Raw genomic sequence first — 57,671 nt, 5'->3', positions numbered from 1 at the left:
CAACCTGGGCGGCGGGCTGCTGACACCGATCTTCAACAACGGCCGCCTCGGCGCCGAACGCGACAAGACTATCGCCCGTCAGCAAGAACTGCTGGAAACCTATCGCGGCGCAATCATCAGCGCCTTCGCCGATGTGGAAAAAGCCCTGAATGCTATCGCCGGACTGGATCAGCAGCGGCAATGGCAAAGCGAAGAACTGCAACAAGCCCAACGCGCCTTCCAGATTGCCGAAAGCCGTTACCAGGCCGGCGCGGAAGACATGCTCAGCGTGCTGGACACCCAACGCACGCTGTATCAGGCCCAGGAACAGAGCGTCCAACTGCGGCTATCGCGGTTGCAGGCGAGCGTTGCGCTGTACAAGGCGTTGGGGGGTGGGTGGAGGATGTGAGGTGATCGGTTGCGGGAGCGAGCGGGCGGCGCTGAACCCGTAGGACCGGATTTATCCGGGAGGGCGGCGGCTCGGGCACCACATCAGCGGCGCCTGAACCCCCTTCGCGAACAAGTTCGCTCCCACAGATTTGGACCCGCAAGGGCGGCGTCTCACCAAAACCACCTCTTCACCGAAATATTCCGCGCATACCACGGCCGTCTTGGCACGCGGCGGAACAGGTTGGCGATTTTCTTTTCGTCGCCGAAGGTAATCTTCAGCGCCAGTTTCATGACTTCCGGGTCGCTCTCCATGGTCTTGCCGGGGTTGAGACCGGGCGCAGTGCTGCAACCATGGGTCAGCGGACCCAGCCACGGGTCGTCGATTTCCACCCAGCGACCCGGCGCGAACCAGTGCACGCCGTTGACCATCAAACGCTGAACTTGCCCCGGATGAAAGCGCTCATGGGCGCGAAACCAGTCTTCGATGCGATCATCGATCCAGCCATGAAAACCCCAGAACACCGGGTTCACATGGGACGAAAACGGGTCGCCCAAAAAGTCGTTTTGCGCCTCATACCAGCGCGGGGCGAAGTCGGCGGGATCGCGGGCCATGGGCACCGGCTGACCATTGGACGGATCGCGCGGCACCGATGCCCAACGCATGTGCAGCCAGTCGTGCAAACCCAGCTCCACCTCGGAACCGAACTGGCCGAGGGTCAGCGTCGACAGGTAACGCGGGTCGCGATAGCGAGATTCCCAGACTTCGAAATTGGTGTGGTAGGTCTCGGCGCTTTTCACGTCGCTGACCCACTGGCTGTACTCGTCATCGCCAGACGCGCGCCAGGTCGGCGGCAAGGCGCAGCCGTCGTGGTTATCAAAGTAACGGGCGAACCCCTGGCGATCGCGTTGCAATTGCGGCTGCGGCATGGGGAAGCGTTGCCACGACGGCAGCTCCTGCACCGCCCGCGCCGAATCCAGCATGTGCCGGTGCATGAAGAAAAAATCCACGCCCGAGCCGTTACGATCCTTGCGCGGCCCGCGTGCGTCACGCTCCTTTTCCCGAGGCCCCGGCTGCCAGCCGATCCCGCGCAGGGCGTCGCGCTTGCTCTCGGACAGCTTGTGCCATTTGTCCCGGGACGCGTGCCAGAGCTGGTGGAACAGGCGATGTTCCGGGCTGATCAGCATCGCGAGCAATGCCGGTTCAAGGCCGATGCGCTCGCGGGCTTCGGGGAACAACCGCTTGACTGCCACGAAGCGATTGTCCAGTTCGATCAGCGCAGGGTCGCGATCCAGCCGATAAATGCGCCCGCTGAGCGTCGCGCTGCCTGCGTTGCCAAACGCGGCCCAGACTTCATCGAGCACAGCCGTGAATTCGTAGGCAGGCGTTTCGTCCTGCGCATCCGCAGAGGTCAGGCGCCAAGTGAGCGTCGCGCCATTGGCCACGGCAAGATCACCGAGCAGGCTGTAACGCGGCGCACGGTCGCCACGCAGATTGGCGCCGGTATCCAGCAGACCACGAATGCCCCGGCCACGCGGGGCGATGTCGAGAAACATTTCCAGCCCTTCGCGGGGCAAGCCGTCCAGCCCGGCGTCGGCGCCTTCAAGACGAATATCCCAGACGCCCCGCAAGGTATCCGCCAATTGCCGGCCAGCAGCGTCCGCCACATCAAAGGATGCTTCGCCGGGAGTGATCGGTTCATCGGGGCCTTTCAACTCGCGATGCGCGTAATAGGCAGCCGGCACCACAGCACCGGTCAGTGCCAGGCCCGCCAGAAAGCCTCGTCGAGAAATCGTCATCGCCCTACCTGTATCAGCCCTGAAACGGGCGTTATCCAAGCTAGAACGTTGGATTGGCGGGGAAATTTAAGGTGAAGCAGAGTTCAACCCTTGGGAAATTCCATGTTTGGGGGAATCCGCCCCCACGGGTATTCCACCCGCCATGGCATCCCGCCTAAATTTCCCCGCCAACCACTCGTTCTTCCCAGATAGCAAAGCCTGCACTTCTACGGCTGATTCCCGGGATCGCAATGAACAGAAAAGCGTTATACATCGGCCTGCCCCTGGCGCTGGCCGTAACCATCGGTGCGGCCACGGTGGCTTGGGAACTCTGGTTCAGCGGCTATCCGAGTTACCCGCTCAAGGTCATGAAACAGGCCGAAGCGTTGCAGGAACGCATCGTCTCGTTCGACAGCCACATCACCCTGCCGTTGAGCTTCGGCACCGAAGGCAAGGAAGCGGACAAGGACGGCAACGGCCAGTTCGACCTGGTCAAGGCCGGGCGTGGACGCTTGTCCGCAGGGGCGCTGACCATCTTCGGCTGGCCGGAAATCTGGAACGGCGACAATGCCCCTCACCGCCCGACGCCAGGCTTCGTCGCAGAGGCGCGCAATCAACAGGAAATCCGTTACAAGGCGATTTCCGGCATGGCCCGGGACTTCCCCAATCAGGTCGGCATCGCCTACACCCCCGACGACATGCGGCGCCTGCAAGGCGAAGGCAAATTCGCGATTTTCATCAGCATGCTCAACGCCTATCCGTTGGGCAATGACCTGAACCTGCTGGATAAATGGACGGCGCGCGGCATGCGTATGTTCGGCTTCAGCTACATCGGCAACAACGACTGGGCCGATTCGTCACGCCCGCTGCCGTTCCTCAACGACACCGCCGACGCGTTCGACGGCTTGTCCGACATCGGCAAGCAGGCGGTGCAGCGCTTGAACGATCTGGGCGTGATCATCGACGTGTCGCACATGTCCGACCAAGCGTTGGTGCAGGTCAGCCAGCTGAGTCGCACGCCCATGGTCGCCTCGCACTCGGTGCCGCGCGCCATGGTGGATATCCCGCGCAATCTCAGCGACAAGGACATGCAACTGATCAAGAACAGCGGCGGCGTGGTGCAGATCGTCGGCTTCCCGGCGTACCTCAAACCGTTGAGCCAGGCCAGCCAGGACAAACTCAATGACCTGCGCGCCCGCTTCGATCTGCCGCCGCTGCCCAACCTGGCCATGGCGCTGATGCCCGGCGACCCGGTGATCGCCGCGTGGTCGGAACAAAAATTCGGCCAATACGCCAGCGGCCTGTACGCGATTCTGGATGACGAACCCAAAGCCAGCCTCAAGGACTTCGGCGACGCCATCGACTATACGGTGCGCAAGATCGGCATCGATCATGTGGGCATCGCTTCGGACTTCAACGAAGGCGGCGGGCTCAAGGGCTGGAAGGACGTCAGCGAGAGCCGCAACGTTACCGCCGAACTGCTGCAACGCGGCTATTCCGAAACCGATATCGCCAAGTTGTGGGGCGGCAATTTCATGCGCGTCTGGCAACAGGTACAAGACGCCGCAAAACCGCTTTGACACGCCTTTTTCCGACAATGAGACGGTGCCATGAATGTATTCGCGTCACGCAAGATGGCCACGCTGCTGGGTGCGGCTATGCTCGCGCTGCTGTTGCCAACCATGATTCAGGCTGCCACTCCCGAGGCTAAACCAGGCAGCTTATTCAGGGACTGCAAGGATTGCCCGGAACTGGTGGTGTTGCCTGCGGGCACGTTCAGCATGGGCTCGCCTGACGATGAAGTCGGCCGACAACCCGATGAAGGGCCGCAGCACGACGTAACTTTCAAGAAACCCTTCGCCATCAGCCGCTTCCAGGTCCTGAGCGGCGAGTGGAACGCCTACCTGCGCGACACCGGCTACACGATGCCGGACGGCGACAAACGCCCCGGCCGCGAATGCATCGCCGGCAAGCCGCGCTACACCATGACCAATCGCCACCCGGCGGTGTGCATGGACTACAAGGAAGCCACCGCCTACGTCGCCTGGCTGTCGAAAAAAACCGGCAAGGCTTACCGAATGGTCAGTGAATCCGTGCGCGAATACGCGGCGCGCGGCGGCACTTCCGGGCCGTTCCCGTTCCCGCTGGATGAAGGCAAGGAATACAGCATCGCCAAACACGCCAACACTTACGGCCCGGAAGACGGTTTCAGTTTTGCCGCACCAGCCGGCAGCTTCGCGCCCAATGCGTTTGGTATGTACGACATGCACGGCAACGTCTACGAGTGGGTCGCCGATTGCTACAACGACAGCTACAACGGCGCCCCCACCGACGGCAGCCCGTGGCTGACCGGCGACTGTACCTTGCAGGGCATTCGCGGCAATGACTGGACCGAAGCGCCAATCTTCTCCCGCTCCGGCAACCGCAATAACCTGCGCCCATACCTGCGCGGCGACTGGCTGGGGTTCAGGGTAGTAAGGGATTTGTGAGACGGGTGTCGGGGCTGTACCTGAGCCCCGTAGGACCGGCTTTAGCCGGGAGGGCGAGAGTTCTGACAACAGAGCTGCAGTGAATAAACTGGCCTCCTCCCGGCTAAAGCCGGTCCTATGTATGGACTCGCCCACACTTTCAACCTGCTTTTGAACACTGCTACCCGGTTGCATCTATGTATAAGGCCTGTTCGAGGAAGCGTTACGGCTTCTGGCCAACATTGGGTAAGCTCGCGGTATGCCGATTACGTTAAGGCCTCAAAGGGCCAGTAGGACCGTAGGCATCTATCCGCGACGGTCTGACCTGGGGTCAATGTTCTTCAGCAGCGGTTGAGGTGACTCAGCACCCCGGTGGCAGAACTCTGTTGATTAATGATTCATCGTCGCCTCCTGGCAACCTGCAGGCTGACGACGATAGGTCTGATTGTTTTGCAGCAGCACCCAGACGATGCGCAGGTTTCTATTGGCCAACCTTACGGCTGCTCCTTTTTGACCATGCTGACTTAGCCAGCGTCGTAGCCGGCGATCATCGGGATGCTCCGAATCAGGCTTCACCTGCCTTAACACGGCGTGCGCTCCTTGAATCGACAGGCTGCGAATATAGCCATCTCCGCGTCTGCAAATTCCTCCCAATCGGATTTTTTGCCCGCTGCTGTGCTGCTCGGGCACCGTGCCGAAGTAGGCAGCAAACATTCGGGCATTGGCGAAACGCTCAGGCTCAGTCTGTTTGGCCAGCAAGGCCGTGGCGATGATTGGGCCGATGCCGCGCACTGTCATCAGACGCTTTGCTGTCTCATCTTCGCGCGCTGCTGCTTCCAGACGGCCCGTCAGTACATCGATGCGCTCACCCAGATGGCTCCATTCGCCCAGCATTTCATCAATCAGCTCGCGCAACATATCCGGCAATGGCTGGATGGCATCTTCCAATATACGTGGGACATTTCGGCTGAGGGTCACCGCCCCTTGCGCCATGGCAATACCCTGTTCCAGCAACAGCCCGCGTATCTGATTACCCATTGCAGTGCGCCGCCTTACATACCCTTGTCGAGCACGATGCAGAGCCTGCATGGCCAGTTGTGCGGTGCTTTTGACTGGCACTGGCGCAATGTTTACATCTCGTCCTGAACGCAATATCGCCAGCACATCGTTGCGATCATTTTTGGCACCGCTACGATGTTTGGCGACATGTTGCGCCGGTAAAATTCGCGCCTGATTGCCTTGTGCTTGCAACAGCCGCGCCCAAGCCTGCGCGCCAGGGCCGGTCTCCATCAGCACCGTCACGCCTGCCGGCAGTTTTTGTAAAAAGGCCACAAAGGTTTCGCGTGACTTGATCCGCTCTTCGTAAATGACCTGACCAAGGGCATCTTCCCCGGCCACCTGGAACACATTCTTGGCAAGATCTACCGCCACTGTCGAACAAGCCGACACGTCGGCTGAAGACAAGGCGTTATTTTTGGTCGTATGCTTTTTCATGGACTCGCCCTCGCTGTCGTTGGCTTCTTAAGAATGCCACCGTGGCGCTACAGACGCCTCGGCTTGGGCGAGTCCATCCAATTACGAATGTGTGCGTGCCCGTGTCAGGCGCATTCCGAACACCCAATCAACCGCCCCCCGCTAAATCCCCCGCCTCATCACTCGTTCCTTTGCACTGACAACCCGTCATTGTCTCGACCGAGGTAGCCCATGTCCGCAGCACCGCGCAGCGCCCTACGTGAACTCTTGAGCCTGCTCAAGCCCTATCGGCCCATTGTCATCGCTTCTGTCCTGCTGGGCATCATCGGCGGGCTGAGCGTCACGGCGCTGCTGGCCACCGTCAATCAGGGGCTGCACAGCGACGGCGGCATGAGTCGCGGCGTCGTCATCGCGTTCGCCTGCCTGTGCCTGCTGGCGCTGCTGAGTACGATTGCGGCGGACATCGGCACCAATTACGTCGGCCAAAACATCATCGCCAAGTTGCGCAAGGATCTGGGCGCCAAGGTGCTTTCCGCGCCCATCGAACAGATCGAACGCTACCGCACGCACCGTTTGATCCCGGTTTTGACCCGCGACGTCGACACCATCAGCGACTTCGCTTTCGCCTTCGCGCCACTGGCGATTTCCATCACGGTCATCGTCGGTTGCCTGGGTTACCTGGCGGTGTTGTCCTGGCCGATTTTCCTCATCACTCTGCTCGCCATCGGCATCGGCTGCGCGGTGCAGTTCGTCGCCCAGTCGAAAGGCATCAAGGGTTTTTACGCCGCCCGTGAAGCCGAAGACAATCTGCAAAAGCACTATTCGGCGATTGCCGAAGGCGCCAAGGAACTGCGCATCCATCGCCCGCGTCGGCATGCCATGCTGACCAAGAACATTCAGGGCACCGCCGACCACATCTGCGACACCCATGTGCGCTCGATCAATATCTTCGTGATCGCCAAGAGTCTGGGCTCGATGCTGTTCTTCGTGGTCATCGGCCTGACGCTGACGCTGCAAAGCCTGTGGCCCAGCGCCGACCCGGCGGTAATGAGCGGTTTCGTGCTGGTCTTGCTGTACATGAAAGGCCCGCTGGAAACCCTGATCGGCAACCTGCCCATCGTCAGCCGCGCGCAAATCGCCTTCCGGCGCATCGCGGACCTGTCCGAGCGCTTCTCCTCGCCGGAACCGCACTTGCTGCTGCAAGCCGCCGACAAGCCCGCACCGAGCATGGATCATCTGGAACTGCGCGACGTGCAGTACGCGTTCCCGCCTGTGGAAGGCAGCGCGCCGTTCAAGCTGGGCCCGGTGAACCTCAGTATCGAACCAGGGGAAATCCTGTTTATCGTCGGCGAGAACGGCTGCGGCAAGACGACGTTGATCAAGCTGCTGCTGGGCCTGTACACGCCGCAACAGGGCGAAGTGCGCCTCAACGGCAACAAGGTCGACGCCGAAGGGCTGGATGACTATCGGCAGATGTTCACCACGGTCTTCGCCGATTACTACCTGTTCGACGATCTGGTGCAGAACGACAAGACCTTGCCCTGCGACGCTACGCGCTATCTGGAACGTCTGGAAATCGCCCACAAAGTCAGCGTTCGCGATGGCGCGTTTACCACCACCGATCTGTCCACCGGCCAGCGCAAGCGACTGGCGCTGATCAATGCCTGGCTGGATGAACGGCCGGTGCTGGTGTTCGATGAATGGGCGGCCGACCAGGACCCGACCTTCCGGCGGATTTTCTACACCGAACTGCTGCCGGACCTCAAGCGCCTGGGCAAGACGATCATCGTCATCTCCCACGACGACCGCTATTTCGATGTGGCGGATCAGCTGGTGCGGATGAGTGCCGGGCAGGTGGTGAGCGAGCGGGCGATGGCGTGAAATGAAATTAAACCTGTGGGAGCGAGCTTGCTCGCGAAGGGTTTCAAGTCGCAGAAGAGGCAGAGTCCGAACCGACGCCTTCCCGGATAAATCCGGTCCCACGGCGCTAAATCTGCCCCTCCCCCCTTCGTCTTCCTGACAAAGCCAATTCCTCTGCCGACGGCGACGAGAGCGATCATGAATCAATTCAATCAACAACCCGACGACGACCTGCTCGCCCTGCTCATGGCTGATGAGCAAGGCACTGAACACGGGATCAAGGCCTCGACTGCACAAGGCTCGATGCCGGTTTCGTTCGCCCAGCAGCGTTTGTGGTTGTTGCAGCAATTCGCCCCGGACAGCGCCGCCTACAACCTGCCTCGCGCCTTGTCGATCAAGGGTCAGCTGGATGGCGCGCTGTTGGAAAGCGCATTGCGCAAGGTGGTGGATCGCCACGACATCCTGCGCACCCGCTTCGAGGATATCGACGGCACGCCCCGGCAACTTGTTGATCACAACGCGCAGCTGAATCTGGCCCGAATCAACCTTGATGATCGCAACACACTTCCCGGCCATATTGCCGCTGAAGCCGCTCGGCCGTTCGATCTGGGCAGCGCGCCGCTGATCCGCGCCACGCTGCTCAAGCTCGACGAGCAGGAGCACGTGTTGCTGCTCACCTTGCATCACATCGTCTCCGATGCCTGGTCCAATCCGATTCTCATGCAGGACCTGGTCACGGCCTTTCAGCGCCTGAGCCTCGGCGATCCCAAGCCTCTCAAGCGCCCGGCGATTCAATACCTGGACTACGCGCGCTGGCAGCGCGAAGAATACGTGGGCACCGAGGCTCACGATCAGGCCGCCGAATACTGGCAGGGCTATCTGGGTGACGACTTGCCAACCCTGGCGTTGCCGACCGATTTCCCGGCCAGCGCCGTGCGCGACAACCGCCAGGGCAGCGTTGCGCTGACGCTGCCCGAAGCATTTTCCCGACAGCTGCACGGGTTCTGTCAGCAGCACACGGTGTCGCCTTTCGTCGTGCTGCTGGGCGCGTGGCAATTGCTGTTGAGCCGCTACAGCGGTCAGCGCGACTTCACCGTCGGCGTGCCCAACGCCACGCGCAATCAGAGTGCAACTCAGGAACTGGTGGGCTTTTTTGTCAGCAGCCAGATCTACCGTGCGCGCCTGAACCCGGATCAATCCGTCAGCGACTTCCTGCATGACCTGCGTCACGCTTCACGGGCTGCGCTGGAGCATGCCGATTACCCGATTGAATTGCTGCTGGATCGATTGAACCTGCAACGCAGCACCCAGGCCAATCCGCTGTTCCAGACCCTGCTCAACTGGCGCATTGCCGAGCCTGTCGAAACCACCCTGCAACTGGGCGAACTGCAATTGACCTCGCTGCCGGTCGCCTTGCCGCAAGCCAAGTTCGACCTGAGCATCGATATCGACTATTCGCGACAGAGCATTCGCGCCGAGCTGGAATACCGTGCCGAGTTGTTCCTGCCCGCAACCATCGAACGTCTCGGCCAACATTGGCAGAACCTGTTGCAGGCCATGCTTGATGCTCCAGAACAACGGATCGGCGAGCTGTCGATGCTCGGCGCAGCAGAACTTGAGACGCTCCAGGGCTGGAACGCAACGCAAACGGCTTATCCCCTCGAGCAACCGGTGCAGCGCCTGATCGAACAACACGCGCAGCAAACGCCGGACGCCACGGCGCTGGTGTTTGCCGAGCAATCCCTGAGCTATCTTCAGCTCAACCAGCAAGCCAACCAACTCGCGCACAAACTCATGGCGCTGGGCGTCGGCCCTGAAGTGTTGGTAGGCATCGCCGTCGGACGCAGCGTGGCCATGGTGATCGGCCTGCTGGGGATTCTCAAGGCGGGCGGCGCCTATGTGCCGCTGGACCCGGAATACCCCCGCGAGCGGCTGGCCTACATGATCGAAGACAGCGGCATCCAGTTGCTGCTGACGCAAAAAGAGCTGCTCAGCCAGCTGCCCACCGAGCCCAGGCTGAACATCCTCAGCCTCGACGAACTGGATCTTTCCGGCTTGCCGTCGAGCAATCCCGAGATCACAGTCGCCCCGGAAAACCTGGCTTACGTGATCTACACCTCAGGGTCCACCGGCAAACCCAAAGGCGCCGGCAACCGGCATTCGGCGCTGACCAATCGGCTGTGCTGGATGCAGCAGGCTTACGGGCTGGACAGCCGCGACACCGTGCTGCAAAAAACCCCGTTCAGTTTCGACGTCTCGGTCTGGGAGTTTTTCTGGCCGTTGATGACCGGTGCGCGCCTGGCCATGGCCGCGCCAGGGGATCATCGCGATCCGGCGAAACTGGTGGCGCTGATCGAACGCCATCAGGTCACCACCCTGCATTTCGTCCCCTCGATGCTGCAAGCCTTCCTGCTCGACGAAACCGTGCAGCGCTGCACTGGCTTGCAACGCATCGTTTGCAGCGGCGAAGCCCTGCCGGTGGACACTCAACAACAGGTGTTCGTTAAACTGCCCAACGCCAGCCTGTTCAATCTGTACGGCCCGACCGAAGCGGCCATCGACGTGACCCATTGGACCTGCCGCGAGGAACATCGCGACAGCGTGCCCATCGGCCAGCCTATCGCCAACCTGACCACGCACATCCTTGATGGGCAATTGCAGCCGGTGCCAGTCGGCGTGATCGGCGAGCTGTACCTGGGCGGTGCGGGCCTGGCCCGTGGTTACCATCAGCGTCCGGCGCTGACTGCCGAACGCTTCGTCACCAGCCCGTTTGGCGATGGCGAGCGTCTGTATCGCACCGGCGACCTGGCCTGTTATCGCGCCGACGGCGTCATCGACTATCGCGGCCGCATCGACCATCAAGTGAAGATTCGCGGCCTGCGCATCGAGCTGGGGGAAATCGAAACCCGCCTGCTGCAACTGCCGGACATTCGTGAAGCGGTGGTCCTCGCCGTCGACCAGCAACTGGTGGGTTACGTGGTGCCCGTGCAACCTGCCGAAACCGGTCGTCACAGCCGTTTGCAGGAGGCGATCAAGGCCCGGCTTGCCGAGCATTTGCCCGATTACATGGTGCCAGGCCAATGGGTGTTTCTCGCACAAATGCCCCTGAGCGCCAACGGCAAACTGGACCGCAAGGCCCTGCCTTCGCCCGATGCCGCACAACGGCAAACCACTTATGTTGCGCCGCGCACCGAGCTGCAACAGCGTCTGGTCGAGCTTTGGCAGGACGTGCTCAAGCGCGAAACCATCGGCATCAGCGATAACTTTTTCGACCTGGGCGGCGACTCGATCATCTCCATTCAACTGGTCAGCCGCGCGCGCCAGGCCGGTATCCAGTTCAGCCCCAAAGAACTGTTTCAGCATCAGACCATCGCTCACTTGGCCAACGTCGCGCGCATCGATGACGTCGGCCAGATGATCGAGCAAGGCCCGGCAACCGGCGCGGCACTGTTACTGCCGATTCAGCAGGCGTTCTTCGCCAGGAATCTGACCGAGCCGCAGCACTGGAATCAGTCGGTGCTGCTCAAGCCAAACGTCACCCTGGACGCTGACCGCCTTGAGCAGGCCTTGCGCGCGCTGCTCGCCCATCACGATGCGCTGCGCCTGACCTTCAGCCAGACGCCCCACGGCTGGACGTCCGCTTATCAATCCATGCAAGCCAGCCGCTTCGAGCTATGGCAGGCAAACATCAGCGATATTGCTGACCTTGCGCCGCTGGGCAACGACGCGCAACGCAGCCTGAATCTGCAAGACGGTCCCTTGCTGCGCGCGGTGCTGGTCAGCCTCGACGACGGCAGCCAACGCTTGCTGCTGGCGATCCATCACCTGGTGGTGGACGGCGTTTCCTGGCGGGTCTTGTTCGAGGATTTGCAGAGCAGCTATCGCCAGTTGCAGGCAGGCCAGCCAATTGCCCTGCCCGCCCGAACCAGCGCGTTTCAAGCCTGGGGCGAACACCTGCAAACCTATGCAACAGAAAGCGCAGCGCTGCAACAGCAACTGCCGTTCTGGCAGCGCCAACTGGCGGGCGCGTCCGATGAATTGCCCGGTGCCCGCCCCGCAGCCCGTCTGGATAATGCCCTGGCTGTTACCGTGCAAACCCGGCTGGATCAAACCCTCACCCGCCAGTTGTTGCAGCAGGCGCCAGCGGCGTATCGCACCCAGGTCAACGACCTGCTGCTGACCGCCCTGAGCCGCGTGATCAGCCGCTGGACCGGACGCGACAGCAGCGTCATTCAGCTGGAAGGCCACGGCCGCGAAGCGTTGTTCGACGATATCGACTTGAGCCGCAGCGTGGGTTGGTTCACCAGTCTGTACCCGGTGAAACTCTCGGCGGCGACAACTTTCGAGGACTCGATCAAGACCGTCAAAGAGCAACTGCGCGCCATCCCCGACAAAGGCATCGGTTTTGGCCTGCTGCGTTATCTGGGCGACGAGGCGACTCGCGCTCAGTTGGAGCGCGCGCCAACGCCGCGCATCACCTTCAATTACCTGGGCCAGTTCGACGGCAGTTTCGATAGCGCCGCCGACAGCCTGTTCAGCCCTTGTGACGAAAACGCTGGCGCCGAGCAAAGCCCGGACGAGCCGCTTGGCAACTGGCTGACCCTCAACGGCCGGGTCTACGCTGGCGAACTGAGCATGGGCTGGACCTTCAGCCGCGAGATGTTCGATGAAACGCTGATCCAGCGCCTGGCCGATGAGTACGCCCGGGAACTGGCCGAGCTGATCGAGCATTGCGCGCAACACAACGGCATCACGCCTTCAGACTTCCCGCTGGCGCAGATCAGTCAGCAACAGCTGAACGACTTGCCGATTGCCGCCGCAGACATCCAGGACATCTACCCGCTGGCGCCAATGCAGCAAGGCATGCTCTTCCATACTTTGCACGAGCAGGCGGCGGGCAATTACCTGAACCAGATGCGTCTGGACGTCAGCGGCCTGGACGCGGAATTATTCCGTCAGGCCTGGCAAGCGGTCATCGACCAGCACGACATCCTGCGCACTTCGTTCCTTTGGAGTGGTGAACTGGAGCAGCCGCTGCAAGTGGTTCGTTCGCAGTTGAACATGCCGTTCAGCGTGCTGGATCTGCGCAGCTCTGCCAATCAACAACAGGCGCTGAATGAGCTGGCGCTACAGCAATTGCAGCAGGGTTTCGATCTGAGCCAGGCGCCGCTGCTGAACCTGATCGCCGCGCTAACCGCAGACAACAGCCATCACTTGATCCTCACCCACCACCACATTTTGATGGACGGCTGGAGCACTTCGCAGTTGCTGGGCGAAGTGTTGCAACGCTACAGCGCGCGGCCGGTCGCGGCGCATCAAGGTCGCTATCGGGATTACATCGACTGGTTGCAACAGCAGGATCACGCCGCCAGCGAGACCTTCTGGCGCGAGCAATTCAAGGCACTGGACGAGCCGCTGCTGCTGGCCCGCCACCTGACGCCTGCCGTTGATGCGCCTGCCGGTCACGCCGACTACAACCTGGCGCTGGATCCCGAACAAACCTTTGCCTTGAACGAGTTCGCCCGACAGCAGAAAGTCACCCTCAACACGCTGTTGCAAGGCGCGTGGTCGCTGCTGCTGCAACGCTACACCGGTCAGGACGCGGTGTGCTTCGGCGCCACTGTTGCCGGTCGGCCGACGCAGATCGCCGGGATTGAGCAGCAGGTCGGGTTGTTCATCAACACCTTGCCGGTGGTGAGCGATCCCCGCCCGGAACTGATCGTCAGCCAATGGCTGCAAGTGCTGCAAGCGCAGAACCTCAACCTGCGCGAACACGAACACAGCGCACTGTCTGATGTGCAACGCTGGGCCGGGCATGCGGGCGAAGCCTTGTTCGACACGTTACTGGTGTTCGAAAACTACCCGATTTCCCAGGCACTGGAACAAGGCGCGCCGCAAGGTCTGCGCTTCGCCAATATCAGCAGCCATGAGCAGACCAACTACCCGCTGACGCTGATTATCAATGCCGCCGAAAGCCTGGCGCTGCGCTTCAACTATTCGCGTCAGCAGTTCAGCCCGCAGGTCATTGCCGCCATTGCCCGGCAGACCCTTGAACTGCTCAATGGGCTACGAGAAAACGTCGAGCGTCCGGTAGGCGAACTGACACTTAGCGACAGCACATCCGCCCTGCAGGAATGGAATCCGGCCCGCAGCGAGTTCCCCGTCGAGCAGTCTCTTCACCAGTTGATCGAAGCTCAAGCCGCTCGCGCCCCGAACGCCATCGCCGTGACCTGCGACGGCCAGCAGTTGACTTACGCACAGCTCAATCAGCGCGCCAACCAGTTTGCACACCAGCTGATTGAACGCGGAGTCGGCCCGGAAGTGCGTGTTGGCCTGGCGGTTGAACGCAGTCTGGAAATGATCATCGGCCTGCTGGCGATTCTCAAAGCCGGTGGCGCTTATGTGCCGCTGGACCCGGCCTATCCCGAAGATCGCCTGAGCTACATGATTCAGGACAGCGGCATTGGTGTGCTGCTGACCCAGGGTTCGCTGCTCAGCGCATTGCCGATTAACGCGGATATTCAAGTGCTGCTGCTCGACGACGGCGCATCCGGCTACAGCGACGCCAACCCGGTGATCAGCATCGATCCGGCCAATCTTGCCTACGTGATTTACACCTCCGGCTCCACCGGCCAGCCCAAAGGCGCGTTGCTGACCCACGCCAACGCCCTGCGTTTGTTCAAGGCCGGCGAACAGCATTTCAGCTTCAGCAAGCAGGACGTGTGGACGCTGTTTCACTCCTACGCATTCGACTTTTCGGTCTGGGAAATCTTTGGCGCGCTGCTCTACGGCGGCAAGCTGGTGATCGTGCCGCACGCCGTCAGCCGCAGCCCGCAAGCCTTCCACGAGCTGCTTATCGAACACGGCGTCACGGTGTTGAGCCAGACGCCGTCAGCCTTCAAGCCCTTGATGGCGGTGGCCTGCGCGGCACAACAAAGTCTGGCGCTGCGTTATGTGGTGTTTGGTGGCGAAGCGTTGGACGTGCCAAGTCTGCGGCCGTGGTTCGAGCAGTTTGGTGATCGCTCGCCGCAGTTGATCAACATGTATGGCATCACCGAAACCACGGTTCACGTCACCTATCGGGCGATCAGCCGGGATGATTTCCTCAAGGACACCTCCAGCCCGATTGGCGCGCCGTTGGCCGACCTTGCCTGGTACTTGCTGGACGGCGCGCTGAATCCGGTGCCCAAAGGCTGCATCGGCGAGTTGTATATCGGCGGCGCAGGTCTGGCGCGGGGTTACCTGAATCGTCAGGATCTGACCGCAACGCGCTTCGTTCCCAACCTGTTTGCCGACGATGGCAGCCGTTTGTATCGCACTGGCGATCTGGCCCGTTATCGCACCGATGGCAGCATCGACTATCTGGGGCGCAGCGATCATCAGGTGAAGATTCGCGGTTTCCGTATCGAACCGGGGGAAGTCGAAGCGCAACTCCTGGCGCAGCCCCACGTTGAACAAGCCGTTGTTCTGGCCCGTGACGGGAGCGACGGTCAGCAACTGATTGCGTACATCGTGGCCGACGAATCGTTCGCCAGCCGGGAAGCGCTCAAGGCCGCGCTCAAAGAGCAGCTACCGGAATACATGGTTCCGACGCACTTGCTGTTTGTCGCCAACCTGCCGCTGACCGCCAACGGCAAACTCGACCGCAACGCCCTGCCGGAACCCCACGCCAGCCAGGGCCAAGGCGAGTACATCGCCCCGCAAACCCAGCTGGAGCAGCAAATCGCCGGGATCTGGCAAGACGTCCTGAAGCTGGAACGCGTCGGCCTGACCGATAACTTTTTCGAGCTGGGCGGGCATTCGCTGCTGGTCATCAAGGTGGTGTCGCGCCTGCAACTGGAGCTCGGCTTGCAGCTGACCCCACAACAGCTGTTCCAGGCCCCGACATTGGGGGCTTTTGCCAGCGCACTGGAGCAGGACGGCGATGCCGTGAACACATCGAAATTGAGCAGGCTTGAAGCACTGCTCGACGACATGGAGGAAGTTTGATGGACCGCACGACCGCTTCGAGAATTGCCCGGCGCTTTATCACCTTGCCGCTGGAAAAACGCACTGTCTATTTGCAGAAAATGCTTGAAGAAGGCGTGTCCCCGGCCAACCTGCCGATCCCCGAAGTGCAGTCGAGCTTTGCGCAATTGCCGCTGTCCTTCGCCCAGGAACGCCAGTGGTTTCTCTGGCAACTGGACCCGCACAGCGCGGCGTATCACATCCCCATGGCCCTGCATTTGCTCGGCGAGCTGGATGTTGCCGCCCTGGAGCGCAGCTTCAACGCGCTGATCGCTCGTCACCAAAGTTTGCGCACCACCTTCCAGCTGGTCGAGGAGCGCACCGTGCAAGTCGTCGCCGATGCGCAGCGCATCAAGCTGGGTATGCGCAACGCCAAAACCGGCGACTCATCCGAAGTAAAAGCCTTCATTGCTGAAACCACCGCGCAACTGTTCGACCTGGAAAATGGCCCGTTGCTGAGGGCTGAGCTGCTGCGCCTGAGCGAGCATGAACATGTGCTGGTCATGGCTCAGCACCATATCGTTTCCGATGGCGCGTCCATGCAGGTGATGGTCACCGAGTTGATCGAATGCTATGCCGCGTTCAGCGGCGATACTGAGCCCGAGCTGCCGGAACTGGCGATTCAATACGCCGACTACGCCATCTGGCAGCGGCACTGGATGGAAGCCGGCGAACGCGAGCGCCAGCTGGATTACTGGACCCGGCAATTGGGCGGCGAACAACCGGTGCTGGAGCTGCCCGCCGACCGTCCGCGTCCCGCCGAGCAAAGTTACCGGGGCGCGCAACTGGACGTGGTGCTGGACGCGCAACTGGGGCCGGCCCTCAAGCAACTGGCGCAACAGCACAACGTCACGCTGTTCATGTTGCTGCTGGCGTCGTTCCAGACCTTGCTGCATCGCTACAGCCGACAAAACGACATCCGCGTCGGCGTGCCGGTGGCCAACCGCAACCGCATGGAAACCGAGCGACTGATCGGCTTTTTCGTCAACACCCAGGTGCTCAAGGCCGAGTTCAGCGACCACACGCGCTTCAGCCAACTGTTGCAACAGGTGCGGCAAACCGCGCTGGATGCCCAGGCCCATCAGGAATTGCCCTTCGAACAACTGGTCGGCGCGCTGCATCCGGAACGCAGCCTCAGCCACAGCCCGCTGTTCCAGGTGATGTTCAATCATCAGGGCGCGGACGCCACGGCGGCCCACAGCCAGGTGGCCGGTTTGACCATCGACAACCTTGGTTGGGACAACCCCACCGCGCAGTTCGACCTGACCCTGAACACCTCGCTGACTGAAGACAGCTTCAGCGCCTCGCTGACCTACGCCACCGACCTGTTCGATGCGCAAACTATCGAGCGTCTGGCCCGCCATTGGCAGGCCCTGCTGCGCAGCATCGTCAGCGACCCGGAACAACTCGTCGCCGGTTTGCCGTTGCTGGATGACGCCGAACGCGCCTTGATCATCGAGGGCTGGAACACACCGGTCAGCCAGAATCCGCCGACCCACAACGTCGCGCGGCTGTTTGAAGACCAGGTGCAAAAAAATCCCTGGGCCGTCGCGCTGATCGTCGCCGGGCAACACCTGACTTACGCGCAACTCAACCGTCGCGCCAACCAGCTGGCCCATTGTCTGATCCAGCAAGGCGTCGGCCCGGAAGTGCTGGTGGGCATCGCCGTTGAACGCAGCGTGGCAATGGTCGTCGGCTTGCTGGCGATCCTCAAGGCGGGTGGCGCCTACCTGCCGCTGGACCCGACGTATCCCGAAGAACGCCTGGCCTACATGATCGCGGACAGCGGCATACAGCTGCTGTTGACCCAAGCCCACGTACAAGACCAACTGCCAATTACCGAAGGCCTGAAAACGTTGGTACTGGATAATCCGGCCAGTAGTCTTGGCGCCTTTTCCGAAAACAATCCCGACGTTGCGACCACTCCGGAAAATCTGGCGTACACCCTTTACACCTCCGGCTCCACCGGCAAACCCAAAGGGGTGATGGTCTCCCACGGCGCGCTGCGCAACTTCACCTCAAGCATGGCCGCCGAGCCGGGCATCGCGGCCGATGACCGGCTGCTGTCGCTGACCACGTTCTGCTTCGATATTTTCGGCCTGGAACTCTACGTACCGCTGAGCGTTGGCGCGCGGGTGATCCTGGCTGGCAACGACGTCAATCTCGATCCGCAGGCGCTGCTGGACATCGTCCGGCGTCAGGGCGTCAGCGTCCTGCAAGCGACGCCTTCGACCTGGCGCATGCTCCTCGACCATCCCCAGCGCGCAGCCTTGCAAGGCTGCAAACTGCTGTGCGGCGGCGAAGCCCTGAGCGATGACCTGGCTGCGCGCATGCTGACGGTCAGTGACCAGCTGTGGAATCTGTATGGCCCCACCGAAACCACCATCTGGTCGGCGAGCCATCGACTCGACCGCAGCCACACTAAACCCTGGCTCGGTCGTCCCATCGACAACACCACGCTGTACATCCTCGACGCCGACCTGCAACCGGCACCGATTGGCGTCGCCGGAGAACTGCTGATTGGCGGCAGGGGCCTGGCCCGGGGTTATTTCAAGCGACCCGAGCTGACCGCCGAACGCTTCGTTCCGGACCCGTTCGGCGCGTCCGGTGCGCAGCTGTATCGCACCGGCGACCTGTGCCGTTATCGCGCCGACGGCATCATCGAATACCTCGGCCGCCTTGATCATCAGGTGAAGATTCGCGGCTTCCGCATCGAACTGGGGGAAATCGAAACCCGTCTGCAAGCCCAACCGCTGGTACGCACCGCTGCCGTGGTTGCGCAGCCGGGCGTGACGGGTGAACAGCTGGTCGCCTACGTGGTGCTGGCGCAACCAGTCAGCGACAACACCGAACAAGCCGCGCTGCGCGAACGCCTCCGCACTGCCCTGCGCAAGGACTTGCCCGACTACATGATCCCGGCGCAGCTGATGTTCCTCGAACAACTGCCGCTGACGCCCAACGGCAAGCTGGACCGCAAAGCCCTGCCCGCTGCCGATGCCAGCCAGATGCAACAGGTTTACGTCGCGCCGAATACAGCTATGCAACAACGCATTGCCGCGATCTGGCAGGACGTGCTCAAGCTGGAGCACGTCGGCATCAGCGACAACTTTTTCGATCTGGGCGGCGATTCGATCATCTCGATTCAGCTGGTCAGCCGCGCCCGGCAGAACGGCATTCACTTCACGCCCAAGGATCTGTTCCAGCACCAGACCGTGGAACATCTGGCCAGCGTGGCGCGTGTTGATGATCAGGAAATAACCGGCCCGACCGACGCCAGCGCCTTCGCCCTGGCGGGTCTCGACGCTGCGCAACTGGCTTCGCTGCCGGTGCCGCTGGCGCAACTGGAAGACATCTACCCGCTGTCGCCGATGCAACAGGGCATGCTGTTCTACACCCTGGAAGCCAATGAAGCGGCGCTGTACCTGAACCAGATGGCGGTGTCGGTGCAGGGCCTTGATGTGGCGCGGTTCATTGCCGCGTGGAATGCGGTCATCGAGCGCCACGAGATTTTGCGCAGTGGTTTCTGGTCCGCCAGTGCGCTGGCCGAACCCCTGCAACTGGTTTACAAACATGCCAGCATTGCCGTGCAGCAGCTGGACTGGCAAGACCGCAACGTACAACCGCAGCAGTTGCAACAACAGGTCGATCTGGATGCCGCCCAGGGTTTCGATCTGCTCGCCGCGCCGTTGATGCGCCTGACGCTGGTCCGACTCGATGCGCAGACCCACTACCTGATCTGGACCAGCCACCACATTTTGATGGATGGCTGGAGCAGCTCGCGCCTGCTCGGCGAAGTGCTGGAGCATTACAGCGGCCAGCCGCTGGCGCCGAAACACGGGCGCTATCGGGATTACATCGCCTGGCTCAAGGCCCAGTCCCAGCAAACCCTGGAACATTTCTGGAAAGCCCAGCTGCAGGACCTCAGCGGGCCGACCCTGCTGGCCAGCAGCATTGCGCCTGCGCCAGCCGTTGGTCTCGAAGGCCACGAAGCGCTGTACCTGAAGTGGGACAAGGAGCAAACCAACCAGTTGCGGGAACAGGCCCAGCGCCTGCGCATCACCCCCAACACATTGATCCAGGCCACGTGGCTGCTGCTGTTGCAGCGTTTCACCGGGCAAGCAACGGTGTGCTTCGGCGCCACGGTGGCTGGACGTCCCGCCAGCCTGGACCATGCCGATGAAATGCTCGGGCTGTTCATCAATACCCTGCCGATCATCCAGACACCCGACCCGCGCCAGACCGTCGCCGATTGGCTGGCGCAGCTGCAAACCTGCAACCTGGGGATTCGCGATCACGAACACGCCTCCCTGGCCGATATTCAGCGCTGCTCCGGCAACAGTGGCCAGGCGTTGTTCGACAGCATTATCGTCTTCGAAAACCATCCGCTGGACGAACGCCTGGATCAGGCGACGCAACACAACCTGCACTTCGGCGAGGTCAGCGCCCGTGGCGTCACCGACTTCGCCATGGATCTGGCGGTGATGCTCAAGGACACGCTGACCATCGAATTCATGTACCTGCGCAACCGCTTCAGCGCTGCGGCCAGCGAGCAAATCCGCCGCAGCTACGAGGCCTTGTTGCTGGCCTTGCTGAATAATCCCCACGCCACCCTCGGCAGCCTGGACATGCTCGACGCCAGCGAGCGTCGGCAACTGCGCGGCAATAACCTGATGGCCGAGCCGATGACAGCCGCCCCGCTGTTGGCTGAGTTGATCGCCGGACACGCCGTGCAACGTCCGGACGCAATGGCCGTGACCTGCGCCGACCACCAGCTGACCTACGCCGAACTGGAACGTCGCGCCAACCGTCTGGCCCATTATTTGCTCGGCCAAGGCGTCGGCCCGGAGACCTTCGTCGGCGTCGCTCTGGAACGCTCGGTGGACGTGATCGTCGCGTTCTACGCGGTGATGAAAACCGGCGCCGCGTATGTGCCGCTGGACATCGATTATCCCCAGGAGCGCATCCATTGGATTGTCGGTGATTCGGCGATGCACCTGTTGATCACCCACAGCAGTTTGCGGGATCGCTTTGCCAGGATCGCGCCGGGCCTGATCGCCCTGGACGCCCTTGAGTTGGGTTCGCTGCCGCACACCTGCCCGGCAAATCAGGTGCAGGACTCCAACCTCGCGTACCTGATCTACACCTCGGGCTCGACCGGCCAGCCCAAAGGCGTCGCGGTCAGTCATGGGCAGATCCGCATGCATTGCAAGGCAATCGCCGAGCGTTATGACATGGACGAGCAGACCCGGGAATTGCTGTTCATGTCCTTCGCCTTTGACGGCGCCCAGGAACGCTGGCTGTCGACATTGCTCAGCGGCGGCGAATTGGTGGTGCGCGACAATCGTCTGTGGACACCGGAAGAAACCTGGCACGCGCTGCACGCCCACCGGATCAGCATTGCCTGCTTCCCGCCCGCCTATCTGCAACAGCTGGCCGAATACGCGGAAACCCAGGACCAGCCGCCACCACCGGTACGCATCTATTGCTTCGGCGGCGATGCCGTGGCCGATGCCAACTTCGAACGGGTCAAGCGCGCCCTCAAGCCGCAGTTCCTCACCAATGGCTACGGGCCAACGGAAACGGTGGTCACGCCGCTGTTGTGGAAGGTCGACGTGCAGGCCACCTGCGGCGCGGTGTATGCGCCCATCGGCACGCGAGTCGGCGAGCGCAGTTTGTATGTCCTCGACGAAGCGCTGAATCCATTACCTGTCGGCGTGGCCGGTGAGTTGTACATCGGCGGTCAGGGCGTGGCGCGGGGTTATCACCGTCGTCCGGGCCTGACCGCCGAGCGCTTCGTCGCCGATCCCTTTGCCAGCGATGGCGGACGCTTGTATCGCACCGGCGACCGGGTTCGCCAGCGCGCCGACGGGGTGATCGATTACCTCGGGCGGCTGGACAATCAGGTGAAAATTCGCGGTTTCCGCATCGAACTCGGCGAGATCGAAGCACGCTTGCGTGCCATGCCGGGCGTGCAGGATGCCGTGGTGGTGGCCCGGGAAAACCCAGCGGGTAAACAGCTGATCGGCTACGTGGTCGCCGTTGCGCAAGCCAACCTTGGCCAGCGTTTGCGCGGCGAGCTGCAAGCTGACTTGCCGGATTACATGGTGCCCGCGCAGATCCTCACGCTCAGCGAATTCCCCCTCAATGCCAACGGCAAGCTGGATCGCAAGGCCTTGCCGGCCCCGGAATTCAAGGGCCGCGAGTTCATAGCCCCACGCAACGATGTCGAGCGCGGCCTGGCCACGATCTGGCAAGAGGTGCTGGAGGTCGATCAAATTGGCGTCACCGATAACTTCTTCGAGCTGGGCGGCGATTCCCTGCGCATCCTCAAGGTGCTGTCCAAGGTGCGCGCCAGCGGTTTGCCGGTGCAGTTGAAATTGCGCGACATGATCAGCAAACCGACCATCGCCGAGCTGTCCGGCTTTGCACTGGATGGCAATCCGGACGAAGGGCAAAACCTCGACCCTTTGTTGTTGCTCAACAGCCGCAACAGCAACGCACCAGCTTTGTTCTGCCTGCACGCGGGCTTTGGCACCGTCTTCGATTACGAGCCGCTGGCCCGGCGCCTGGACGGCAAGCGCAGCGTCTACGGCCTGCAATGCCGCATGCTGTTGCAGCGCGACTGGCAGGATGAATCCCTCACGGCCATGGCCATCGACTACGCGCAGTACATTCGTCAGAAACAGGCCGACGGCCCTTATCACTTGCTGGGCTGGTCGCTGGGCGGAACCCTCGCGGTGCTGGTCGCTCAGGAGCTGGAAAGTCAGGGCCAGCGCGTCGAGTTTCTCGGTCTGGTGGACAGCTTCGTGCCCAGCGCAGCGCAAACCGCTGTCGAAGATGACTGGAACGCCGACCTGCGCAGTTTCCTCGCGGTGATCCTCGGTGTGTCGGCAGAGCAACTGCCAGCGTTCGACCTCGGCACGAAGCGCAACGTCGATGCGCTGCAAGGCCTGATCGGCAGCGTTCAGTCCGGTATGTCGGCGACTTCGGCCTACGCCAGCATCAGCAGCGACGAACTGGCGCACACCTTCTGCGTCGCCATGAAACTCAAGGTGCTGTCACGCCAGATCGACGCGCTGCCCCGTACCGCGAGCACCGCCCATTGCTGGTGGGCGGCCAGCGCCAGCGATGCCGAGCATCCACGGATCAGCGGAGCGGTGGCGAACATTCGCATTCCGGCCGGGCATTACCAGTTGCTCAATCACCCAACGCTGCTCAATGGCCTGCTGCATGTGCTATCCGCTGCGGAACCGGTCACTCAATAGACTACGAAAGGAACACGCAATGCCTCTGGACCCCGACCTCGAAGGTTTTCTGGAATTGGCGCAGATGGGTCGCCTGAGCGGCAAGAGTCGCCCGATGCACGCGCTGAGTGTCGAGCAGGCACGCGCCGAATTCGAACAGACTTCGCAAGTGCTCGACCCTTGCCCGCCCGCCACCATTGAGGTCAGCACGCTGTCGATCCCGACCCGTGATGGCCAGCACATCGCGGCGAGGCTGTACCGCGTGGCGCAGCAAGAACCGACGCCACAACCGGGAATTCTGTACTTTCACGGCGGCGGTTACGTGGTCGGCAGCCTGGATTCCCACGATTCGATATGCCGTCGCCTGGCTGCCAGTGGTCGCCAGTCGGTACTCGCACCCGCTTATCGTCTGGCGCCGGAAGCGCCCTTCCCGACGCCGGTCAATGACGCGCTGGACGCCGCGAACTGGCTGGCCGAACACGCCGCAAACCTCGACATCGACAACCGCCACATCAGCGTCGCAGGGGACAGCGTCGGTGCAACCCTGGCCACGGTATTGGCGATCAGCGCCGTGCTTGAATCCCGGAGCATTCAGCTGCGGCCCAAGGCGCAATTACTTTTCTATCCGGTGACCGACGCCTCGCGAACGCGAACGTCCCATCAGCGCTATGACCAAGGATTTCTGCTGGAAAGCGAAACGTTGCAGTGGTTTTACCAGCATTACAGTCCCGACCCGGCGCTGCGCAGCGACTGGCGAATGTCGCCGTTGCTGACCGAAGACCTCAAGCCGCTGGCGCCCGCTTATATAAGCCTGGCCGAATTCGATCCGCTGTTCGATGAAGGCGTGGCTTACGCCGAAATGCTCAGCGCCACCGGCACGGCGGTGACCCTGAACATTCAGGACGGCCTGACGCATGACTTCCTGCGCATGAGCGGCATCAGCGAAGCCATCCCCGGCGTTTACGCGGCCATCGACGCCTGGCTGCTCAAGCACTGAAACTGGCTCAGCGCTGGCTTCCGCGCAGCAGCGCCACTTGTTCCCGAGCCTGCGCGGGTGCCGAACCGTCGGCCGCCAGCGCTGGCCCGGCAACCACAGTGACCCGTGACCACAAGCGCCGAAACACGCCCTTGTTCGGATCACGACTGAAAAAGCTGCCCCACAAACCCTGCAATGCCAGCGGAATCACCGGCACCTGAGTCTGCTCCAGCACCTTGATCATGCCACCCTTGAACTCGTCGATTTCCCCGTCGCCGGTCAGCTTGCCTTCCGGGAAAATACACACCAGTTCGCCGTCGTTGAGGTACCGGGCGATTCGGCTGAACGCCTGTTCGTAGATCTGCAAATCTTCGTTACGCCCGGCAATCGGAATGGTCCCGGCGGTGCGAAAAATAAAGTTGAGCACCGGCAGGTTGTAGATTTTGTAATACATCACGAAACGAATCGGCCGCCGCACCGCACCGCCGATCAGCAACGCATCGACGAACGACACATGATTGCAAACCAGCAGCGCAGCGCCCTCATCGGGAATCAGCTCCAGGTTGCGATGCTCGACGCGGTACATGGAATGGCTGAGCAGCCAGATCAGGAAGCGCATGGTGAACTCGGGCACGATCTTGAAGATGTAAGTGTTGACCGCGATGTTCATCAGCGAGATGACCAGAAACAGCTGCGGGATCGACAGCTTGGCAACGCTGAGCAGCAGGATCGACACCAGCGCCGAAACCACCATGAACAGCGCGTTGAGAATGTTGTTGGCGGCGATCACCCGGGAGCGCTCGCTCTCCAGGGTACGCGACTGAATCAGTGCGTACAGCGGCACGATGTAAAAGCCGCCGAAGACGCCGATGCCCAGAATATCGATCAGCACCCACCACGCCTGACTGAAGGACAGCACCTGAAGCCAGTCATTGGCCATGACGTTCTGCGGCATCTGTCCCGAATGCCACCACAGCAGCAAACCAAACACCGTCAGCCCCATGGAGCCGAACGGCACCAGTCCGATCTCAACCTTGCGCCCGGACAGGCGCTCGCAAAGCATCGAGCCTGCGGCAATGCCGATGGAAAACACGGTCAGAATCAGCGTCACCACGGTTTCGTCGCCGTACAGCCATTCTTTGGCGTAGGCCGGGATCTGCGTGAGGTAGATCGCGCCGACAAACCAGAACCACGAGTTGCCGACAATCGAGCGCGACACCGCGGGTGTCTGGTTCAGGCCCATGCACAACGTGGCCCAGGACTGGCTGAAGATATTCCAGTTGATCTTCATCTCCGGCGTCGCGGCGGCCGCGCGGGGAATACTGCGGCTGGCGAGATAACCCAGGCACGCCACCAACACCATGACACCGGCAACCAGCGGCGCGTAGCCCGAAGTGGACATCATCACCCCGGCGCTGATGGTGCCGGCCAGGATCGCCAGAAACGTGCCCATTTCCACCAGACCGTTACCGCCCACCAACTCGTCTTCACGCAGGTGCTGCGGCAGGATCGAATACTTCACCGGCCCGAACAGCGCCGAGTGCGTGCCCATGGCGAACAACGCCAGCAACATCAGCCACAAATGCCCCAACACGAACCCCGCCGCCCCGACCAGCATGATCCCGATCTCGCCCAGCTTGATCAGACGGATCAACGCATCCTTGGCGTACTTCTCGCCAAACTGCCCGGCCAGCGCCGAGAACAGGAAAAACGGCAGGATGAACAGCAAGGCACACAGATTGACCCAGATGGAACGATCGCCCTCGATGGCCAGCTTGTAGAGAATCGCCAGGATCAACGACTGCTTGAGCACATTGTCATTGAACGCCCCAAGGGACTGGGTAATGAAAAACGGCAGGAAGCGGCGTTTCCCTAACAGCGTGAATTGTGACGGGTGGCTCATCGTCCGTGGTCCTGAATAGCGTTGCGATTGGAAGGTTGATCCAGTGCGAGCCACATTGAAGACGTTCGCTTACGTTATGTCGATAGGACGTTTCTGATTGTGCAGGGAAATCCGACCTTATTGAGTGAGCAAAATCCCGTGGGGACGGATTCATCCGGGAAGGCGTTGGCGCTGGTGACCAGAAACCTCAAGAAAACACGATCCCGTTGGAGCAAGTCCCCGAAGACGCTGGAGCAAGCGCTGAAGATCTCTTTGGCAAACCCGACGCTTTCCCGGACAAGTCCGGTCCTACCAAAGCTTACCCAACCGGTAGGAGGGGACTTGTCCCCGAAGAACGATAACGAGATGGGGCTGGTTGACCAAGGCGCCTGATTCGCGGGCAAGCCTCGATCCAACGAACCCGCCATCATCCGGCCAGCGGTTGCACCGAACAAACCATCTCCCTATGATTCGCCCCGTCGCTGCACATCAGCGACCGGATTTGGCGATCCGATCTACATATACGCAACAGCTCCAGCGCTCGGTTGTCTTCATTTTGGTGTGGGCAGCATTTATGGCAGCTGTGCGTGGGAGATCTTCGGATCTGCCGGGTATATGTGACCGGTTCGCCAACCTGCGTACAGCTGTCACCCAGTTTTGTTTGGCGACGAAACAGGAGACAGGTCCAGAAAACACATATGGTTTTAAGAAAATGACCCAATACACCCCGCTGAATCAAAATCCAAAAACCGTCCTCTTCATCAACCCAAACGCGCCCTTCCCCGACCTGCACCACTGCGCCGTCGAACGCCTGACCGCCGTGAAAAACCTCATGGCCTGCCTGAGCACCGCCGACCTCAAAGACCCCGACGAAAAACACCTCGCCCATGTTGCGCAGGCAGCTTGTTTGTTGTTGCAGGATAGTTGTGATGTGTTGGAGGTGATGGAAGTGCGGATGGATAAGCGCATGGATTGATTCGACGCAAAGCATAGGAGCGAGGCTTGCCCGCGAATCGGTGTTCCAGTCAATATATTTAGCGGTTGAGTTGACAACTTCGCGGGCAACACCTGTTAACGAATCCTTATTTACTGCGCGACTGCAACCCCCGCATTCACCATCAGCAATATCAAGTCAATAATAATTATCTGTAGGAACAATCCGAAAAGCATTCGGAAATTTCTCCTTTGCACTTTCCACTATGGATTATGCAGTTGCGATGATTCATTGTCGCCCGGCAGAAAACAGTCCATGACCCTTGGACTAGCTGGCGCCCAGCGCAGCTGGTAACGACCAATACAGCTCAGGCAGACAACTTCAAAGTGCACGGGACAAGTAGTTGAGTTCAAATATACCTAAGTCACGGACGACACAGCCACAGCCCACTTCCAAGGATGCTTGAATATGCAAAACCAACTGCGCGCTTTCTTCGACCACAGCCGCCACAAACTGCAAGTAAGTGATGTCGATGCATCCCTCGACGTCCTGACTTTCAAGGGCGAAGAACATCTGAGCCAGCCGTTCAAGTACGACGTGGAGTTCACCTCTGCGCAGCAGGACATTGCGGTCGAGAAGATGCTCGGTCGGGCCGCAACGTTCAGTCTGCATGGATTGCCGCCCAAGTACCCGAAGATGACGCCGGACTTCCTTTCCGTCGTGCCCGAGCCGCCGCTGCGCACGTTGCATGGCGTGGTCACCGGCTTCAAGCGCCTGTCCGATTCCAACGATGAAGCCCATTACGCTCTGACCCTGCAACCGCGTCTGGCACTGCTCGATAAGGGCAAGCAGTTCCGCATTTATCAGCACCAGTCGGTGCCGACTATTGTCGAGAGCATTCTGCGCAGTCGGCACAACTTCGAAGGCCAGGACTTTCTGTTCAAACTGGCGCGCGACTACCCCAGGCGCGAACAGGTCATGCAGTACGGCGAAAGCGACTTGGTGTTTATTACCCGGCTGCTGGCCGAAGTGGGTATCTGGTTTCGCTTCACCGTCGACCAACGCCTGAAGATTGATGTTGTTGAGTTTCATGACGACCAGCGTCATTACCAGTTCGGTGTCGAACTGCCCTTGCGTTCGCCGTCTGGTTTTACCAGCAGCGGGCAGGATGGTGTGTGGCAACTGCAAACCAGCCACCAAGTGGTGGAAAAGAACATCAACTTTCGCGCTTATCACCATCGCGATGCCAATGCCTGGCTCAACGGCGAAGTCGATCAGACCCGAGGCGCAAAAACCACCTACGGCGAGGCTTACCACTACGCCGAACCCTACACCGTGCTCGGCGACCGGATTGCTCAGGATGAAGACCTGTTAAGCGAAAGCGGTTTTTTCTACGCGCGTCTGCGTCACGAGCGCTACCTCAACGGCCAGACCCAACTCAGCGGTGCCAGCAGCAGCGCGACGCTGGGCCTCGGTCAGGTTCTGAAAATCACCGGCGCTCCGCAGGCCTTCGCGCCGGGCGCAGTCATTACCCAACTGAACACTTGCGCCGCCCGTGATCGCAGTTTCGAAGTCACCTTCGAGGCCATCCCCTATTCGGAAACCGTCTGTTTCCGCCCGCCCTTGGTGGCGAAGCCGCAAATCGCCGGCACCGTACCGGCGCGTGTCACCAGCCCGCAGAAAAACGCCCCTTACTCCGAAATCGACCGGGATGGCTACTATCGGGTCAACTTCCTGTTCGACCGCGACAGCTGGAAACCCGGCCAGGAAAGCATGCTGCTGCGCCTCGCGCGCCCTTATGCCGGCGACACCCACGGCCTGCATCTGCCGCTGATTGCCGGCACCGAAGTGGCCATCGCCTTCGAACAAGGCGACCCCGACCGACCTTACATCGCCCACGCCCTGCACGATGACCGCCGCCCGGACCACGTCACCCTGCGCAAACGCGACTACACCCGCAACGTCCTGCGCACCCCGGCCAACAACAAACTGCGCATGGAAGACCTGCGCGGCTCCGAGCACATCAAACTCAGCACCGAACACAGCGGCAAAAGCCAGCTGAATCTTGGGCATCTGGTGGACGCCGAGAAGAAAAAACGCGGCGAAGGGTTTGAACTGCGGACCGATGGCTGGGGGGCGATTCGGGGTGGCAAAGGCATTTTTATTAGTGCGGATGAACAAGCCAAAGCCCAAGGCCAGGTGCTCGACATAAGCAAGGCCATCGACCGGCTGCAACAGGCTGGCGAGCAATTGCAAAACCTGTCGGTCGACGCGGAAGCAGCCAATGCCGATCCGGCCGATGTTCAGGCGCAACTGAACCTGCTCAAACAGGATCTCGAACAGCTCAAGACCTCGGTGTTATTGCTCAGCGCCCCAAAAGGCATCGCCCTGACCAGCGGCCAGCATCTGCAACTGGCGGCGCAGAAAAACCTGATGCTCAACGCGGGCGCCGAAGCCGACATCAGCGTGGTGAAACGCCTGTTTATCGGCGTGGGCGCAGGCATGAGCCTGTTCGTGCGCAAGATGGGCATCAAACTGATCGCCAATCAGGGGCCGGTGAACATCCAGGCACAAAACGACCGCCTGGAACTGCTGGCCCGGCATGGCCTGAAGATCACCAGCACCGAAGATGAAATCCACATCACCGCCAAAAAGAAAATCATCCTCAACGGCGGCGGCAGCTACATCACCCTCGACGCGAACAGCATCGAATCCGGCTCGGCGGGGGACTACAACGTCAAGTCCGCGAGTTATGAATACAGCGGCGCTGCCAGCATGACAGCCACGCACCCGGATTATCCGCAGATCCTGTCCAGCGAAAGTCTGTCCAGCCAGGTGTTGCGGTTCAATTTGTCAAGTTCCCCCAATGCGAGCGGCAAAGATATGGCAGGCATGCCCTACAAGCTTTACGCCGACGGTGCGTTGTTGAAGCAAGGTGTATTGGATCAGACGGGGCAAATGCCGATTGACCATCAGGTCGTGACCCGTGAGTACCGATTGGAGCTGGCCAGCGGGACGAGCTACCGGATTCCGGTTCCAGGCAAATACCGTAATCCCGAGCAGGGGCAACTGGCCAACGGTGGTTTGCATAACCACCCTTCAGACACGTATGTCGAGGTGAGTCAGTCCGGTTCGCATACCAATCACCGTGACGAGTACGCAGAAATATTGCACGGACTCAGAGACAAGGAGGAAACCCAATGACTCAAGAGGACATCGTAACGCCAGTGGCGCTCCAAGATACCAACGAGGTGACCTGTACCTTGCCGTGGTACGTGAAAAAATCCAAATATCACCCGAGCAAGGCGACCTACCAGCCCTTGGTCAATGGCGAGGAGGCCTTTCGCGCGGTGCATCTGGCCATCGCCCAAGCCACCAAGACCATCGACATCATCTGCTGGGGTTTTCAGCCGTCGATGTTTTTCATACGCAACCAATGCGTGCCCAGCATTGGTGAATTGCTGATGTTCAAAGCCAGCCAAGGCGTAGAAGTTCGAGTGCTGGGCTGGGAGTTTCCGTTGAACCTTGCCGGTGCAGCGGGCGAGACCAACCTGCCAGGCAAGGGCAAATTACGCATCCTGCAGAAAGAACTGCAACACAGTACCGAAGACCAATACGCCTTCGACAAATACTGGTATGCCGAGTGTGCGGTCAGCGGCGACAAAGCTCTGGGACGTGATCTGCGTCGTCCTGTCTTCGTCGGCCGCGGCTTCAGCCAGGATGAACGGAGCGAGATTGCCCATTGGCTCAAATATGAAAGCCTCGACGCTGAGATCAGCACAAAAATGCGCCTGGTGCAGAGACTGACGCCGAGCCATCACCAAAAAACCGTTCTGGTCGATTACGAAATACCCGAGCGCGCCACTGGCTTCGTCATGGGCCATAACATGCTTGACGAGTATTGGGATACCGACGCGCATTCGGCACTGAACCGCACCAAGCAAACCAAGCTTGCACCCAATGTGGGCCCGCGTGGCGACACGCCACGTCAGGATATTTCCTGCCAGCTCAGTGGGCCTATTCTGGAACACCTGCACCACAACTTCGCCTCGGCCTGGCACAAGGAGACTGGCGACGACCTGCTCAAAAAACGCCTGGCCAAGGAATTAGGACCACAGTTGCAATGCAGCCCCGGTGCCCTGCGGCAAATGGCTCAGCTGGTTCGCACCCAGCCGCAAGAAGAAATATTTGAAATCGAGCAGCTCTACCTGAAGGCCGTTAACAACGCCAGGCAGTTCATCTATATCGAAAACCAGTACTTCCGCTGGCCGCCCCTGGCCGACCTGATCAAGGGGGTCGCGGACGGACATGGTTCAGGCGGGCGCGACCCCGGCGTGCATGGCGCCTTGCACCTGTTCGTCATCACCAATGCCAGCGACGATGGAATGGGTAAAGGAACCGTGAAAACCCAGCTCATGCTCGAAAGTCTCGGGCGCGCCGACACCATTCCCGGGCTAACGAAGCTGCGCCGCATCGAGCAGATCAAAAAAGATGCACCGCCCCGGCCATCCCCCGATCTGCATGACCACGTTGGGCAAAAGGAACTCAAGCAGTGGCAAGCCGATCTGGATCGGAAAATCAAGGACGTTGAGGACGGCCCGATTGTTCTGCAGGCGATCCCCAACCTGAAGGTGCATATCTGTTCGCTGGTCGCCGACGACTCCCCGGCGGGCAAGGACTGGATGCCGGTGTACATCCACTCCAAGTTGATGATCATCGACGACGTCTTTACCACCCAGGGCTCGGCCAACATCAACACCCGCAGCATGCGGGTCGACAGTGAAATGAACATTGCCCACGAGTGGGCGAGTGTGACCGAGGCGTTGCGGCGGCGGTTGTGGAAGCTGCATACGAAAGGGAGGGGGGCGCAGGATGATCCCGGTGTCGCATTTGATGAGTGGGGGACTCTCATTGTAGTGGTCAACTCATTCCGGACACCTCGATAGGTTGTTCCGACGCCATCGCCCGTTCGTAAACGGTCGGTGGCAGATATCCCAGTTTTGAGTGCAGTCGCTCGTTGTTGTAAAACCCAACGATGTATTCAGTGATGTCGCGTATTGCTTCGGCATGGTTGGCGTAATCGCGCCGCCATACCCGCTCCATCTTCAAGCTCAGGAAGAAGCGTTCCATTACTGAGTTATCCCAGCAGTTACCTTTTCGACTCATGCTTTGCTGCATATCGCTTCTGGCTAGCAGCGTTCTGTAACTCGCGCTGGCGTATTGGCTGCCGCGATCCGAATGAGCGATCAAGCCCGGTGGCGGTTGGCGCTGTGCTATGGCCAACTGCATCGCGCTACACACCAACTCCGCTGGCATGTTTGGGGCCATCGACCATCCCACCACCTTGCGCGAGAACAAGTCCAACACTACCGCCAGGTAGAGCCAGCCGCTGCGAGTTCGAATGTAGGTGATATCCGCCACCCAGGCCTTGTTCACAGCCTCGGGCTCAAACTGTCGGTTCAAAACATTCTCGGCAATCGGCAGGTCATGTTTGCTATCGGTGGTGTGCACAAACTTGCGCTTCCAGGCAGAGCGCAGGCCATTTGCACGCATCAAACCGCGGATTTTATAAAGGCCCACTTCGATGCCTTGGGCCTGCAAAACCTTACGCAAGCGGCGACTGCCATAGCAGCCGCCACTCTCGGCAAACGACGCCTTGAGTTGCACAACGACAGGACAACTCTTCTGAACAGGCGCTTCAACACGCTTCTGTGCTTCGTAGAAGCCGGATCGACTGATGCTCAGTAAACGACAAAGATACGCCACCGAATAAGCCTTCTGTTGCAGCTGCCGAACCAGTCGATACGTCACTTCAGCTCGCGGGCAAAGAAGGCCGTAGCCTTTTTTAAGACGTCATTATCCATCTTGAGCTGCCGGTTTTCTTGCTCCAACTGCCGGATGCGCTGTTGCTCAGACGTCAACGGCTTACCAATTCCGGCCTGCCCCAATTGCTCGGCCTCATACTGCTGCACCCAGCGTCGTACCGCCGTTTCACCGATATTCTGATCCCGGCAAACCTGTGGAACGGTCAGCCCTTGATCCTTGATCATCTTTACGATTTCCAGCTTGTAGCTGTCATCGAATGTTTTGCGTTTTTTAGTCATGGAAAGCTCCTCGATAGATGTATTTTCCACCTATAGAGGTGTCCGGGGAAATTAGACCACCACACATCGAGGAAAACAAAGATCTCCAAGAAGAGGGGGGAACTCCATCCGTACCTCTCGTTGAGTTTTATTACGGCAAAAAGACCCGGGCAGACCTCGACTGATGCGCAGACTTCTATTGCTGTCGAGCCTGCTGCTGGCCGCCTGTAACACGGGCGATGCTTTCACTCTCCAAACCAGAGACATGCCCATGAACCCGATTGCTGAAGCCAAGACCCGGCTGACCTTTACCTGTGTGCACGAAACCTTCCCCGAACCGTCCGCCGAGTCCGACGTATTGTTCCGGTACGCCCGCTGGCTGCAAAAAAACAACCAGCTCAAGCAGGACAAGACCGTCGATGCCGAGATCCAACGGCTTTACCGGATCGCCACTGAAAACGGCCACCCCAAGGCCAATATCAACCTGCAGAACGGCGGTATGCGGGGTCAATTCAAGGTCAGTGGCGATGAGTATTTGCGCTTGAGTCAGAACCTGATCGACGCAGGCGTAGCGACCGGTTATTACTTTGTCGGTATTTTCCTGGAGCAGGGTGCGGCGGGGTTGAAGCAGGACCCGGAAATGGCCTTGCGCTACTTCCGCAAGGCTGCCGATCAGGGCAGCGCCCAGGCGCAATACGATGTGGGCGATAAGCTGGCACCCATTGCTATCGCCCCGGATATTGCCCGACAGATGCGCCGATGTGCCGCCGAGCAGGGGCACGGTGAAGCTGCTGTTGAATTAGGCGTCAACCTTAAAAACAAAGGGCGATACCAGGAGGCGCTTGAAGCATTTCAGCTCGGAGTGGCTGGTGGTCGCAGCACTTCGGCTTCCCGATTGGCTAAAGCCTTTCGCAACCCCCCTCCCTCCAATACCATAGACTACCTCTCCCAAGCGGAGGACCTGGAGCGCGCCAAGCGTTATGACCAAATCTGGAAGATTTTGTCGAGCTACTCCTACGCGAATCCCAAAGTCTCCGAGATCAACGAAATCGTTCCCCTGCCGCCAGCCCCGCTGCCCGCCTGGGACGGCAAGCTGCAATGGCTAGAAGCACGACTGGCCAATGTCCCACCCGAAAAGCCCAGCGAAGCGCTGATCAATGAGCTGGCCAAGGCCAAGGTCCTCGACCCGGCTACTGGCAAACCCATGCCCGGTTCGCCAGGCTTCAGTCAGGCCAATTTCCCCTTGCTCATCTGCTTTAGCGGCGAAGCCTGCCCGCGTATCGGCTACTGGAAAGTCATCTGGTCCTCGGAACGCACGATCAGAAGGCGTGAGGTAATCCGCCACTTCGAAGAGGGCGAGGCCTTTCCGATTCAGACCGTCGAACGCTACCACCTTCGTCCCTGGCCACTGTCGGATAAAACGACATTCCGTGACGAAGTGGTTGAGTGGGGGCTGCTTGGATGAAGCGCTGCTTCTTCGTATTGATACTAGTCAGCGTGACACTGCTTGGCTGTGGTGCCGCCGATGCGCGCTCTTCAAAAATCACTTTGGATGCGTTCAAGGAGATCAAGGCCAACCTGGCTTTCACCTGTGTACACGAAACCTTCCCCGAACCGTCCGCCGAGTCCGACGTATTGTTCCGGTACGCCCGCTGGCTGCAAAAAAACAACCAGCTCAAGCAGGACAAGACCGTCGATGCCGAGATCCAAAGGCTTTACCGGATCGCCACTGAAAACGGCCACCCCAAGGCCAATATCAACCTGCAGAACGGCGGTATGCGGGGTCAATTCAAGGTCAGTGGCGATGAGTATTTGCGCTTGAGTCAGAACCTGATCGACGCAGGCGTAGCGACCGGTTATTACTTTGTCGGTATTTTCCTGGAGCAGGGTGCGGCGGGGTTGAAGCAGGACCCGGAAATGGCCATGCGCTACTTCCGCAAGGCCGCCGACACGGGCAGTGCCCAGGCCCAATACGATGTGGGCGATAAGCTGGCACCCATTGCTATCGCCCCGGATATTGCCCGACAGATGCGCCGATGTGCCGCCGAGCAGGGGCACGGTGAAGCTGCTGTTGAATTAGGCGTCAACCTTAAAAACAAAGGGCGATACCAGGAGGCGCTTGAAGCGTTGCAAATGGGGGTAGCGGCTGGTGAGGAGAGCTCGGCCTCACGTTTAAGTAAAGGTTTTCGTGGTCCGGATGACCCGCTGTATTACCTCGCCCAACCGGAAGACCTTGAGCGCGCCGAACGTTACGAAAAAATCTGGCGAATACTGGCGAACTACTCCTACGCCAACCCCAAGGTCCCGGAAATCAACGACATCGTTCCCCTGCCGCCCGCGCCGCTACCCGCCTGGGACGGCAAGCTGCAATGGCTGGAAGCACGATTGGCCAATGTACAGCCGGAAAAGCCCAGCGAATCGCTAATCCGCGAGCTGGCTAAGGCCAAGGTGCTTGACCCACCGACCGGCAAGCCCATGCCAGGGCATCTTTAGCTCCAGCCCCGCCCACCTCGCGAATAAATTCGCTCCTACAGCTGGACCGCTATGTCGTGGGACCGGATTTATCCGGAAGGGCGTCGGTGCTGGCAGCCCGAAACCTCAAGGAAGTACGATTCCGTTGGAGCGAGCGTGCGGCGTTCCGACTTGCCCGCGAACCGATTCACCCATCAATACACCGTCGACTGACCGGACGCTTTCGCGGGCAAGCCTCGCTCCAACGAGCCCGCGCTATGTCGTGTCCGGGAAGGCGTTGGCGCAGGCTGCTCGGCGCTCTCGACTAAAGTCGCTCCTCCAACCCCCGGCCAGCATGCGAGACTAGCAAGCTTGTCCTTGAGGCTTTGAATTTCTATGTCGCTGTCCAGCGGGCTGATTGCTGCCGTTGCCCTGGTTTATATGGCCATTATGTTCGCCATCGCCTTTTACGGTGATCGGCGCACTACGTCGTTGCCGCCGCGAGTGCGGGCGTGGGTGTATAGCTTGTCGCTGGCGGTGTATTGCAGCAGCTGGACGTTCTTCGGTGCGGTGGGCCAGGCGGCCGAGCAGTTGTGGGCGTTCTTGCCGATTTATCTGGGGCCGATCGTGCTGATGCTGCTGGCGCCCTGGGTGTTGCAGAAGATGGTGCTGATCAGCAAGCAGGAAAACATCACGTCCATTGCCGACTTCATCGCCGCGCGCTACGGCAAGTCGCAATCGCTGGCGGTGGTGGTGGCGCTGATCTGTCTGGTGGGCGTGCTGCCTTATATAGCCTTGCAGCTCAAGGGCATCGTCCTCGGGGTGAATATTCTGATCGGTGCGGTGGCCGACGCGACCGGCACCCGTGCGCAGGACACCGCGTTGATCGTGTCGCTGGTGCTGGCGTTGTTCACCATTCTGTTTGGCACCCGCACGCTGGACGTCACCGAACACCATCGCGGCATGGTGCTCGCTATCGCCTTCGAGTCGCTGGTCAAGCTGTTCGCTTTTATGGCGGTCGGGGCGTTTGTCACTTACGGCCTGTACGACGGCTTCGACGATCTGTTCAACCAGGCCATGCTCGCGCCGCGCCTGGAGCAATACTGGAAGGAAACCATCAACTGGCCGTCCATGGTGGTGCAGACCGGCGTGGCGATGATGGCGATTGTCTGCCTGCCGCGTCAGTTTCACGTGACGGTGGTGGAAAATATCGACCCGCAGGATTTGCGCCTGGCCAAATGGGTGTTCCCGGCCTATCTGGCCCTGGCGGCATTGTTTGTGGTGCCTATTGCACTGGCCGGGCAAATGCTGCTGCCCGGTTCGGTACTGCCCGACTCGTTCGTGATCAGCCTGCCGCTGGCCCATGCACATCCGTCGCTGGCCTTGCTGGCGTTCATCGGTGGCGCTTCGGCGGCCACGGGAATGGTGATTGTCGCCAGCGTCGCGCTGTCGACCATGGTTTCCAACGATATGCTGTTGCCCTGGCTGTTGAGCCGCAAAACCACCGAACGACCGTTCGAGGCGTTTCGTCACTGGATGCTGTCGGTGCGCCGGGTCAGCATCGTGGTGATTCTGTTGCTGGCTTATGTCTGCTATCGGCTGCTGGGCTCGACGGCGAGTCTGGCGACTATCGGCCAGATCGCCTTCGCCGCCATTACTCAGCTATCCCCGGCGATGTTTGGCGCGCTGTGGTGGAAGCAGGCCAATCGACGCGGTGTGTTCGCCGGGCTGGCTGCAGGCATTTTTCTTTGGTTCTACACCTTGGTGCTGCCTATTGCCGCCCACGGCATGGGTTGGTCGTTGAGCAGTTTTCCGCTGCTGGCCTGGCTGCACGGCAATCCGCTGAATCTGCCGATCACCCCGCTGACCCAAGGCGTGGTGTTGTCCCTGGCCGGCAACTTCATTCTGTTTGGCTGGGTGTCGGTAATTTCCCGCACGCGGGTATCCGAGCACTGGCAGGCCGGCCGTTTCATTGGTCAGGAAATTCATGTACGGCCCAGCAGTCGCCCGTTGCTGGCCGTGCAGATCGAAGACCTGCTCAGCCTCTCGGCGCGTTTCGTGGGTGAGGAACGGGCACGCCAAAGCTTTATTCGCTTTGCCTACCGCCAGGGCAAAGGCTTCAACCCGAACCAGAATGCCAACGCCGACTGGATCGCCCACACCGAGCGTTTGCTGGCCGGGGTACTGGGCGCGTCATCGACCCGGGCGGTGGTCAAGGCAGCCATCGAAGGTCGGGAGATGCAACTCGAAGACGTGGTGCGTATCGCCGACGAAGCCTCCGAGGTGCTGCAGTTCAACCGGGCTTTGCTGCAAGGTGCTATTGAGAACATCACTCAGGGCATCAGCGTTGTCGATCAATCCCTGAAACTGGTGGCGTGGAATCATCGTTATCTGGAGCTGTTCAAGTATCCGGAAGGCTTGATCAGCGTCGGCCGGCCCATCGCCGACATCATTCGCTACAACGCCGAGCGTGGCTTGTGCGGCCCCGGCGAGGCTGAAGTTCACGTGGCCCGTCGTCTGCACTGGATGCGCCAGGGCCGTGCACACACCTCGGAGCGGATGTTCCCCAACGGTCGCGTCATTGAGTTGATCGGCAATCCCATGCCCGGCGGCGGCTTTGTCATGAGTTTCACCGACATCACCGCGTTCCGCGATGCCGAGCATGCGCTCATTGGCGCCAATGAAAGCCTTGAGCAGCGGGTCGCGGAACGGACTCGTGAGCTGTCGCAGCTGAACGTCGCACTGACCGATGCCAAGGGCACTGCCGAAGCGGCCAACCAATCGAAAACCCGCTTTCTCGCCGCAGTCAGCCATGACCTGATGCAGCCGTTGAATGCGGCTCGCCTGTTCTCCGCAGCGCTGTCCCATCAGGACGGGGAAATGTCCGCCGAAGCCCAACAGTTGGTGCAGCATCTGGACAGTTCGCTACGCTCGGCCGAGGACTTGATCAGCGATCTGCTGGACATTTCCCGCCTGGAAAACGGCAAGATCAACCCGGATCGCCAGCCATTTGCCCTCAACACCTTGTTCGATCCCCTCGGCGCTGAGTTCAAGGCGCTGGCTCGGGAGCAAGGGATTAAATTCCGTCTACGCGGCACGTCGTTGCGCGTGGACAGCGATTTGAAACTGCTGCGACGCGTGCTGCAGAATTTCCTGACCAACGCTTTCCGCTACGCCAAAGGCCCGGTATTGCTGGGCGTGCGACGCCGTGGCACCTATTTGAGTCTGGAAGTCTGGGACCGTGGACCGGGTATTCCGGAGGACAAGCAGCGGGTTATTTTCGAGGAGTTCAAACGGCTGGACAGCCACCAGACCCGCGCCGAAAAAGGCCTGGGACTGGGGCTGGCGATTGCTGACGGGCTGTGCCGCGTATTGGGCCATCCGTTACAGGTCCGCTCCTGGCCCGGCAAAGGCAGTGTGTTCAGCGTCAGCGTGCCACTGGCCCGGATCCAGACGCCAGCCGCCGAAAAGGTCAGAGAGCCGGATCGTCCAATGCTCGGCGGCACGCAGGTGCTGTGCATTGACAATGAAGACAGCATCCTGATCGGCATGAACAGCCTGCTCACCCGCTGGGGTTGCCAGGTCTGGACCGCGCGCAATCGTCAGCAATGCGAAGCGTTGCTCGAACAAGGCGTGCGGCCGCAACTGGCGCTGGTGGATTTCCATCTGGACGAGGGCGAAACCGGCACCGAGTTGATGGCCTGGCTACGCACCCGCCTGGGAGAACCGGTGCCAGGCGTGGTCATCAGTGCCGACGGGCGCCCGGAGCTTATCGCGCAAGTCCACGCCGCCGGGCTGGATTTTTTGGCCAAGCCGGTTAAACCTGCGGCGTTGCGCGCGTTGTTGAGTCGGCATGTGAGTTTGAATTAACCCGTGGTACCGGATTTATCCGGGAAGGCGGCATTCCGGGCGCTAGAGATGCGTCGGATGTTCCGGCCTCTTCCCGAATAAATTCGGTCCCACAATTTCGAAATCGGCGCGATCCCGTAGGACCGGATTTATCCGGGAAGGCGTCGGCGTAGTCATCCAAGACATCTGGTATCAGCGCGGGCCTCTTCGGGAATGAATTCCCTCCTACAGAATCGCACGGAGGCGTTACGGCCTTTCTTTGCGGCGATACGGGAACACATCGATCACCTTGCCTGCGCGAATCGCATCCTGCAGGCTTTTCCAGTAATCGGCGTTATATAGCTCGCCATGCAGGCTGTCGAACAGCCGCCGCTGCTTGATATCGGCAAACAGAAACGGCGGGAATTCTTCAGGGAACACGTCATGCGGCCCGATGGAATACCAGGGTTCGGAGGCCATTTCGTCTTCCGGGGTGCGCGGCGCCGGGATGTGGCGGAAGTTGGCTTCGGTCAGGTAGCAAATCTCGTCGTAGTCATAAAACACCACGCGCCCATGGCGGGTGACGCCGAAATTTTTCAGCAGCATGTCGCCGGGGAAGATGTTCGCGGCGGCCAATTGCTTGATCGCCAAGCCGTAGTCTTCCAGCGCTTCACGGATCTGCGCGTCGTTGGCGTGTTCCAGGTACAGATTCAGCGGAGTCATGCGCCGCTCGGTCCAGCAGTGGCGGATCAACACAGTGTCGCCCTCCACGTGCACAGTCGACGCCGCCACTTGCAGCAGTTCGGTCAGACAATCGGGGTCGAATTTGCTCAACGGGAAACGAAAATCGGCGAACTCCTGGGTATCTGCCATGCGCCCGACCCGATCGACGTTTTTCACCAGCCGGTACTTTTCGATGACGGTCGCGCGGTTGACGTTCTTGGACGGCGAAAACCGGTCCTTGATGATCTTGAACACGGTATTGAAGCCCGGCAGGGTGAACACGCTCATGACCATGCCGCGCACGCCGGGCGCCATGATGAAGCGATCATCGGTGCTGGCCAGATGATTGATCAGCGCGCGATAGAACTCCGACTTGCCGTGTTTATAGAAGCCAATCGAGGTGTACAGCTCGGCAATGTGTTTGCCCGGCAGGATGCGCTTGAGGAAGCTGACGAACTCCGCCGGCACCGGCACATCCACCATGAAGTACGAGCGGGTGAAGGAAAAAATGATCGAGACTTCGGCTTCGTCCGTGATCAGCGCATCGATCCGAATGGCCTGACCTTCCGGATGCAGCAGCGCAATTACCAGCGGCCATTGCTCGTCGAGGGTTAACACCCGACCCACCAGATACGCGCCCTTGTTGCGGAACAGGATCGATGAAAACAGTTCGACGCTCAGGTTCGGGTCCTTGCACACCCAGTCGGGCAGGCTCTCGCGCAGCTGTGCTTCCAGTCGCTGCAGGTCGCCGGGCAGATCGGCATAGGGAACGCTGAACCGGTAGGCGCTGAAAATCTGCTCCAGCATGCCGGACAAATCACCTTGCGGGTGAAAGGTCCGCGTCTGGGCGGCGCGCTCGTGATGGCGCAAGGTCGGTCGGGTGGTGTGGATGAACATGCAGCCGTCGCTGATCAAGTCATGACTGAACAGCCCGCAGAAAATCGAGTTGAACCAGGTTTCCGAGAGTTCGTCGTCCAGCCGCACGTCAATCAGCTGAATGTAAGCGCTTTTGACCAGCGGCCAGCACGTCACGTTGAGCAACTGCTCGGCGGCGAAGGCGGATTCAAGGGTCTTGACGGTCTGGCTGACCTTCTCTTCATAAAGACTGATCCGCGCCGCCGAAGCGCGCTGGGCTTCCTGCCACAGCGCCTGCTCGAAACGGGCCTGGGCACCGTCAGCGATCTGCCGAAAATCCTCCCGATAATCATCGAAACCGTCCAGGATCATGCGAGCAATATCAGCGGCGGGCCATGGCGTGGACATTTGGGGATCTCTGCTGGATTCGTATGCCGCAGCTTAGCAGCGCCTGAGGCATCTGGACGGGTGAGCAAAATCGTCAGCAAAGATTGCAACCGCCCTCGCCTCCCGGTAAAACTCCCGGCCTTCTGCCAAGGAAGGACTTTCCATGAAACCTGCCGACATTACTCGCCTGATCGCGCTGGCCGCAATCTGGGGCGCGAGCTTTTTGTTCATGCGCATCATCGCGCCAGTGCTGGGCACCGTGCCCACCGCGTTTTTTCGCGTGTCGATTGCGGCGGTCGGGCTACTGGTCATTCTCTGGCTGATGCGCATCGACTGGGATTTTCGCGGCAAGCTCAAGACCTGCATGATGCTAGGCGTGATCAACTCCGGGCTGCCCGCGACCATGTATTCGCTGGCGGCGCAGGTCATGCCAGCCGGTTACTCGTCGATCTTCAACGCAACTACGCCGCTGATGGGCGTGCTGGTTGGCGGTCTGTTCTTCAGCGAAAAACTCTCGACGGTGAAAATCATTGGCGTGTTCCTCGGCCTGGTGGGCGTGGGGATCCTGACGCGAGCAGGGCCGGTGGCGTTCAATCTGGAATTGCTGACCGGCGCACTGGCCTGCCTGCTGGCGACGACCTGCTACGCGTTCGCAGGATTCCTGACCCGACGCTGGCTGGATCAGCAAGGCGGTCTGGACAGTCGGCTTTCGGCACTGGGCAGCATGCTTGGCGCCACCCTGCTGCTTCTGCCCCTGTTCGGCTATCGGGTGATCACCGATCCTCCCGCGAATTGGGGTGGTATTAGCGTTTGGGCGTCGCTGCTGGGATTGGGCCTGATCTGCACGGCGTTCGCCTACATTCTGTATTTCCGCCTGATGAGCAGCATCGGCCCCCTGAGCTCCATGACCGTGACCTTCATGATTCCGCCATTCGGCGTGCTGTGGGGGGCATTGCTGCTGGATGAGCCGCTGTCCATGGCGCACCTGTATGGCGGCGCGCTGATTGCGGTGGCGTTGTGGCTGGTGTTGAGGCCTGCGGCCGTGGCGTCAGCGAAGGCACTTTGATTTTCAGGAGATAGCACCGGCTGTAGGACCGGCTTCAGCCGGGAGAAATACCCTCGCGGCTGAAGCCGGTCCTACAAACCATCGCGGGATGCGCTGCCGCAGTCAGGCGTCAACTCGGCTTACGAAACACAAACATCAGCCCTACCACGATCAGCAGCATGCCGAACAGGCTCAGCATCGCCAGCCGGTTGCCGAAGATCAGGTAATCCATGATCGCCGTTACGGCCGGGACCAGATAGAACAGGCTGGTGACGTTGACCAGATTGCCCTGGGCGATCAATCGATACAGCAGGAACGTCGCCAGCACCGAGACCACCAGCCCCATCCACAGCACCGGCACGATGAAGCCGGTGCTGATTTCGAAGTGGAATGGCTGGAACGGCACGAACACGCCACACAGCAGCGCGCCGGCCAGGTATTGCACCGGCAGGGTTCCCAGCGGGTTATCGGTGATGCGCTTTTGCATGATCGAGCCGCAGGTCATGCTGATCATCGCCAGCAAGCCAAACAGCATGCCCGCCATGGACATCCCGCCCAGACCGATACTCTGATAGACCACCAGAATCAATCCGGCCAATCCCAGGCCCAGACCGAACAGGCGCGTCCAGGCCCGATTGCGCTCCATGACCACCGCCGTGAGGATCGGCTGCACACCCATGATGGTCGCCATCACACCGGGCGTGACTTTCAGGTCCAGCGCCAGCAGATAGAAAATCTGATAAGCCCCCAGCAACACGGCACCGGTCGCGGCGGCATACAGCAGCGGTTTGCCGGTTGCGGGCAGCTTGTAGCCGAGCATCGGGATCAATACTGCAAGGGCGATCAGGGCCAGCAGGAAGCGGATCAGCAGAAAAGCGAACGGCGACGCGTGGGCCAGCCCCCACTTGGAGAAAATCGCCCCGCTGCTCCACAGCAGGACGAATAACGTTGTAGTGGCCAACGAAGCCAGTTTTGTATTGATGAACATGGATACCACCTGTGATCGGACACGCATTGGCAGGCCCGGCAAGTTCGGGCCAACGATGTGTTTGGCGATTTTTTTGCGGTTGTATCGACAGGCGCGGCTTGGTTAGAAGCGGCCAGTCAAACCGGCAGGACGACGCCTGGCGGTGCTGCAACCGACGTGTTCACAGGGGAAGGTGGCGGGTAACGCATGAAGGAGAGCTGTTTGCATCCACACGGCTCGGCAGCAGCAAAGGCTGCGGCGTCGAACTTCAACTGAATGTGGGAAGCAGGCATGGCGCTCGTCTTCTTGAGGGATGAGGAGGCATTGCAACAAAAGGTTTCAGCAATGCCAGCGCCGACTATAACCAGCGGCGCATGAGTTAAGCAATAGCGGGCTGGCCCGCGCTCCGTAGGAGCGAATTTATTCGCGAGGGCGCCGGTCTTAAAGTATCGGGTTTTGTCAGGTCATCACGTCGCGACGAGACAGGCCCCCTCCCGGATAAATCCGGTCCTACGAATGATTCATCGTGTGGGCGAGGTTTATTTCAACCAAACAACCAATACCCGAGCAACGTCAGCACCACCACCGCCAGCACCGGGCGCAATACCCGATAAGCCTTGGGATGCTTGCGCTTGAGTTGTTTGACCTTGCCGCTGAAGCCGTCGCTGAAGCTCTTGCTCCAGGCGTAAGCGCGATTGATGCCGCCGACGCGTTCATCGTCCAGGTTCTGCGGCGCGGTGGCGCGGCCCAGCCAGGCGCTGACCGAGCGATTGATGCGGGTCATGAAGCGGCTGCGCAGCGGGCGTTCGATGTCACAGAAAAGAATGACGCGGGTTTGGTCGGTTTCGTTCTTGACCCAATGCACGTAGGTTTCGTCGAACATCACGTCTTCGCCGTCGCGCCAGGCGTACACCTGACCGTCGACATAAATGCGGCAGTCATCGGAGTTGGGCGTCGACAAGCCCAGGTGATAACGCAAGGAACCGGCGAACGGGTCGCGATGCGGGTTCAAATGGCTGTCACCCGGCAACAGCGCGAACATGGCACCTTTGACGTTGGGAATGCTGTTGACCAAGGCCACGGTCTTTGGGCAAAGCGCTTCGGCGGAAGGCAAGGCCTTGTCGTACCACTTGAGGTAAAAACGTTTCCAGCCCTTCTTGAAGAACGAACCGAAACCGGCGTCGTTGTTCTTTTCAGCCGCGCGAATATAACCTTCGTCGAACAAATGCATGGCTTCGTCGCGGATGGTTTCCCAGTTGTTCTTCAGCACGTCCAGCTCGGGGAAGGCCTGACGGTTCAGGTACGGCTTGGACGGCACTTTGGAAAACAGGTACATCAAGGCGTTATAAGGTGCGAACAGCGCCGAGTGGTTAACAAACTGACGTAGCAGCGGCAACCGCGCTTTACCGCGCAGATGCACGTACAGCGTGCTGGCCAGAAATAGCATCAGAATCGATGCCTTGGCAGCAAATGAAAACGTCATCTAACTCTCCTCGATACAGGCAATGGCCAAGCGCTGAACGTAGTGCTGGAAAATCGTGGATCTTATGCGGCTGGCGAACCGCCCAGAATGATCTGGAACAACCCCTTTGCGGTTCGCGAGCCGGCCATCATAAACGCAAGCCGACCTGACCAAAAGCTGGCAAGACTAAAGATATTGTTACTGTTGCAGCTCCTGGTCGGTAAACAGGTCGCTGAACAACATGCTCGACAAATAACGCTCGCCGGAATCCGGCAGGATCACCACGATTGTCTTGCCCTGCATTTCCGGCGTTTCGGCCATACGCACCGCTGCCGCCATGGCCGCGCCGCAGGAAATCCCGCACAAAATGCCTTCTTCCTGCATCAGCCGCAGTGCCATGGCTTTGGCTTCTTCGTCACTGACCAGTTCCACCCGGTCGACCAGTGATAGGTCCAGGTTTTTCGGGATGAAACCGGCGCCGATGCCCTGAATCTTGTGCGGGCTGGGTTTGATCTCTTCACCGGCACGCGCCTGGGTGATGATTGGAGAACCCAAGGGTTCGACCGCGACTGAGAGGATGGGCTTGCCCGCGGTGTTCTTGATGTAGCGCGACACGCCGGTAATCGTACCGCCGGTGCCGACGCCAGCGACCAGCACATCAATGGCGCCGTCGGTGTCGTTCCAGATTTCCGGACCCGTGGTTTTTTCGTGAATCGCCGGGTTCGCCGGGTTCTCGAACTGCGCCGGCATGAAGAATTTTTCAGGATCGCTGGCCACAAGTTCTTCGGCTTTTTCGATGGCGCCTTTCATCCCTTTGGCGGGTTCGGTCAACACCAGCTCGGCACCCAGCGCTTTGAGCACTTTGCGGCGTTCGATACTCATGGAGGCCGGCATGGTGAGCATCAATTTATAGCCGCGGGCGGCGGCTACAAAAGCCAGGCCAATGCCGGTGTTACCCGAAGTCGGTTCGACAATGGTCATGCCGGGCTTGAGTTTGCCCTTGCTTTCAGCGTCCCAGATCATGTTGGCGCCGATCCGGCATTTCACCGAATAACCGGGATTGCGCCCTTCGATCTTGGCCAGAATCGTGACCCCGCGCGGTGCGATGCGGTTGATCTGCACCAGCGGCGTGTTACCGATTGAATGGGCGTTGTCAGCGTAGATACGGCTCATGGTGGTGTCCTTGTGCACGTTCGTTAAGGGACTTTTAAAACCAAAGCCTATGCCCCCAGCCCTGCGGCCGTCCAGTCGCAGCGAACGGATGCGCGCGCATGCAGTCAACCACTGAACAAAACCCGAGACCGCTATCATGAAACGTCGCTACAGCTGGCCACTCTGGACCCTCGCGGGAGTCGTCGTGCTGCTGATTGCTGTGCACATCGCCCTCCCCTATGTGGTGCGCAACTATTTGAACGACAAGCTCGCCGACATGGGCGATTACCGCGGGCAGGTCACGGATGTCGACCTGGCGTTGTGGCGCGGTGCATACAGGATCAATGGGCTGAATATCGTCAAGGTCGACGGCAAGGTGCCGGTGCCGTTTGTCAACGTACCGGTCATCGACCTGGCGGTGAGCTGGCATTCGCTGTGGTACGACCATGCGGTGGTGGCCGAAGTACTGTTTCAGCGTCCGGAGCTGAACTTCGTCGATGGCGGCGCCAACAAGCAAGCGTCGCAGACCGGTCAGGGTACCGACTGGCGCGCGCAGATGAACAAGCTGTTGCCCATTACGCTCAACGAAGTGCGTATTCAGGACGGGATTATCACCTTCAACAACTTCACCACCACACCGAAGGTGAAAATCGAAGCCGACAAGGTCAATGCCAGCCTTTATAACCTGACCAATGTCGAAGACGTCGAAGGCAAGCGGGACGCGCGTTTCGAAGGCAAGGCATTGTTGCTGGGCCACGCGAACCTGGAATCGTCGGCGACGTTCGATCCGTTCAGCAACTTCGAAGATTTTGACTTCCGCCTGCGCGCCACCGACATCGAACTCAAGCGCCTCAACGACTTCGCTTCGGCGTACGGCAAGTTCGACTTCAACGCCGGCAGCGGCGATCTGGTCATTGAAGCGCAGGCCAATAAAGGCCAACTGACCGGTTATATCAAGCCGCTGCTGCGCGACGTTGATGTCTTCAACTGGCAGCAGGATGTCGAGAATCAGAACAAAGGCTTCTTCCGTTCGATCTGGGAAGCGGTGGTCGGCACCGGCGAAACCGTGCTGAAAAACCAGAGCAAAAACCAGTTCGCCACCCGCGTGAACCTCAGCGGCAGCGTGCACAAACAGGACATCAGCGCGTTTCAGGCGTTTTTGCAGATTCTGCGCAATGCGTTCGTCCAGGCGTTCAATGCGCGGTATGACGGGAGCAAGGGCTAGGTCATCGTGGGACCGCCCATTCACCGATTGAATGCCCGGTCTGCGTTCACAGTGGCCGGGGCTGCGCGTTATAGTCCGCACACCTTGTTTGAGGATTTACCGATGAAGTTTGAAGGCACCCGCGCATACGTCGCCACTGACGACCTCAAGCTGGCGGTCAACGCGGCAATTACCCTGGAGCGCCCGCTGCTGGTCAAAGGTGAACCCGGCACCGGCAAAACCATGCTCGCTGAACAACTGGCCGAGTCTTTCGGCGCCAAATTGATCACCTGGCACATCAAGTCCACCACCAAGGCGCATCAGGGCCTTTATGAATACGATGCCGTCAGCCGCCTGCGTGATTCGCAACTGGGTGTGGATAAAGTCCACGATGTGCGCAACTACCTGAAGAAGGGCAAGCTCTGGGAAGCATTCGAGGCCGAAGAACGGGTGATTCTGCTGATCGACGAAATCGACAAGGCCGACATCGAATTCCCCAACGACCTGCTGCAAGAACTCGACAAGATGGAGTTCTACGTTTACGAAATCGACGAGACCATCAAGGCCAAAATCCGCCCGATCATCATCATTACTTCCAACAACGAAAAAGAGCTGCCGGACGCGTTCCTGCGCCGCTGCTTCTTCCACTACATTGCCTTCCCTGATCGCACTACCTTGCAGAAAATCGTCGACGTGCATTATCCGGACATCAAGAAAGAGCTGGTCAGCGAAGCGCTGGACGTGTTTTTCGATGTGCGCAAAGTGCCCGGTCTGAAGAAAAAACCTTCCACCTCGGAACTGGTCGACTGGCTGAAACTGCTGATGGCCGACAACATTGGTGAAGCGGTGCTGCGCGAGCGCGATCCGACCAAAGCCATTCCGCCGCTGGCCGGGGCGCTGGTCAAGAATGAGCAGGACGTTCAGTTGTTGGAACGCCTTGCATTCATGAGCCGTCGCGGCAATCGCTGATCCTGCAAAGAGACGACAGCCATGCTGCTCAACCTGTTCAACGAAATGCGCGCAGCCAAGGTGCCGGTCTCGGTGCGCGAACTGCTGGACCTGATCAACGCCCTGAAACAGCGAGTCACCTTCGCTGACATGGACGAGTTCTACTATCTGGCGCGCACCATCCTGGTCAAGGACGAACGGCATTTCGACAAGTTCGACCGGGCATTCGGCGCCTATTTCAACGGGCTGGAAAAGCTCGACGATCACCTCAAGGCGTTGATCCCCGAAGACTGGTTGCGCAAGGAGTTCGAACGTTCCTTGAGCGAAGAAGAACGGGCGCAGATCCAGTCGCTGGGCGGCCTGGACAAACTCATCGAGGAATTCAAGAAACGCCTCGAAGAACAGAAAGAGCGCCACGCGGGCGGCAACAAATGGATCGGCACCGGCGGCACCAGCCCGTTCGGCTCGGGTGGCTATAACCCGGAAGGTATTCGGGTCGGCGATGCTGGCGAGCGCAAAGGCAAGGCGGTGAAAGTCTGGGATCAGCGCGAGTACAAGAACCTCGACGATCAAGTCGAGCTGGGCACCCGCAACATCAAGATCGCCCTGCGCCGCCTGCGCAAGTTTGCCCGCCAGGGTGCGGCCGAAGAACTGGACATTGACGGCACCATCGACCACACCGCTCGCGACGCCGGACTGCTGAATATCCAGATGCGCCCGGAACGGCGCAACACCATCAAGTTATTGCTGCTGTTCGACATCGGCGGTTCGATGGACGCCCACGTGAAGATCTGTGAGGAATTGTTCTCGGCCTGCAAGACCGAGTTCAAACACCTGGAATACTTCTACTTCCTTAACTTCATTTATGAATCGGTCTGGAAGAACAACTCTCGACGCGGCTCGGAGCGCACCTCCACGCAAGATCTGCTGCATAAATACGGCGCAGACTACAAAGTCATCTTCATCGGCGACGCCTCATTGGCGCCTTACGAGATCACCCAAGCGGGCGGTAGTGTTGAACACTGGAACGAAGAGCCCGGTTACTTGTGGATGCAACGCTTTACTGCCAAGTTCAAGAAACTCATCTGGATCAATCCCTATCCGAAAGACGCCTGGGCCTATACCACTTCGACCAATATCGTGCGGGACTTGATCGAAGATCAAATGTATCCGCTGACCTTGCGCGGTTTGGAAGAAGGGATGCGTTTTCTTTCTAAATAATATGTTCGCGAGCAAGCTTGACTCCTACAGGATTACCCGGATCCGTTGGAGCGAGGCTTGCCCGCGAATCGGTTTACCTGGCGGCATATCTATTGGCTGACCTGACGCATTCGCGAGCAAGCTCGGCTCCTACTGGATTACCTCGCGCCAACAGGTATCAGCAATTGCCGATTAACCCGCGCAAATACTCAACATGCCGCTGATGCGCGATGCTTCGGCCCAAGGCTTAAACTTTGCCAGGGTTGTTTTCACTCGCCCTGTCTGCCTCCTGCTCCCGAGTCATTTCTCGCACATTTCTCTGCAACTGCTCCATCCACGAGTTTTCGTTACCTGGTCGTATCGCACAGGATTGCAGGAGCACGCCGTAATCAATAAATTTACTGATATTTCCCAGCGTCACCATCGAGTCTTCAACTCCCAGCCGAGGATCATGCTTCAAAATATAGGTGACGAGTTTGGCATGATCAAAGGTCAACTCTTTCAATCGGTCTCGGTCATTGATCCAGGCCTCCAGCTGTTTTTTTTCTCGATCAGTCAAGGCGCCGTCGGGTGAGGTAATTTCCAGACTGCCATGCTCATTGATGGTGAATCCAAAATTCTTGCCCGCCAAATCCGGGAGCGATACGCGTATCTGCTCCTTGAACTCATCAAATTCCAGCTGCATATCTTCCAGCCTGTACAGAGCCTGATAATGCAATGCTCTAAGGATGGAAAAATCATAGGTACTCAACTCACCATAGATATTACTTTCCCAATCCTCGAGCCCGTAGTCCCTGGCTATAGCACAGCCCTTCCACAGTTTTTCTTCTCCTGACACAATGCGGAATTTGTTTTTGTCATCAAGCGTGTAAACGATGCCCTCCGTTGCCATTCTGGAATCGTAAATAACTTGCAACCTTTCAGTCATATCTCCTGCCGCGACCAGCTCTTCGTAGCGAGCGGTCATCGATTGCCAGTAAGTCATACCGACATGTATCTTATGACCAAGCCCTATCACACGAGTACCATGTGTCATACCTGCTTGCGGATCAAACATAACACTCTCCCCTATCAACCGTTGTCCTTTGGTTAACGGCAGCAATGAAAAGTATCTGACCTGACTTTATAGCAAGGCGCTTCCCAGCGACTTGTACGAAATCGGCTACAACAAAAAGCCGGCGAATGAGCCGGCTTGTTATTTAACTCGCTAACTTTTGTAAATACTCAACATGCCGCTGATGTGCAACGCTTTGCACTATCGGCCTTAACCGCAAGGTACTTCCCGGCAATCGCTGGGCGAGTCTCGCCAGGGAAAGTGGCGTCAGCGCGCCAAGTCGTGGGTAGCCGCCGATGGTTTGCCGGTCGTTGAGCAGGACGATGGGTTGGCCGTCGGGTGGCACCTGGATAGCGCCGAGCGGGATACCTTCCGAGATCATCGGTGCGCCCTGATAAATCAGTTCCGGCCCCAGCAGGCGAATGCCCATGCGGTCGGCGCGGCTGTCCAGGGTCCAGTTGTTGTTGAACACGTCGAACAGGCTCAGGCCGCTGAATTCGCCAATTTGCGCACCAAGAACCACGTCCAGCGGCGCAGCGTCATGGAAGTTCGGGATCTGCTGTTCGGTCAGCGTGCGCAGTACGAAAGCCGACCCTGAATAACCCAGCCGATCACCTTTGGCCAACGCTTTGCCCAAGCCATCGAGACCGCCCAGTTCTTCGCGACCAACACTCGCGCAGCTGCCCAGCACTTTCGGCGCGTCGAAACCGCCGGGGGCGGCCAGATAAGCCCGGGCACCGAGTTGTGGCTGGCGCAAGCGCAAGCGCTGGCCCTTGCCAACGAAAAAACTGCGCCATGGCTGGACCGGCCGGTCGTCGAGCATCGCGCCCAGGTCAGCACCCGCCAAGGCCAGGCAGCAATCCGCCTCGGCCAGTAACGTCAAACCACCCAGGGTGATTTCGATCACCGCAGCATCCAGCGGGTTGTCCAGCAGGCGATTGGCCCAGGACATGGACACCCAATCCAGCGCCCCGCCTTGAGTCACGCCCAGATGCCGTACGCCAAAACGCCCCGCGTCCTGCAACAGGCACAACGGTGTGCTGTTTTCGATCAACAGCGCGCTCATGGCTGCACCTCCAGCGGTGTGTCATCGCCGCCCAGGCGCACGAACTCCGCGTGATCGACTGCGGCGAAGGTCACGCTGTCACCGGGCTGCATCAGGCTGTAGCCGTCCCGTTGACGATCAAACAGTTTGCTCGGTGTACGCCCGATCAGGTTCCAGCCGCCGGGGGAAACCACCGGGTAAGCAGCGGTCTGCCGTTCAGCAATGCCGACGCTGCCGGCCGCGACGCGCTTACGTGGTGTGTTCAGGCGTGGCGCGGCAAGAATTTCTTCCACCAGGCCCATGAACGCGAAGCCCGGCGCGAAACCCAGGGCGAATACCTGATATTCGCGCTCGCAGTGACGACGAATCACTTCGCTGGTTTCCAGGCCGCTGCGCCGCGCCAACAAAGTCAATTCCGGGCCGACGCTGAGGTCGTACCAGACCGGCAACACATGATGCTGACCACGCGCCGTCGGGTCCGGGGCCAGATCGCGCAGCGCCTGATGGATCAGCTCCCGGGCCTGATCGGGATTCAGGGCGAGCACATCGTAGTGCACCATCAAGGTGGTGTAAGACGGCACCAGATCAACCAGATGCACGCCGAAACTCTCCCGCAAACGGGCCGTAGCAGCCAGCATCCAGGGCATGTTGGTTTCGTCGATGGCATCGAACAGCCGCACCATCAGGCAATCGATCGCCACCACTTCAATACGCAGTTTCATAAGGCGAACTGCTCGTCCAATGCCTGGCGGATGCGCTGCACGGCAGCAATCGAACTGGCGTTGTCGCCATGCACACAGAGCGTATGCGGCTTGAGGTGCAGCGCGGTGCCATCGCTGGCAGTCAGCGGTTCGCCACGCGCCAGCGTCATGGCCTGAGCGATGATGATTTCCGGATCATGGTGAACGGCGCTGGGCTGTTGGCGCGGCATCAAGCGCCCTTCTGCGTCGTAGCCTCGATCAGCGAACGCTTCGAACCAGAGTTGTACGCCAAACTCGTCGGCAATCGCCTGGGCGGCGCTGTTGTCGCGCATCGCCAGCAGCATCAGCGGCAGTTGCGCGTCGTAGCGGGCGATGCCTTCGATGACCGCACGCAGCTGAACGGGATTGGCCATCATGTCGTTGTACATCGCGCCGTGAGGTTTGACGTATCGCACTCGCCCGCCCTGAGCGCGGCAAATGCCGTCCAGCGCGCCGATCTGGTAGTGCAGCAGATCGTGGATTTCCTGCGGGCTGCACGCCATGGAGCGGCGACCGAAGCCGACCAGATCCGGATAGGCCGGATGGGCGCCTATCGTTACATCATTGGCCAGCGCCAGGCTGACGGTCTTGCGCATCACGCTCGGATCCCCGGCATGGAAGCCGCAGGCGACGTTGGCGCAATCAATGAACGGCATGACTTCGGCGTCCATGCCCATGGTCCAGGCGCCGTAACTTTCGCCGATATCGCAGTTCAGTAACAGGCGGCCCATGGGCGTATCTCCTGTGTGCGTAAGTAATTTCGGACAACAAAGCCTGAGTCTAACGCGCCATTTGTGTTCAAGGGCAGCGTTGCGACGAGCCTGTCAGGTACAGCGCATTTTTGGAGGCTAGCGGACGCGACGTCCAACTAATAAAAGCGGGTGGGATGGATAAGAAAAAGTGATGAGGGATGTTGATCGATCCGTAGGACCGGCTTTAGCCGGGAGCAACTGGCACATTCACAGCAGCTCTATCGTTAGAACGATTGTCCTCCCGGCTGAAGCCGGTCCTACGGGTCCACTGTTTGTGTCAGTAATCCCGCTCCAGTCTGTGCTTGCGACGCCCGCCCGTGGCGACCCAGCCAAGCATCAGGAAGAACGTCTCGATCAGCAGCGCCAGCACCAGCGCGCAAACGATACCCCAAGCGATCACTCCAGGGGCCAGCAGCACCTGCCAGGTGTAACCATTCCAGGTTTCGCGACGGATATCGGCGTCGGCGGCGATGGCCACATGCAGCGCCCGGGCATACCACGGACCTTGCATGGCCAGCCATTCGCGTTCGAGGATCTGCGTGCGGGTCAGCAGCGCGTTGATGCTGTCGGCGTCGCTGCGAAATACCGGGTCTTCGCTTTCGCGGTAATGCTGGATCAGCGCCTGCACGTCGCCGTTGAAGAACTGCGCAGCAGTGGCGTTGTAGCCCTTGATGCTTTGCTGGGCCTCGATCAGGTGCGCTTCGACGCGCTTGCCGTAATCACTGACAAAACCAGGAATCTGTACCCCGAACAACAGGCCCACGGTAAACAAGACCAATCGCAGATAACTTCGCAGCATTTAGATCCCTCTCAGTTGGGTCGATGTTCTCAAGCATTGCCCTGGGCAACGCATTCGCCACGCCGCCACAGCGCCCATTGGCCCGGCTCGTAGCGATGCCATATCTCGTCTTCGGTCAAGGGTTCGGTGGCAATCACGGTCACCACGTCATTGGGAGTGGTTTCCGCCTGGAAATCGACGATGACGTCCACGTCCTTCAAACGGGCCGGACCAAATGGCGCGCGACGGGTGATCTGCACCAGCTTGGTCGAGCAGAAGCAGAACAGCCAGTCGCCATCGCTGAGCAGGGCATTGAACACGCCTTTGCTGCGATATTCACTGCAGGCTTCGACCAGCGACGGCAGCAGCTGTTCGATTTCCACCGGCTCGGGAAACGCCTCGCGCACCTGATTGAGCAGATCGCAAAACGCAGCTTCGCTGTCGGTGTCGCCTACGGGTCGATAGAACGTGGCTCGGGGAGTGAAGTCCGCGAGCTGACCGTTGTGGGCGAAACACCAATTACGGCCCCAGAGTTCTCGGACAAACGGATGAGTATTGGACAAGCACACGCGACCGACATTGGCTTGGCGGATGTGCCCGATCACCACTTCGCTTTTTATGGGATAACGCTGAACCAACTGTGCGACTTCTGACTCGCTGCTCGCTGCAGGGTCCTGGAACAAACGCAAGCCGCGACCCTCGTAAAAGGCAATGCCCCAGCCGTCGCGATGGGGGCCGGTACGCCCGCCACGCTGCATCAGCCCGGTAAAGCTGAAAACGATATCGGTCGGGACATTGGCGCTCATGCCCAGTAATTCACACATGTTCAGGTTCTCGTTTGAGGGCGTTCAGCGGCGCGTTTGGCGTCCAGCGCCTACAGACGTGGCTCGACCCGAGAACGATTGCCGACGCCGGGCGCGGCAGGTTTGCGATCAAAGCGGTCGTCATCGGCGAACGGCTCGTCCTGCGGTTCCTGCGCGGGGGTGGCTGGCTCGGCGGCGACTTGCGGATGGCGCGCCTTCCAGCTTTTCTCGAGAGGCCAGCGAATCAGCACAAACAGCAGGTACAGGCCGAAGGCGATCATGCCGTACATGGCCAGATCAGACACCGCGCGCCAGACATTGCTGCCGACCTTGAACAATAAGTCCAGGGCCGTGATGGCAACCGCCGGGGCGAATTTTTCCTTCACTGGATCAATGATGGTCGGGGTCAACAGCAGGACGGCAGCGATCACCAGCAGCGGCTCACGCAGGTAGCGCCACATCCAGCGTGTCATCAGGAACCACACCAGCAGACAACCCAACGCAGCAAATGCGTAGAGGCCCCAGGCGATCGTATAGTCGTTCTCGGTCATGACGTCCGTGGTAAGGCAGGTAATTAGGCGCTTATGATAACGGCTTTTCGCCAACCCGGCTTCCCCGGCGTCAGTTATCAGTGCCACATGCCATCAATTGGCAGTCCACATTCGATAGCGCACAGCCACCAATGAGCGCCCAGTATGTCTTCATCACATCCGATTCCCAGCGCCCCCATCGCGCAAAAAACCGATGGCGCCGATCCTTATGCCTGGCTGCAAAACCGCGACAGCGACGAAGTGCTTGATTATCTGAAGGCAGAAAATGCGTATCAGCACGCGCAACTCGCCGATCAGGATGCATTGCGCGAGACGCTGTTTCAAGAGATCAAGGGCCGCATCCTGGAGACCGATCTCTCGCTGCCTTCGCCCTGGGGGCCGTATCTGTATTACACCCGCACCACCGAGGGCGATGAATACTCCCGGCACTATCGCTGCCCGCGCCCGGCGGACGACTCGCAAACGGTAGACGAAAGCCGCGAAGAAATGCTGCTGGACCCCAACCAACTGGCGGGCGGTGGTTTCTTTTCCCTGGGCACGTTCAGCATCAGCCCGGACCACCAGCGGCTGGCCTACAGCCTGGACACCAGCGGCGAAGAGGTTTACCAGCTTTACGTCAAGGAGCTGAGCAGCGGCCAGGTCACCACCCTGCCCTTCGAAGACTGCGACGGCAGCATGACCTGGGCCAATGACAGCCAGACGCTGTTCTTCGGCGAACTGGACGACTCTCATCGTCCGCACAAGCTGTATCGCCACCGTCTGGGCAATGATTCGGCGGATCTGGTGTTCAACGAGCCGGACGGGCGGTTTTTCCTGCATTGCTACCGCAGCAGCTCAGAGCGGCAGCTGATCCTTGGCCTGGACAGCAAAACCACCAGCGAAGCCTGGGTGCTGGATGCCGAAAAGCCTGAACACGCCTTCGTGTGCATGGCGCCCCGGGCTGAAGGTCACGAATATTCCGTGGATCACGGCCAGGTGGACGGCAACTGGAGCTGGTTGATCCGCAGCAATCAGGACGGCATCAACTTCGCGCTGTATCAGGCCGCAGAAAAGCCCAGCGGCGTGCCCACCCGTGACGACTGGCAGGTGCTGGTGCCGCACAGCGAAAGCGTGATGCTCGATGGCTTTAGCCTGAATGCCAAAGGCCTGACCCTGAGCCTGCGTGAAGGTGGCCTGCCAATCATCGAGGTTCGCCCGCAAGGTCTGCCGGTCTATCGCGTGCATCTGCCGGACGCCGCTTACAGCCTTTACGTGCAGGACTCCCTGGAATTCAACAGCGACAAGATTCGCCTGCGCTACCAGTCACTCAATCGCCCGGCGCAAGTCCGTCAATTGACCCTGGCGACCGGCGATCAGGTGGTGCTCAAGGAAACCCCGGTGCTCGGCCCGTTCGATGCCGACGCTTATGTCAGCCAGCGCATCTGGGCAACGGGCAGGGACGGCACGCAGATCCCCATCAGTCTGGTGGTCAAGCGTGAGTTGCTCGGCCAGTCGACACCGCTGTACCTGTATGGCTACGGCGCCTACGGCGAAAGCCTCGATCCGTGGTTTTCCCACGCACGTCTGAGCCTGCTGGATCGCGGCGTGGCATTTGCCATTGCCCATGTGCGCGGCGGCGGCGAATTGGGTGAAGCCTGGTATCGCAACGGCAAACAGGAAAACAAGCAGAACACCTTTGACGATTTCATTGCCTGCGCCGAGCACTTGATCGCTGACAACCACACACGCGCCGAGCAACTGGTGATCAGTGGCGGCAGCGCAGGCGGGCTGTTGATTGGCGCGGTGCTCAATCAGCGTCCTGACTTATTCAAGGCGGCGATTGCCGAAGTGCCGTTCGTGGATGTGCTTAACACCATGCTCGATCCCGATCTGCCGCTGACCGTCACCGAATACGACGAATGGGGCAACCCGCAAGAGCCCGACGTTTACGCGCGTATCAAGGCCTATGCGCCGTATGAAAACGTCCGCGCGCAGGCCTATCCGGCGATGCTGGTGATTGCTGGCTACAACGACAGTCGCGTGCAGTATTGGGAAGCGGCCAAATGGGTGGCAAAATTGCGCGCTCACAAAACCGACGACAATCTGCTGCTGCTCAAGACTGAACTGGGCGCAGGCCATGGCGGCATGAGCGGGCGTTATCAGGGGCTGCGCGACGTGGCGCTGGAGTACGGTTTTATCTTCAAGGTTTTGCAGCTGGCCGTTTGAACTCGGCCTGAAATGTTTGTCTTACTAACATCTGGCCGGACGCTTGCTGTCGTCCGGCCAGCACTTATTCATAACAAGACCGAGCCATGTCAGAACAACCGTCTTACCTGAACAATGAAATCCGCGACATGCTTATGGACTGCGCCCTGTTCGATGCCCTGCTGCCTGCTGAATTTCAGGCGGCGGCCGGCTATTTCAACATGACGTCCATCAGCCAGGGCGACGCGATTTTCAGCGAAGGAGATGCCGGCACATTCATGTGCATCATCCATTTGGGTTCGGTGTCGGTGCAGAAGCTCAATGCCGACGGCCAACAGGTGGAAATCGCCACGTTGCGGCGCGGCCGGGCTTTCGGCGAGATGGCGGTGCTGGACGGCGAACGGCGTTCGGCCAGTTGTGTCGCCGCGTCGAACTGTCAGCTGTTGAATCTGGGGCGGGATTCCCTGGAC

At 59.8% G+C, this 57,671-nt stretch carries 34 protein-coding genes (2 of these 34 cut by a window edge); 19 read left to right on the top strand and 15 right to left on the bottom strand.

Annotation, left to right across the window (positions count from 1 at the left end):
* A protein-coding gene (locus AABC73_RS07835; protein WP_341523110.1) for an efflux transporter outer membrane subunit crosses the window boundary here: on the top strand, positions 1 to 388 show its 3' end. It extends 1,019 nt beyond the left edge of the window; the window shows 388 of its 1,407 coding nt (coding positions 1,020–1,407); its start codon lies beyond the left edge, outside the window; the stop codon is at positions 386 to 388.
* A gap of 152 nt (positions 389 to 540) precedes the next feature.
* On the opposite strand, the gene AABC73_RS07830 is transcribed toward AABC73_RS07835, so the two are convergent.
* Positions 541 to 2,166 carry a PvdJ/PvdD/PvdP-like protein gene (locus AABC73_RS07830; RefSeq protein ID WP_341523109.1) on the bottom strand — a complete coding sequence of 542 codons (1,626 nt, stop codon included), beginning with the start codon at positions 2,164 to 2,166 and terminating at the stop codon, positions 541 to 543.
* 230 nt (positions 2,167 to 2,396) lie between these two features.
* Between AABC73_RS07830 and pvdM the strand changes: the two genes are divergently transcribed.
* Together pvdM and AABC73_RS07820 are read left to right on the top strand one after the other, a co-directional pair.
* Positions 2,397 to 3,725 (top strand): pyoverdine-tailoring dipeptidase-like protein PvdM, encoded by a 1,329-nt coding sequence (gene pvdM / locus AABC73_RS07825; RefSeq protein WP_341523108.1) that lies wholly within the window; start codon positions 2,397 to 2,399, stop codon positions 3,723 to 3,725.
* A gap of 30 nt (positions 3,726 to 3,755) precedes the next feature.
* The gene (locus AABC73_RS07820) at positions 3,756 to 4,634 is read left to right on the top strand and encodes a formylglycine-generating enzyme family protein (protein ID WP_341523107.1); all 879 of its coding nucleotides are present in this window, start codon (positions 3,756 to 3,758) and stop codon (positions 4,632 to 4,634) included.
* A gap of 369 nt (positions 4,635 to 5,003) precedes the next feature.
* Here the strand turns inward: AABC73_RS07820 and AABC73_RS07815 are convergent, their stop codons facing one another.
* Positions 5,004 to 6,062: an IS110 family transposase gene (locus AABC73_RS07815; protein WP_341524163.1), complete on the bottom strand. Its 1,059-nt coding sequence runs from the start codon at positions 6,060 to 6,062 to the stop codon at positions 5,004 to 5,006.
* A 255-nt stretch (positions 6,063 to 6,317) separates the two neighbouring features.
* Here AABC73_RS07815 and AABC73_RS07810 point away from each other — a divergent pair, with 255 nt between their 5' ends.
* The 4 genes from AABC73_RS07810 (at position 6,318) to AABC73_RS07795 (ending at position 24,194) form a co-directional block, all read left to right on the top strand.
* Positions 6,318 to 7,967 (top strand): cyclic peptide export ABC transporter, encoded by a 1,650-nt coding sequence (locus AABC73_RS07810; protein ID WP_341523106.1) that lies wholly within the window; start codon positions 6,318 to 6,320, stop codon positions 7,965 to 7,967.
* 177 nt (positions 7,968 to 8,144) lie between these two features.
* On the top strand, positions 8,145 to 15,935 hold the full coding sequence (locus tag AABC73_RS07805; RefSeq protein ID WP_341523105.1) for an amino acid adenylation domain-containing protein: 7,791 nt from the start codon (positions 8,145 to 8,147) through the stop codon (positions 15,933 to 15,935).
* Positions 15,935 to 23,218, top strand: coding sequence for an amino acid adenylation domain-containing protein (locus AABC73_RS07800; RefSeq protein ID WP_341523104.1), 7,284 nt, complete (start codon positions 15,935 to 15,937; stop codon positions 23,216 to 23,218). The genes AABC73_RS07805 and AABC73_RS07800 overlap by 1 nt, the downstream gene beginning before the upstream one ends.
* A gap of 19 nt (positions 23,219 to 23,237) precedes the next feature.
* Complete coding sequence (locus AABC73_RS07795; protein WP_341523103.1) at positions 23,238 to 24,194, top strand: alpha/beta hydrolase; 957 nt, start codon at positions 23,238 to 23,240, stop codon at positions 24,192 to 24,194.
* A gap of 7 nt (positions 24,195 to 24,201) precedes the next feature.
* Here the strand turns inward: AABC73_RS07795 and AABC73_RS07790 are convergent, their stop codons facing one another.
* Positions 24,202 to 26,076, bottom strand: coding sequence for an MFS transporter (locus AABC73_RS07790; protein WP_341523102.1), 1,875 nt, complete (start codon positions 26,074 to 26,076; stop codon positions 24,202 to 24,204).
* A gap of 691 nt (positions 26,077 to 26,767) precedes the next feature.
* On the opposite strand from AABC73_RS07790, the gene AABC73_RS07785 reads away from it, so the two are divergent.
* The 3 genes from AABC73_RS07785 (at position 26,768) to AABC73_RS07775 (ending at position 31,935) form a co-directional block, all read left to right on the top strand.
* A complete protein-coding gene (locus AABC73_RS07785) occupies positions 26,768 to 27,031 on the top strand; it encodes a hypothetical protein (RefSeq protein WP_341523101.1) in 264 nt (87 codons plus the stop codon).
* Positions 27,032 to 27,457: 426 nt separating this feature from the next.
* Entirely contained in the window at positions 27,458 to 30,193 is a 2,736-nt protein-coding gene (gene vgrG, locus AABC73_RS07780; RefSeq protein ID WP_341523100.1) for a type VI secretion system tip protein VgrG, read from the top strand.
* Complete coding sequence (locus AABC73_RS07775) at positions 30,190 to 31,935, top strand: phospholipase D-like domain-containing protein (protein ID WP_341523099.1); 1,746 nt, start codon at positions 30,190 to 30,192, stop codon at positions 31,933 to 31,935. The genes vgrG and AABC73_RS07775 overlap by 4 nt, the downstream gene beginning before the upstream one ends.
* Here AABC73_RS07775 and AABC73_RS07770 read toward each other — a convergent pair.
* Positions 31,910 to 33,093, bottom strand: a protein-coding gene (locus AABC73_RS07770) for an IS3 family transposase (protein ID WP_341524189.1) whose coding sequence is annotated in 2 segments (ribosomal slippage) — positions 31,910 to 32,829 and positions 32,829 to 33,093 — 1,185 coding nt in all. Because the reading frame shifts where the segments join, the coding sequence is not laid out codon by codon here. The two genes, AABC73_RS07775 and AABC73_RS07770, sit on opposite strands and share 26 nt — an antisense overlap.
* A 163-nt stretch (positions 33,094 to 33,256) precedes the next feature.
* Between AABC73_RS07770 and AABC73_RS07765 the strand changes: the two genes are divergently transcribed.
* From AABC73_RS07765 to AABC73_RS07755, 3 genes are all read left to right on the top strand, one after another.
* Entirely contained in the window at positions 33,257 to 34,537 is a 1,281-nt protein-coding gene (locus tag AABC73_RS07765; RefSeq protein WP_341523098.1) for a DUF6396 domain-containing protein, read from the top strand.
* The gene (locus AABC73_RS07760) at positions 34,534 to 35,565 is read left to right on the top strand and encodes a DUF6396 domain-containing protein (RefSeq protein ID WP_341523097.1); all 1,032 of its coding nucleotides are present in this window, start codon (positions 34,534 to 34,536) and stop codon (positions 35,563 to 35,565) included. The genes AABC73_RS07765 and AABC73_RS07760 overlap by 4 nt, the downstream gene beginning before the upstream one ends.
* Positions 35,566 to 35,919: 354 nt before the next feature.
* Positions 35,920 to 39,393 carry a hybrid sensor histidine kinase/response regulator gene (locus AABC73_RS07755; protein WP_341523096.1) on the top strand — a complete coding sequence of 1,158 codons (3,474 nt, stop codon included), beginning with the start codon at positions 35,920 to 35,922 and terminating at the stop codon, positions 39,391 to 39,393.
* Between the two features lie 225 nt (positions 39,394 to 39,618).
* Here the strand turns inward: AABC73_RS07755 and aceK are convergent, their stop codons facing one another.
* A complete protein-coding gene (gene aceK, locus AABC73_RS07750; protein WP_341523095.1) occupies positions 39,619 to 41,337 on the bottom strand; it encodes a bifunctional isocitrate dehydrogenase kinase/phosphatase in 1,719 nt (572 codons plus the stop codon).
* A 142-nt stretch (positions 41,338 to 41,479) separates the two neighbouring features.
* Here aceK and AABC73_RS07745 point away from each other — a divergent pair, with 142 nt between their 5' ends.
* On the top strand, positions 41,480 to 42,382 hold the full coding sequence (locus tag AABC73_RS07745) for a DMT family transporter (RefSeq protein ID WP_341523094.1): 903 nt from the start codon (positions 41,480 to 41,482) through the stop codon (positions 42,380 to 42,382).
* A gap of 109 nt (positions 42,383 to 42,491) precedes the next feature.
* On the opposite strand, the gene AABC73_RS07740 is transcribed toward AABC73_RS07745, so the two are convergent.
* The 3 genes from AABC73_RS07740 to cysK form a co-directional block, all read right to left on the bottom strand.
* A complete protein-coding gene (locus tag AABC73_RS07740; RefSeq protein ID WP_341523093.1) occupies positions 42,492 to 43,349 on the bottom strand; it encodes a DMT family transporter in 858 nt (285 codons plus the stop codon).
* A gap of 523 nt (positions 43,350 to 43,872) precedes the next feature.
* Positions 43,873 to 44,811: an aspartyl/asparaginyl beta-hydroxylase domain-containing protein gene (locus AABC73_RS07735; RefSeq protein ID WP_341523092.1), complete on the bottom strand. Its 939-nt coding sequence runs from the start codon at positions 44,809 to 44,811 to the stop codon at positions 43,873 to 43,875.
* Between the two features lie 177 nt (positions 44,812 to 44,988).
* Entirely contained in the window at positions 44,989 to 45,963 is a 975-nt protein-coding gene (gene cysK, locus AABC73_RS07730) for a cysteine synthase A (RefSeq protein ID WP_341523091.1), read from the bottom strand.
* Between the two features lie 136 nt (positions 45,964 to 46,099).
* Here cysK and AABC73_RS07725 point away from each other — a divergent pair, with 136 nt between their 5' ends.
* The 3 genes from AABC73_RS07725 (at position 46,100) to AABC73_RS07715 (ending at position 49,315) form a co-directional block, all read left to right on the top strand.
* Complete coding sequence (locus tag AABC73_RS07725; protein WP_341523090.1) at positions 46,100 to 47,167, top strand: DUF748 domain-containing protein; 1,068 nt, start codon at positions 46,100 to 46,102, stop codon at positions 47,165 to 47,167.
* A gap of 102 nt (positions 47,168 to 47,269) precedes the next feature.
* Positions 47,270 to 48,115, top strand: coding sequence for a MoxR family ATPase (locus AABC73_RS07720; protein ID WP_341523089.1), 846 nt, complete (start codon positions 47,270 to 47,272; stop codon positions 48,113 to 48,115).
* Between the two features lie 21 nt (positions 48,116 to 48,136).
* The gene (locus AABC73_RS07715; protein ID WP_341523088.1) at positions 48,137 to 49,315 is read left to right on the top strand and encodes a VWA domain-containing protein; all 1,179 of its coding nucleotides are present in this window, start codon (positions 48,137 to 48,139) and stop codon (positions 49,313 to 49,315) included.
* A 226-nt stretch (positions 49,316 to 49,541) separates the two neighbouring features.
* On the opposite strand, the gene AABC73_RS07710 is transcribed toward AABC73_RS07715, so the two are convergent.
* The 7 genes from AABC73_RS07710 to AABC73_RS07680 all read right to left on the bottom strand — a co-directional run bounded on the left by AABC73_RS07710 (position 49,542) and on the right by AABC73_RS07680 (position 55,017).
* Complete coding sequence (locus AABC73_RS07710) at positions 49,542 to 50,351, bottom strand: hypothetical protein (RefSeq protein WP_341523087.1); 810 nt, start codon at positions 50,349 to 50,351, stop codon at positions 49,542 to 49,544.
* A 142-nt stretch (positions 50,352 to 50,493) separates the two neighbouring features.
* Positions 50,494 to 51,414 (bottom strand): biotin-dependent carboxyltransferase family protein, encoded by a 921-nt coding sequence (locus AABC73_RS07705; RefSeq protein WP_341523086.1) that lies wholly within the window; start codon positions 51,412 to 51,414, stop codon positions 50,494 to 50,496.
* Positions 51,411 to 52,115: an allophanate hydrolase subunit 1 gene (locus AABC73_RS07700; RefSeq protein ID WP_341523085.1), complete on the bottom strand. Its 705-nt coding sequence runs from the start codon at positions 52,113 to 52,115 to the stop codon at positions 51,411 to 51,413. Before AABC73_RS07700 ends, AABC73_RS07705 begins: the two co-directional genes overlap by 4 nt.
* Positions 52,112 to 52,864 (bottom strand): 5-oxoprolinase subunit PxpA, encoded by a 753-nt coding sequence (locus AABC73_RS07695; RefSeq protein ID WP_341523084.1) that lies wholly within the window; start codon positions 52,862 to 52,864, stop codon positions 52,112 to 52,114. Before AABC73_RS07695 ends, AABC73_RS07700 begins: the two co-directional genes overlap by 4 nt.
* A 298-nt stretch (positions 52,865 to 53,162) precedes the next feature.
* On the bottom strand, positions 53,163 to 53,684 hold the full coding sequence (locus AABC73_RS07690; RefSeq protein ID WP_341523083.1) for a DUF2937 family protein: 522 nt from the start codon (positions 53,682 to 53,684) through the stop codon (positions 53,163 to 53,165).
* Between the two features lie 29 nt (positions 53,685 to 53,713).
* On the bottom strand, positions 53,714 to 54,487 hold the full coding sequence (locus AABC73_RS07685) for a class II glutamine amidotransferase (protein WP_341523082.1): 774 nt from the start codon (positions 54,485 to 54,487) through the stop codon (positions 53,714 to 53,716).
* Positions 54,488 to 54,537: 50 nt separating this feature from the next.
* Positions 54,538 to 55,017, bottom strand: coding sequence for an MFS transporter (locus AABC73_RS07680; protein WP_341523081.1), 480 nt, complete (start codon positions 55,015 to 55,017; stop codon positions 54,538 to 54,540).
* A 144-nt stretch (positions 55,018 to 55,161) separates the two neighbouring features.
* On the opposite strand from AABC73_RS07680, the gene AABC73_RS07675 reads away from it, so the two are divergent.
* Positions 55,162 to 57,222, top strand: coding sequence for a S9 family peptidase (locus AABC73_RS07675; protein WP_341523080.1), 2,061 nt, complete (start codon positions 55,162 to 55,164; stop codon positions 57,220 to 57,222).
* Positions 57,223 to 57,308: 86 nt separating this feature from the next.
* Positions 57,309 to 57,671, top strand: the 5' portion of a protein-coding gene (locus tag AABC73_RS07670) for a cyclic nucleotide-binding domain-containing protein (RefSeq protein WP_341523079.1). It continues 105 nt past the right edge of the window; only the first 363 of its 468 coding nucleotides appear in the window; it begins with the start codon at positions 57,309 to 57,311; its stop codon lies beyond the right edge, outside the window.

Source organism: Pseudomonas sp. G.S.17 (genome assembly GCF_038096165.1).
Classification (GTDB): Bacteria; Pseudomonadota; Gammaproteobacteria; order Pseudomonadales; family Pseudomonadaceae; genus Aquipseudomonas.
Note: the sequence above shows the minus strand (reverse complement) of the source record. Positions and strands in the feature narration are given on the sequence as shown.

Bases quoted from the DNA above. Each gene is read 5' to 3' on its own strand.
- AABC73_RS07830 (WP_341523109.1), bottom strand. From the start codon at position 2,166: ATGACGATTTCTCGACGAGGCTTTCTGGCGGGCCTGGCACTGACCGGT.
- pvdM (WP_341523108.1), top strand. From the start codon at position 2,397: ATGAACAGAAAAGCGTTATACATCGGCCTGCCCCTGGCGCTGGCCGTA.
- AABC73_RS07820 (WP_341523107.1), top strand. From the start codon at position 3,756: ATGAATGTATTCGCGTCACGCAAGATGGCCACGCTGCTGGGTGCGGCT.
- AABC73_RS07810 (WP_341523106.1), top strand. From the start codon at position 6,318: ATGTCCGCAGCACCGCGCAGCGCCCTACGTGAACTCTTGAGCCTGCTC.
- AABC73_RS07805 (WP_341523105.1), top strand. From the start codon at position 8,145: ATGAATCAATTCAATCAACAACCCGACGACGACCTGCTCGCCCTGCTC.
- AABC73_RS07800 (WP_341523104.1), top strand. From the start codon at position 15,935: ATGGACCGCACGACCGCTTCGAGAATTGCCCGGCGCTTTATCACCTTG.
- AABC73_RS07795 (WP_341523103.1), top strand. From the start codon at position 23,238: ATGCCTCTGGACCCCGACCTCGAAGGTTTTCTGGAATTGGCGCAGATG.
- AABC73_RS07790 (WP_341523102.1), bottom strand. From the start codon at position 26,076: ATGAGCCACCCGTCACAATTCACGCTGTTAGGGAAACGCCGCTTCCTG.
- AABC73_RS07785 (WP_341523101.1), top strand. From the start codon at position 26,768: ATGACCCAATACACCCCGCTGAATCAAAATCCAAAAACCGTCCTCTTC.
- vgrG (WP_341523100.1), top strand. From the start codon at position 27,458: ATGCAAAACCAACTGCGCGCTTTCTTCGACCACAGCCGCCACAAACTG.
- AABC73_RS07775 (WP_341523099.1), top strand. From the start codon at position 30,190: ATGACTCAAGAGGACATCGTAACGCCAGTGGCGCTCCAAGATACCAAC.
- AABC73_RS07765 (WP_341523098.1), top strand. From the start codon at position 33,257: ATGCGCAGACTTCTATTGCTGTCGAGCCTGCTGCTGGCCGCCTGTAAC.
- AABC73_RS07760 (WP_341523097.1), top strand. From the start codon at position 34,534: ATGAAGCGCTGCTTCTTCGTATTGATACTAGTCAGCGTGACACTGCTT.
- AABC73_RS07755 (WP_341523096.1), top strand. From the start codon at position 35,920: ATGTCGCTGTCCAGCGGGCTGATTGCTGCCGTTGCCCTGGTTTATATG.
- aceK (WP_341523095.1), bottom strand. From the start codon at position 41,337: ATGTCCACGCCATGGCCCGCCGCTGATATTGCTCGCATGATCCTGGAC.
- AABC73_RS07745 (WP_341523094.1), top strand. From the start codon at position 41,480: ATGAAACCTGCCGACATTACTCGCCTGATCGCGCTGGCCGCAATCTGG.
- AABC73_RS07740 (WP_341523093.1), bottom strand. From the start codon at position 43,349: ATGTTCATCAATACAAAACTGGCTTCGTTGGCCACTACAACGTTATTC.
- AABC73_RS07735 (WP_341523092.1), bottom strand. From the start codon at position 44,811: ATGACGTTTTCATTTGCTGCCAAGGCATCGATTCTGATGCTATTTCTG.
- cysK (WP_341523091.1), bottom strand. From the start codon at position 45,963: ATGAGCCGTATCTACGCTGACAACGCCCATTCAATCGGTAACACGCCG.
- AABC73_RS07725 (WP_341523090.1), top strand. From the start codon at position 46,100: ATGAAACGTCGCTACAGCTGGCCACTCTGGACCCTCGCGGGAGTCGTC.
- AABC73_RS07720 (WP_341523089.1), top strand. From the start codon at position 47,270: ATGAAGTTTGAAGGCACCCGCGCATACGTCGCCACTGACGACCTCAAG.
- AABC73_RS07715 (WP_341523088.1), top strand. From the start codon at position 48,137: ATGCTGCTCAACCTGTTCAACGAAATGCGCGCAGCCAAGGTGCCGGTC.
- AABC73_RS07710 (WP_341523087.1), bottom strand. From the start codon at position 50,351: ATGTTTGATCCGCAAGCAGGTATGACACATGGTACTCGTGTGATAGGG.
- AABC73_RS07705 (WP_341523086.1), bottom strand. From the start codon at position 51,414: ATGAGCGCGCTGTTGATCGAAAACAGCACACCGTTGTGCCTGTTGCAG.
- AABC73_RS07700 (WP_341523085.1), bottom strand. From the start codon at position 52,115: ATGAAACTGCGTATTGAAGTGGTGGCGATCGATTGCCTGATGGTGCGG.
- AABC73_RS07695 (WP_341523084.1), bottom strand. From the start codon at position 52,864: ATGGGCCGCCTGTTACTGAACTGCGATATCGGCGAAAGTTACGGCGCC.
- AABC73_RS07690 (WP_341523083.1), bottom strand. From the start codon at position 53,684: ATGCTGCGAAGTTATCTGCGATTGGTCTTGTTTACCGTGGGCCTGTTG.
- AABC73_RS07685 (WP_341523082.1), bottom strand. From the start codon at position 54,487: ATGTGTGAATTACTGGGCATGAGCGCCAATGTCCCGACCGATATCGTT.
- AABC73_RS07680 (WP_341523081.1), bottom strand. From the start codon at position 55,017: ATGACCGAGAACGACTATACGATCGCCTGGGGCCTCTACGCATTTGCT.
- AABC73_RS07675 (WP_341523080.1), top strand. From the start codon at position 55,162: ATGTCTTCATCACATCCGATTCCCAGCGCCCCCATCGCGCAAAAAACC.